General features: G+C 71.8%; 49 protein-coding genes, 1 tRNA gene, 1 rRNA gene and 2 pseudogenes (1 of these 53 only partly in view). 19 read left to right on the top strand and 34 right to left on the bottom strand.

The genetic code is table 11. The annotated features are described in order from the left end of the window. Window positions 1–1,263, bottom strand: the 5' portion of a protein-coding gene (locus ACGFIA_RS15590; RefSeq protein ID WP_357384717.1) for a polysaccharide pyruvyl transferase family protein. 63 nt of this gene lie to the left of the window's left edge; 1,263 of the gene's 1,326 nt are visible here — the first part of the coding sequence; the start codon lies at window positions 1,261–1,263; its stop codon lies beyond the left edge, outside the window. Between the two features lie 83 nt (window positions 1,264–1,346). Here ACGFIA_RS15590 and ACGFIA_RS15585 point away from each other — a divergent pair, with 83 nt between their 5' ends. The 4 genes from ACGFIA_RS15585 to ACGFIA_RS15570 all read left to right on the top strand — a co-directional run bounded on the left by ACGFIA_RS15585 (window position 1,347) and on the right by ACGFIA_RS15570 (window position 5,145). Beyond that, window positions 1,347–2,330 carry an ankyrin repeat domain-containing protein gene (locus ACGFIA_RS15585; RefSeq protein WP_357472917.1) on the top strand — a complete coding sequence of 328 codons (984 nt, stop codon included), beginning with the start codon at window positions 1,347–1,349 and terminating at the stop codon, window positions 2,328–2,330. Window positions 2,331–2,642: 312 nt separating this feature from the next. After that, on the top strand, window positions 2,643–3,761 hold the full coding sequence (locus ACGFIA_RS15580) for an acyltransferase (RefSeq protein WP_357384712.1): 1,119 nt from the start codon (window positions 2,643–2,645) through the stop codon (window positions 3,759–3,761). 35 nt (window positions 3,762–3,796) lie between these two features. Continuing rightward, window positions 3,797–4,366 carry an RNA polymerase sigma factor gene (locus ACGFIA_RS15575; RefSeq protein ID WP_357384710.1) on the top strand — a complete coding sequence of 190 codons (570 nt, stop codon included), beginning with the start codon at window positions 3,797–3,799 and terminating at the stop codon, window positions 4,364–4,366. Further along, complete coding sequence (locus ACGFIA_RS15570; protein ID WP_357472914.1) at window positions 4,363–5,145, top strand: hypothetical protein; 783 nt, start codon at window positions 4,363–4,365, stop codon at window positions 5,143–5,145. The genes ACGFIA_RS15575 and ACGFIA_RS15570 overlap by 4 nt, the downstream gene beginning before the upstream one ends. Window positions 5,146–5,384: 239 nt before the next feature. Here the strand turns inward: ACGFIA_RS15570 and ACGFIA_RS15565 are convergent, their stop codons facing one another. Then, window positions 5,385–6,092, bottom strand: a complete 708-nt coding sequence (locus tag ACGFIA_RS15565) for a DUF899 family protein (protein WP_357384706.1) — start codon at window positions 6,090–6,092, stop codon at window positions 5,385–5,387. Between the two features lie 136 nt (window positions 6,093–6,228). Between ACGFIA_RS15565 and ACGFIA_RS15560 the strand changes: the two genes are divergently transcribed. Further along, window positions 6,229–7,149, top strand: a complete 921-nt coding sequence (locus ACGFIA_RS15560; RefSeq protein WP_357384704.1) for an RNA polymerase subunit sigma-70 — start codon at window positions 6,229–6,231, stop codon at window positions 7,147–7,149. An 87-nt stretch (window positions 7,150–7,236) separates the two neighbouring features. On the opposite strand, the gene ACGFIA_RS15555 is transcribed toward ACGFIA_RS15560, so the two are convergent. After that, on the bottom strand, window positions 7,237–7,911 hold the full coding sequence (locus ACGFIA_RS15555) for a GNAT family protein (RefSeq protein ID WP_357481184.1): 675 nt from the start codon (window positions 7,909–7,911) through the stop codon (window positions 7,237–7,239). 634 nt (window positions 7,912–8,545) lie between these two features. Between ACGFIA_RS15555 and ACGFIA_RS15550 the strand changes: the two genes are divergently transcribed. Both ACGFIA_RS15550 and ACGFIA_RS15545 read left to right on the top strand, forming a co-directional pair. Next, entirely contained in the window at window positions 8,546–10,261 is a 1,716-nt protein-coding gene (locus ACGFIA_RS15550) for a hypothetical protein (RefSeq protein ID WP_393260519.1), read from the top strand. Then, window positions 10,258–12,936 carry a hypothetical protein gene (locus tag ACGFIA_RS15545; RefSeq protein WP_357472905.1) on the top strand — a complete coding sequence of 893 codons (2,679 nt, stop codon included), beginning with the start codon at window positions 10,258–10,260 and terminating at the stop codon, window positions 12,934–12,936. Before ACGFIA_RS15550 ends, ACGFIA_RS15545 begins: the two co-directional genes overlap by 4 nt. A 396-nt stretch (window positions 12,937–13,332) precedes the next feature. On the opposite strand, the gene ACGFIA_RS15540 is transcribed toward ACGFIA_RS15545, so the two are convergent. After that, window positions 13,333–14,052: a DUF998 domain-containing protein gene (locus ACGFIA_RS15540; protein ID WP_357384696.1), complete on the bottom strand. Its 720-nt coding sequence runs from the start codon at window positions 14,050–14,052 to the stop codon at window positions 13,333–13,335. Between the two features lie 118 nt (window positions 14,053–14,170). On the opposite strand from ACGFIA_RS15540, the gene ACGFIA_RS15535 reads away from it, so the two are divergent. Next, window positions 14,171–14,773: a helix-turn-helix domain-containing protein gene (locus ACGFIA_RS15535; RefSeq protein ID WP_357384694.1), complete on the top strand. Its 603-nt coding sequence runs from the start codon at window positions 14,171–14,173 to the stop codon at window positions 14,771–14,773. Between the two features lie 418 nt (window positions 14,774–15,191). On the opposite strand, the gene ACGFIA_RS15530 is transcribed toward ACGFIA_RS15535, so the two are convergent. The 5 genes and pseudogenes from ACGFIA_RS15530 to ACGFIA_RS15510 all read right to left on the bottom strand — a co-directional run bounded on the left by ACGFIA_RS15530 (window position 15,192) and on the right by ACGFIA_RS15510 (window position 20,321). Next, on the bottom strand, window positions 15,192–16,736 hold the full coding sequence (locus ACGFIA_RS15530; protein WP_357472902.1) for a long-chain fatty acid--CoA ligase: 1,545 nt from the start codon (window positions 16,734–16,736) through the stop codon (window positions 15,192–15,194). After that, window positions 16,733–17,198: pseudogene (locus ACGFIA_RS15525) on the bottom strand (MaoC family dehydratase). The gene ACGFIA_RS15530 and the pseudogene ACGFIA_RS15525 overlap by 4 nt, the downstream one beginning before the upstream one ends. Further along, complete coding sequence (locus ACGFIA_RS15520; protein WP_116507000.1) at window positions 17,195–18,367, bottom strand: acyl-CoA dehydrogenase family protein; 1,173 nt, start codon at window positions 18,365–18,367, stop codon at window positions 17,195–17,197. The pseudogene ACGFIA_RS15525 and the gene ACGFIA_RS15520 overlap by 4 nt, the downstream one beginning before the upstream one ends. A gap of 32 nt (window positions 18,368–18,399) precedes the next feature. Then, complete coding sequence (locus ACGFIA_RS15515) at window positions 18,400–19,158, bottom strand: SDR family NAD(P)-dependent oxidoreductase (RefSeq protein ID WP_116507002.1); 759 nt, start codon at window positions 19,156–19,158, stop codon at window positions 18,400–18,402. Window positions 19,159–19,172: 14 nt separating this feature from the next. Continuing rightward, window positions 19,173–20,321, bottom strand: a complete 1,149-nt coding sequence (locus ACGFIA_RS15510) for an acyl-CoA dehydrogenase family protein (RefSeq protein WP_393260513.1) — start codon at window positions 20,319–20,321, stop codon at window positions 19,173–19,175. Between the two features lie 91 nt (window positions 20,322–20,412). Here ACGFIA_RS15510 and ACGFIA_RS15505 point away from each other — a divergent pair, with 91 nt between their 5' ends. From ACGFIA_RS15505 to ACGFIA_RS15465, 9 genes are all read left to right on the top strand, one after another. Then, window positions 20,413–21,078, top strand: a complete 666-nt coding sequence (locus ACGFIA_RS15505; RefSeq protein ID WP_393260510.1) for a TetR/AcrR family transcriptional regulator — start codon at window positions 20,413–20,415, stop codon at window positions 21,076–21,078. 45 nt (window positions 21,079–21,123) lie between these two features. Further along, window positions 21,124–21,363, top strand: coding sequence for an aldehyde dehydrogenase family protein (locus ACGFIA_RS15500; RefSeq protein ID WP_357384683.1), 240 nt, complete (start codon window positions 21,124–21,126; stop codon window positions 21,361–21,363). 158 nt (window positions 21,364–21,521) lie between these two features. Beyond that, entirely contained in the window at window positions 21,522–22,178 is a 657-nt protein-coding gene (locus ACGFIA_RS15495; RefSeq protein ID WP_393260507.1) for a hypothetical protein, read from the top strand. A 469-nt stretch (window positions 22,179–22,647) separates the two neighbouring features. Then, window positions 22,648–23,781 carry a histidine kinase gene (locus ACGFIA_RS15490; RefSeq protein WP_357384679.1) on the top strand — a complete coding sequence of 378 codons (1,134 nt, stop codon included), beginning with the start codon at window positions 22,648–22,650 and terminating at the stop codon, window positions 23,779–23,781. Then, window positions 23,778–24,449 carry a response regulator gene (locus ACGFIA_RS15485; RefSeq protein ID WP_393260504.1) on the top strand — a complete coding sequence of 224 codons (672 nt, stop codon included), beginning with the start codon at window positions 23,778–23,780 and terminating at the stop codon, window positions 24,447–24,449. Before ACGFIA_RS15490 ends, ACGFIA_RS15485 begins: the two co-directional genes overlap by 4 nt. A gap of 81 nt (window positions 24,450–24,530) precedes the next feature. Beyond that, on the top strand, window positions 24,531–25,910 hold the full coding sequence (locus tag ACGFIA_RS15480) for a prolyl oligopeptidase family serine peptidase (RefSeq protein ID WP_357472885.1): 1,380 nt from the start codon (window positions 24,531–24,533) through the stop codon (window positions 25,908–25,910). A 20-nt stretch (window positions 25,911–25,930) separates the two neighbouring features. Further along, a complete protein-coding gene (locus ACGFIA_RS15475) occupies window positions 25,931–26,611 on the top strand; it encodes a DUF4097 family beta strand repeat-containing protein (RefSeq protein ID WP_357472882.1) in 681 nt (226 codons plus the stop codon). Between the two features lie 109 nt (window positions 26,612–26,720). Continuing rightward, entirely contained in the window at window positions 26,721–26,981 is a 261-nt protein-coding gene (locus tag ACGFIA_RS15470; RefSeq protein ID WP_357384671.1) for a tyrosine-type recombinase/integrase, read from the top strand. 432 nt (window positions 26,982–27,413) lie between these two features. Further along, complete coding sequence (locus ACGFIA_RS15465) at window positions 27,414–27,908, top strand: N-acetyltransferase (RefSeq protein WP_355015273.1); 495 nt, start codon at window positions 27,414–27,416, stop codon at window positions 27,906–27,908. A 216-nt stretch (window positions 27,909–28,124) separates the two neighbouring features. On the opposite strand, the gene ACGFIA_RS15460 is transcribed toward ACGFIA_RS15465, so the two are convergent. From ACGFIA_RS15460 to ACGFIA_RS15355, 22 genes are all read right to left on the bottom strand, one after another. Next, a tRNA-Pro gene (locus ACGFIA_RS15460) sits at window positions 28,125–28,198 on the bottom strand. A 149-nt stretch (window positions 28,199–28,347) separates the two neighbouring features. Continuing rightward, the gene (gene der, locus ACGFIA_RS15455) at window positions 28,348–29,730 is read right to left on the bottom strand and encodes a ribosome biogenesis GTPase Der (protein WP_357388406.1); all 1,383 of its coding nucleotides are present in this window, start codon (window positions 29,728–29,730) and stop codon (window positions 28,348–28,350) included. Between the two features lie 23 nt (window positions 29,731–29,753). Next, complete coding sequence (gene cmk / locus ACGFIA_RS15450; protein WP_357388322.1) at window positions 29,754–30,434, bottom strand: (d)CMP kinase; 681 nt, start codon at window positions 30,432–30,434, stop codon at window positions 29,754–29,756. 170 nt (window positions 30,435–30,604) lie between these two features. Then, window positions 30,605–31,375: a pseudouridine synthase gene (locus tag ACGFIA_RS15445; protein ID WP_357388320.1), complete on the bottom strand. Its 771-nt coding sequence runs from the start codon at window positions 31,373–31,375 to the stop codon at window positions 30,605–30,607. Then, window positions 31,362–32,270, bottom strand: coding sequence for an SMC-Scp complex subunit ScpB (scpB, locus tag ACGFIA_RS15440; RefSeq protein ID WP_393260895.1), 909 nt, complete (start codon window positions 32,268–32,270; stop codon window positions 31,362–31,364). Before scpB ends, ACGFIA_RS15445 begins: the two co-directional genes overlap by 14 nt. A 217-nt stretch (window positions 32,271–32,487) precedes the next feature. After that, entirely contained in the window at window positions 32,488–33,573 is a 1,086-nt protein-coding gene (locus ACGFIA_RS15435; RefSeq protein WP_393260498.1) for a segregation and condensation protein A, read from the bottom strand. Window positions 33,574–33,614: 41 nt separating this feature from the next. Further along, the gene (locus tag ACGFIA_RS15430; protein WP_013285595.1) at window positions 33,615–34,538 is read right to left on the bottom strand and encodes a ParA family protein; all 924 of its coding nucleotides are present in this window, start codon (window positions 34,536–34,538) and stop codon (window positions 33,615–33,617) included. Window positions 34,539–34,732: 194 nt separating this feature from the next. Beyond that, window positions 34,733–35,704, bottom strand: coding sequence for a tyrosine recombinase (locus ACGFIA_RS15425; RefSeq protein ID WP_357472875.1), 972 nt, complete (start codon window positions 35,702–35,704; stop codon window positions 34,733–34,735). Window positions 35,705–35,715: 11 nt separating this feature from the next. After that, a complete protein-coding gene (gene ald, locus ACGFIA_RS15420) occupies window positions 35,716–36,831 on the bottom strand; it encodes an alanine dehydrogenase (protein ID WP_174537683.1) in 1,116 nt (371 codons plus the stop codon). A 326-nt stretch (window positions 36,832–37,157) separates the two neighbouring features. Further along, a complete protein-coding gene (locus tag ACGFIA_RS15415) occupies window positions 37,158–37,763 on the bottom strand; it encodes an NUDIX hydrolase (protein ID WP_357388314.1) in 606 nt (201 codons plus the stop codon). Then, window positions 37,760–39,490, bottom strand: a complete 1,731-nt coding sequence (locus ACGFIA_RS15410; RefSeq protein WP_393260493.1) for a CTP synthase — start codon at window positions 39,488–39,490, stop codon at window positions 37,760–37,762. The genes ACGFIA_RS15415 and ACGFIA_RS15410 overlap by 4 nt, the downstream gene beginning before the upstream one ends. A 223-nt stretch (window positions 39,491–39,713) precedes the next feature. Continuing rightward, window positions 39,714–42,071: a hypothetical protein gene (locus ACGFIA_RS15405; RefSeq protein ID WP_357388310.1), complete on the bottom strand. Its 2,358-nt coding sequence runs from the start codon at window positions 42,069–42,071 to the stop codon at window positions 39,714–39,716. Continuing rightward, entirely contained in the window at window positions 42,071–43,204 is a 1,134-nt protein-coding gene (locus ACGFIA_RS15400) for a glycosyltransferase family 4 protein (protein WP_393260490.1), read from the bottom strand. The genes ACGFIA_RS15405 and ACGFIA_RS15400 overlap by 1 nt, the downstream gene beginning before the upstream one ends. After that, window positions 43,201–44,898, bottom strand: coding sequence for a murein biosynthesis integral membrane protein MurJ (murJ, locus tag ACGFIA_RS15395; RefSeq protein WP_393260487.1), 1,698 nt, complete (start codon window positions 44,896–44,898; stop codon window positions 43,201–43,203). The genes ACGFIA_RS15400 and murJ overlap by 4 nt, the downstream gene beginning before the upstream one ends. 1 nt (window position 44,899) lies before the next feature. After that, the gene (locus ACGFIA_RS15390; RefSeq protein WP_357388304.1) at window positions 44,900–45,763 is read right to left on the bottom strand and encodes a hypothetical protein; all 864 of its coding nucleotides are present in this window, start codon (window positions 45,761–45,763) and stop codon (window positions 44,900–44,902) included. A 60-nt stretch (window positions 45,764–45,823) separates the two neighbouring features. Then, the gene (locus ACGFIA_RS15385; RefSeq protein ID WP_357388302.1) at window positions 45,824–46,765 is read right to left on the bottom strand and encodes a copper transporter; all 942 of its coding nucleotides are present in this window, start codon (window positions 46,763–46,765) and stop codon (window positions 45,824–45,826) included. A gap of 28 nt (window positions 46,766–46,793) precedes the next feature. After that, window positions 46,794–47,972: a putative cytokinetic ring protein SteA gene (steA, locus tag ACGFIA_RS15380; protein WP_357472858.1), complete on the bottom strand. Its 1,179-nt coding sequence runs from the start codon at window positions 47,970–47,972 to the stop codon at window positions 46,794–46,796. Between the two features lie 118 nt (window positions 47,973–48,090). After that, window positions 48,091–49,848, bottom strand: coding sequence for a DNA repair protein RecN (recN, locus tag ACGFIA_RS15375; RefSeq protein WP_357388298.1), 1,758 nt, complete (start codon window positions 49,846–49,848; stop codon window positions 48,091–48,093). 531 nt (window positions 49,849–50,379) lie between these two features. Continuing rightward, complete coding sequence (locus ACGFIA_RS15370; protein WP_013285580.1) at window positions 50,380–51,264, bottom strand: NAD kinase; 885 nt, start codon at window positions 51,262–51,264, stop codon at window positions 50,380–50,382. Further along, window positions 51,261–52,109 (bottom strand): TlyA family RNA methyltransferase, encoded by an 849-nt coding sequence (locus tag ACGFIA_RS15365; protein ID WP_357388296.1) that lies wholly within the window; start codon window positions 52,107–52,109, stop codon window positions 51,261–51,263. The genes ACGFIA_RS15370 and ACGFIA_RS15365 overlap by 4 nt, the downstream gene beginning before the upstream one ends. A 21-nt stretch (window positions 52,110–52,130) precedes the next feature. Next, a complete protein-coding gene (locus ACGFIA_RS15360; protein ID WP_357388294.1) occupies window positions 52,131–52,358 on the bottom strand; it encodes a hypothetical protein in 228 nt (75 codons plus the stop codon). Continuing rightward, window positions 52,355–53,014, bottom strand: coding sequence for a hypothetical protein (locus ACGFIA_RS15355; protein WP_357480567.1), 660 nt, complete (start codon window positions 53,012–53,014; stop codon window positions 52,355–52,357). The genes ACGFIA_RS15360 and ACGFIA_RS15355 overlap by 4 nt, the downstream gene beginning before the upstream one ends. 111 nt (window positions 53,015–53,125) lie before the next feature. Between ACGFIA_RS15355 and ACGFIA_RS15350 the strand changes: the two genes are divergently transcribed. Then, window positions 53,126–53,461, top strand: coding sequence for an SCP2 sterol-binding domain-containing protein (locus ACGFIA_RS15350; RefSeq protein WP_357388290.1), 336 nt, complete (start codon window positions 53,126–53,128; stop codon window positions 53,459–53,461). 12 nt (window positions 53,462–53,473) lie between these two features. On the opposite strand, the gene ACGFIA_RS15345 is transcribed toward ACGFIA_RS15350, so the two are convergent. Together ACGFIA_RS15345 and ACGFIA_RS15340 are read right to left on the bottom strand one after the other, a co-directional pair. Next, window positions 53,474–54,544 carry an HAD-IIA family hydrolase gene (locus tag ACGFIA_RS15345; RefSeq protein WP_357388288.1) on the bottom strand — a complete coding sequence of 357 codons (1,071 nt, stop codon included), beginning with the start codon at window positions 54,542–54,544 and terminating at the stop codon, window positions 53,474–53,476. 388 nt (window positions 54,545–54,932) lie between these two features. Next, window positions 54,933–55,620, bottom strand: a pseudogene (locus tag ACGFIA_RS15340) (Replicase polyprotein 1ab); the annotation flags it as partial. Here ACGFIA_RS15340 and ACGFIA_RS15335 point away from each other — a divergent pair. Next, window positions 55,597–57,267, top strand: a complete 1,671-nt coding sequence (locus tag ACGFIA_RS15335) for a hypothetical protein (protein ID WP_393260481.1) — start codon at window positions 55,597–55,599, stop codon at window positions 57,265–57,267. The pseudogene ACGFIA_RS15340 and the gene ACGFIA_RS15335 overlap by 24 nt on opposite strands. 94 nt (window positions 57,268–57,361) lie before the next feature. Here the strand turns inward: ACGFIA_RS15335 and rrf are convergent. Next, a 5S ribosomal RNA gene (gene rrf, locus ACGFIA_RS15330) occupies window positions 57,362–57,450 on the bottom strand; the annotation flags it as partial.

Here is a 57,450-nt window from a genome sequence, read left to right as displayed (position 1 = left end):
CTGCGCGCCGAGCGCCTTGAGCTTCTGCCGCAGCGCCTGGTTCTCGTCCCGAAGCCACCGCATGCGCGCCAGCAGTTCCTCGGCGGTGTAGGCGGAGGCCGGCCGGACCGCCTGCGGGTAGACGGTTTGGCGGACCTGCTCGTCGAAACGGGTGGCGCTGTCCCCGTCGGCGAACGAAAGGCCGAGGTCGTGCTTGGCGAGGAACGCGGTGATCCGGGCGAAGCGCTCCTTGTGGCCCTCGTTCAGGGCCGTGTAGTCGGCTTCCTCGTAGAGTTGGGCGGCGTCGATGTCGGCCGGCACATCGCGCATCAACCGGTGCGGGATGTCGAAGTAGCGGGCCAGTTCCAGGGTGCGCGAGTCGTGCGCGAGGAGATACCCGGGAGTGCCGGCGAGCAGCGCCGCGATCGTGCCGTGGATCCGGGTGCCGAAGGCGAAGTCGAATCCGGAGAGGTACTCCATCCAGGGCCACGGGTCCACGAACATCCGCACCTTGTCCTCGACGAAGAGCGGATGTGAGGTGTAGATCGGCATGTCGTCGGTCTTGCCGAGCAACTTCGGCGCGTCGCCGTAGAGCAGGGTGCCGAGGGCGTACAGGCCCTGCGCCAGGTAGCGCAGGTTCGGGTAACGCTGGTGGTGGTGCGCGACGATCGGGGCCAGCGCGCGGACGTACGGCGAGATGACGAACGCGAGCCGATCCTGGGTGCTCAGGGTCGCCTTCGCCTTCTCGACCCGGAGGCTGTCGCCGTGCAGGAACATCGACGGGCAGCCGATCTGCTCGACGGCGGAGAAACCCAGCGTACGCAGGTAGTTTTCGCTGATCTCGCCGCGTACGCCGATGCTGTGCGATCGGTCCAGCACCGCCCGGCAGAAGGCCTTCACCGGCTCGTCGATCGGGCGCAGGTATTCCAGGTCGCCGTCCACGTCGGTCTGCGCCCCGACCCCGAGCACCACCACCGGGATCTTGAGCCGCTCGATCAGCCGCGTCATCGACGTCAGCCGGTTCACGTAGTCGTGGCGAAACGCGTTCGCCAGCGGAATCACGAAGGCGTCGTACTTCTCGTTGATCTCGTCGGCATCGCGCGGGTCCGCCCGGAACCGCGACGGGGTGATCTCCGCCGCCGAGGTGGCCAGCAGCTTGTGCGCGGCGTGGCTGAAGACCAGGTTGCCGCTGTTCTTGCCGATCCAGTCCCGCTCGTAGGTCTCCTCTGCGGTGACGACGTCGAACGGGCCCTTGCGGGCTCGCAGCAGGATCCGCTGGTGCATCCGGGGTGTCCACCCTTCGTCTCGGACGCCACGGCGCCCGGCGAGGCCGAAGCGGCGCGACCGGCCGAGCACGGCCCTGTTCCGTGCAGAAGCAGAAATCCTACCGCTCCATGCCGAACCGGATCCCGCCTGCCCGGCACCTGACATCCGCCCGTGCTGAGCGCGTCCAGCTCTCGGTGGAGCGTCTGGGCGAGCGAGCCGTGGCGCTCGACCTGGACGCCAACGGCAGCCTTCTCGCCACCGCGATCGCCGCCACCCGACACCGACCGCAGGCCGCAGCGTTGGAGGTCTTGCGCTACCTGCTGGAACTCGGTGCCAAGCCCGCGCCTGGCGAGGAGAGCCCGATCGTCCAGGCGGTGCTGGGATCGGCCGCACCTGCCACGATCCGCATGCTGCTCGGCCATGGCGCTGATCCGAACTCGCGGCGCTCCGACGGCACCCCAGCGCTCATCCTCGCCGCTCGGCGCGGTGACCACGCCGCCGTTGACGTGCTTCTCACCGCAGGCGCTGATCCGAACGCGGTCGATGGCTACGGGCACACCGCGCTGATGCACGCCATCGAACGCAACGAGCGGGCCGTGAGCAGCGTGCTGCTGTTGGCCGGCGCTGACCATGCGGGCGCGCTCGAGATCGCACGGGGCTGGCAGCGGCAGAACGTTCAGTTCCGACTCGGCGAGATGAGCGTTGGCCTGGACGACGTACCGATCGCCCGTACGACCGTGCGGCTGCATCCCACCGGGTACGAGCTGCGCGGCGATCCGGCAGAGTTCCGCCGCTGGGGGCAGCTCGTCGAGTGTGTGGCGGAGGAGTTGGGCGATGACGAGTGGGAAGCGCGGACCGGTACTCCGTACGCGCTGGCCCGGACCGTCGCCCACCGACTCGTCGACGATCCGGCCAAGTCGCCCACAGCGTCATGGCACCGCATCGAGCTGAACAGTGCAGAGCTGGCAACGGTACGGCAGGCATTCGTGGAGCTCGCCTACGCGGTCCGTGCCACGCTGCCGGACGGCGTCGGGCAGGAGTACGTCCATGACGCGCTCGACGAACTCGATGCCCAGTTGCCCTGACTCGCGTCCGTCCCCCGAGCTGGACGTGCAGCCGCAGCCGACCCTTGCGAGAGCATCCTCCCCGCGGCGCCCACGTCCGCGTTGCCGGCGGTAGAACACCTCGACCGCGTTCCATTCGTCGCCTGCGGTCAGGGCCAGGAGTTCGGCGTCGTCCTGAGCGGTCATTCCTACCTATCGCAGCGGGACAGCGTCAGGCTCGCGATACTGGCCCGCTTCGTCAGAGGACAGTGACGGTGATCACCTGTAGCACTTGGCGCGGTGCTGCACATGTCTGTCCTGGGCGCAGTCGTGTGTCCAGGACAGGAGCAGAGTATGACGACGACCGCGTTGCTCGACCGTGCGCCGACGCCGTCGCCCGTCAGCGGCCCTCCCGGGCGGGCGCCACGGTTGTACGTGCTGGACGGGTTGCGGCTGATCTGTGCTCTTGCGGTGGCCGGATACCACTTCGGCGACTCGTGGAGGTTGGACGGGGTGCGCCCGCCGGCATACTTCCTGCCGGACGCGGCACCGGTGCTGATCTATGGCTTCCTCGGAGTCGAGACGTTCTTTCTGATCAGCGGATTTGTGATCCTCATGAGCGGCTGGGGGCGTACCGTTCGCGAGTTCGCTGCCTCCCGCGCCGCGCGACTCTATCCGGCGTTCTGGGTGTGTGTGGTGACCACGACAGCCGTAACGGCAGTGCTGCCGATCAGCGGCGGGCTGCCTTTCCCACCTCCGCCGGACGGGTGGGGCGTGCTGGTCAACCTGACCATGCTGGCGGAGCCCCTCAACACGCCGCTTGTCGACACCGTGTACTGGACCCTCTGGATCGAGCTTCGGTTCTATCTGATCGCGGCGTGCATTCTTGCGGCCAAGCTGACCGACCGGGGAGCAAAAATATTCAGTGCCGTGTGGCTGGCCGCCGCCGTGATCATGCCCGTTTTCCGGGGTGCCGCCCTGGACGAGGTAGTGATGTCCAATTTCGCGCCGTACTTCATCGCCGGAATCACCCTGTTCCTGCTTCGCCGCAACCGAGCCGATCGATGGCTGTGGGTGCTGTTACTCGCCACATGGCTGGTCAGCCTGCAGCGCGTGCACGGGCGGACCCTGGAGTTGAAGCCCGGCTTCGAGGTAGCCGTCTGGCCGGCACCGGTACTGCTCACCGGGGTTTACCTTTTGATGCTCATCATCGCGCTCGGCTACACCGACCGGGTAAAACTGCGCTGGCTGGCCACCGCGGGTGCACTCAGCTACCCCTTCTACCTCTTGCACCCGCGCATTGGATACAGCGTGATCCGCAACGTGTACGAGGAAACCAACCTCCCCGCGTCGATACTGATCGGCGGCACCGTGCTTGGGCTGCTGGCGGCAGCCTGGCTCGTCCATCGCTTCGTCGAGCGCCCACTCGCACCCCTGATCCGCGGCTTTGTATCGGACCGGCGACGACAATGACCACCAGACGCAACGCGCCGAACACGAGGACGAGTGTGGATCAAACGACCGCGGATGCCGATTCCGCCTTCCGCGAGCTGTTCGAGGCCGCGTATGACGATTTGCTGCTCTTCGTCGAACGCCGTGCACACCTCGCCGTTGCCGAAGACGTGGTCGCCGAGACGTTCTTGACAGCGTGGCGCCGCTTGGACGAAGTACCGAAACCACTCGGCGAGGCCCGCGCCTGGCTGTTCACCGTCGCCCGCAACGTTCTGCACAATCGGCAGCGCAGCGACCAGCGGCAGCAGAGCCTCGCGCTTCGCGTCCTACGGGAACCCGATGCTCCGAGCAGCGCCGAGGCCGACCTCGCGGCTACCCGCATCGACCTGGTGAAGGCTTGGCAGCGCCTGTCATCCGCCGATCAGGAAGTGCTGACGCTGACCGCGATCGAAGACCTCACCGGGCCGCAGGCAGCACGCGTACTGGGCATTTCCCGGCCCGCGTTCAGTCTGCGCCTGCTGCGCGCCCGCCGCCGCCTGCGTCAGCATCTTGGTCAGCGGCCGAACAGCGAACCCACAAACGTCCCTGCACCGGCTGGCCCTTCACGACGCGGAGGCTCCGCATGACCCACGACGATGTCCTCGACCAGATAATCCGCTCCGCCGCGGTCCAGGTGCCCGCACGCGTCGGGCAGGAACCCGCGCGAGAACTGCTCGAGCGGATCGTCGCCACTGATCGGCGGCCACGCCCAGGACCAGCGCGCACACCGCACCGTCGGCCCCGCCTGGCGATCGCCGGCGCGGCCGGAGCGCTCGTCGCCGCTGTCGCCTTCACCCTGACACTTGTCAACGCTGGTCCCGCGTTTGCGTCGTGGACGCCCGAGCCGAGCCCGATCTCGGATGCCGAGGCACGCGACCTCGCCAGCAAATGCCTGCCTGCCCAGGACGCGAGCGTCGCAAGGGTGGTCATCGGCGAAAAACGCGGCGAGTACGCATACGTGAACGCCGTGTCGCCGGCTGGAAGCCAGACGTGCTTCCGCGATCGCAATGGAGACGTGACGAATACCAGCATCCTTACCGTGCTGACCAGCACCGAGCGGCTCGGCGCCGGGGGTGTCGAGATGTACTCGTGGGGTCAACTACGCACCGACGAAGGCTACGTCCGGATCATGGCGGGACATGTCGGCTCACAGGTGACGAGCGTGGAGATCAACTTGCGGACCAAGGATGGCGCTTCGTCACGGACGGCGCGGGCAACCGTTCGCGACGGTTACTTCGGCGCCTGGTACCCCGAGGGCCTCGACGAGTCGAGCAGCAACACCACCACACTGACCGTCCGCCTCGCAGACGGCAGCGCGGTGAACCTGTCCGCCCGCGAACTGTACGAACAACCGAAGCTGGACTGAGAGGGCGATTCGGCAGGCCTCGGTCGGACTGCCGACGACGATTGCCACCGCCAAAGCCAGGAGCAGCAGCGTGCCCGCGTGCTGCACAACCGGTGCGGCGTCAAGGGTCACCGCGACCACGACAGCCACTGTCGCACGCAAGCATTCGGGCTCTGCGGAAAGCGTCCGCCCGCGGCACGACGCAGCAGCAGGCTGACACCGCGGCCGACCCGAGCATGATCGCCTCGATCATCAGGACGTCATCGCGGTGCGACGCCGGGGCGTGACCATTGCGCGGTGGGACGGCCGTCGAGACGCCAGGGGTGCCCGGTGACCCGCGGCCAGCCTTCGGGCGAGTTTTCCCAGTTCTCCTGCCGGCCGTACACCGTGAGGTCCAGGGCGTGGTAGGTCGTCATCAACGCCTCGACGCCCCGCCCGGTGGTCCAGTAGGTCTCGAAGACCTTGTCGCCGTCGCGCAGGTAGCACGCGATGAACCCGAAGTCACGACCGTCGGCAAGAGCCGGGTCGGAGTCTTTCGCCGAATACCAGGGAAACCTATAGCCCATGAACTCCGCGAACGGGGCACTTTCGTCGTACGGACCCTCGCAGAACACGGCGTAGGTGACGTCCCGAGCGTGCAGGTAGTCCAACATCTGCATGTGACAGGTCGAGAAGGTGCATCCCTCACACTGATGCTCGTACGGCTTGCCGTCGTGCCACATGTGGAAGTAGGCGATGAGCATTCGGCGGCCCTCGAACACCTCCACCAGCGGGATGTCCCCTCCAGGGCCCCGCACCGTCACCGTCGGCACCAAGGTCATCGACAGCTGACGACGAGCGGCTGCGATCGCGTCTCCTTCGCGGGTATGGGCCTTCTCCCGGACCAGCAGTTCGTCGCGCTCGCGCAGCCAGGTCTCCCGGTCGACGACCGAGGGCGCGGCGGCGCTGGCCGCGGGGGTTGCCGTCATGGCTGCCTCCTTCGTGGAGTGGGGATCGGTCACAGTTACAGACGACCGAGTCGGCGATCGTCATCGGTGACCGATGACGGATGCGTTCGCGGTCGTCAGTACGGTTGTGAGGACCACTCAGACCCGGGGAAACCACATGTCCGGCTCGCCTGATGAGCAGGCGGTCTGGCTGCAGCGCGCCTTCGACGAGCACTGGCGTGAGCTACACGTCCACTGCTACCGCCTCGCCGGGAACGTCACCGACGCGGACGACCTGGTGCAGGAGACCTTCCTGCGTGCCTGGCGGGCTCGCGACCGCTTCGAGGGTCGGGCGTCGGCGCGCACCTGGTTCTACCGGATCGCCACGAACGTCTTCCTCGACAGCCGCAAGGCGGCCAGTCACCGGACGGTACCGTACGGTGACCCGCTGGAGTGGTCCACCGAGCTCGGTCCCTATCCCGACGCCCTGCTGGGCGGCGATCCGCAGACCGGTCTCGCCGCCCGGGAGACTGTCGAACTGGCCGTGATCGCAGCGCTCATGTACCTACCGCCGCGGCAGCGGGCGGCCTTCGTGCTGCGCGACGTCTACGGCTGGACGCCGCAGGAGATCGCCGCCGCGCTCGACACCGCCGTAGCGGCCGTCAACAGCCTCCTCCAGCGGGCCCGCCACACCCTCCGGCGGCGCGCTCCGTCGGATCCGAAGGACTGGCGCCGCCCGCAGCTCACCAGTAAGGACGAAGAGATCCTGCGCCGCTACGCCAACGCGAAGGACCCGGAGACGATCCGGGCACTGCTCGCCGAGGACGTACGGATCACGATGCCGCCCGAGCCGCCAGTCGTCGGGATCGACGCGGCCGCGGAGTTCCTCGGCCGACCGCTCGACTGGCGTACGTTCCTCACCTCGGCCAACGGGCGCCCGGCACTGATCAACTATCTCCGCCGGCCCGGCAGCCCGCACTACGAGGCGTTGGTCGTCGACGTACTCCGGATCGAGAACGGGAGGATCGTAGAGAGCAACGCCTTCATCGGTGCCCGTCACGTCGCCGCCTTCAGCATGCCCGCCACGCTCGAGCCCTAGACGAGTAGGTCTCAAGCCAAGTGGCCGAGTCTGCGCTGGTAGTGGCTACGCAGCCCGACGGACGTGCGGCCACACGGGCAGCGGCCATCACCGGGATGCGGCCGGCTTGACGTCCATCAGCTCAAGCATCTCGTCGCTGAGTCCGTGGATCGCGATGTCGTCACGCCGGCTCTCCCACCGTTCGCGGTCGAGCACCAGGTTGATCTGCTCCTGGCGGACACCCTCGAAAGCCCGGATTGTGGTGCCGTTCGACTGATAGCCAAGCGACCACGAGACTCCCAGCGACGGCGCGTTGGTGGACCAGGCGGCGGACTCGGCGCGCTCCGCTCCCAGCCCGGCGAACGCGAGATGCAGGATGGCGCCCCGCATCTCCTTGCCGTAACCACGCCGCTGGAACCGCCGCGCGATCCATGACCCCGTCGAGACGGTCTTGGTGATCCCGAAGCCCTGCGCGCCGATCTCCTGCACCCCGACGCACGCGCCATCGACCTTCACAGCCATTACCAGGTTCCATCTGCTCGGCCGCCAGTCCGCCAGGGATGCCCAGTAGTACCGCAGAAACGACCACTCGGCTTGGGGAGACGGTCCCGACTCCCATCCCGCCACGGGCGAACGCGTCAGAAAGCGGTTCTGCGGATCGTAGATGCCAGCTGCCGCATGGATCGCCAGTTCGGCGAGCTCGTCCTCACCCGGCACAGCCAGCTCAAGCACGGACGTCGTCACCCGCAGACGGCGCACGGGCCAGATCTCGGCCAATGTCATCCGAGCATCATGCCCCGTCCTGCCGTCTGCCGTTGCCCGAAGATGTCGGCTGGTGCGTTTCTCAGCCTGGCTAACATCGCGGCTGGTTGGGGCTGGGTCCTGGTTGACGCCGATCTTCGTCTGATGACCTCCGCCCCGCAGGGGATCGACGGCCGGCTCGATGCATGCCGGTGAAGGTCGGCACCCACGGCCGGACATGCCTGTGTGGCGCCGCATCCTCACCAGATCACCCTAGGACATTGCTGTCAGCCTCGCGGACCAGTTGGTTCGCTTTCATTTGCTGCTCCGCGCTTACCGATGCTGGCGGTTACGCAGTATTCTGCTCGGACGACAGGCAACCGCAGTCCTCAGTGGAAATGTCGTACCCGGCTCACCGGACAGGAGAACGGCATGGAAGCCTTCCGGGCGGTGGCTGGACGAGTACCATACGTTCCGGCTAGACGATCGGTCGTGGTTTTCGACCGCGATAGTGCGGCTTCGCTTAGGGCGGTGTCCACCGCGTATGCCACGCCGACACGGCTCAGAGCTGGATTACGGCTTGGTGCGGGTCCGCGCTCGGCACACGCCGGGTTACCGGCAGGCCATGGGATGGCGGAGCCCCGGCTTCGTTCCGGCTGTCAGCACCTGCCGGCGTATGACGTCCGAGGGTGAGCTGACGGGGCCGTTCTGGGCGGCGCGGGCCTATTCGCGCGGCTCGGGGCAGGACCATCTCGGGCTCGGTTCGGTTAGTTCTGATCGGCTGCTGACGCGGCTGTCGCCGGGCGTCAACGTGCTGACCGCCCACCCACGGTACTGGTCGTTCTACGCGTTCCTGTTGGACGAGTTTTGGGCGCGGGATCTGCCGCGCCACCGGAGCGCCTTCCGGGCGTTCTATCGCCCCCGGGAGGCGTTGTACTCCGTTGCCTGCCAGCTTTGTGAGCAGCCTGAGCACGAGACCCTGACGAGCGGCATCGTCGGGTCCAGGCGCACATACGGTGTGATCGGTCAGGAGGAGTTCGATCCGGGGTTCGACTACATCAAGGAGCCACTCGGCGGATACGGGCTCTACTACCGCACGGTGATGGAGACGATGGGCTTGGTCGTGCTGACCGATCCGGGTACTGGGGTGGTGTTCGACGCTCCGACGCCGTTGGGCCGGTCGGTGGCGGCCGGGTATCGCGCTGCAGTCGACGGAACCCGATTCTACCGGGACTACTTCGCGGACTGCGATGCCGCTGTCCCGCGGGAGGTTCTCACGGAGTTCGCAGCCGCCGGCTGCCTGTGCCAGCTGCGCACGGCCGCCACCGCCGACCTACCGTTACTTCAAGACGTGTTCCTGCACCACGGCGAGCCCGAGGAAGCTGAGCGGCGGCGCGCCACCTTTCGCTTCATTCTCGACTTCTGCCGGACAGCTCCGGCGGAGGCGGTAAGCCAGGACCGCTTTCGCCAGCTTGTCTACTTCCGGCAATTGGACGGCCAGCCGTACGTACCGCTGCCGGGAGTGCTCATCACCGCCCGACGGTGGCGCATCTACCAGGCGCGCGAGTATTTTGCATTTGCCTTCAATCGGCTGTGGGCGTGGGTGGCACGCCGTGGGCTGGAGCTGTCCGACGACGGTCTGAGCCTGGTTCCCCTGAGTAAACTCTGGGCGATCATTACTGAAGAACTCGACGACAACAGCTTTTGCGGCGACCTGCCCGATCCTGGAATCGGGGCCGACATGCCGGGCGCGGCCTTCGCCGAGTGGCTCACGGGGCACGTCGATGTGGCGCCAGGAGTCGACGATCTGTGGCCTCGACACGAGGAGTTCGACGAGCACAGCCTCTACGACTGGTGCGCCAACGCCGAGGACGACGCCGAAACGCTGATCGCGATGCTGGGAATCCTGCTGCTCGTTCACCGCAGACTCGGCGCCCCCGGGCGGCAGGCCGACCTGGGTGACGACGCCGATTTGCTTACCGAGGGTGGCGGCCAGCGCATCGGCATGAGCCGCTTCTACGAGTTGCTACGCAAGCGGCTCATGGCAAACCAGACGATCGCCGAACTCCTCCAATGGATCATCATCGACTTCGTGATTGTCCAGCATGAGCGGGTGGCCACGGCGAAGCTCTTCAGCAGCGGGGACACCTTTCGTTTCCGGCGGGTCGGTGACGCGCTGCGGTTCTTTCCCGCCGACGCGCCGGTCGGCTTCAACGACAGCCGGTTCTGGGCCCTGAGTACGATCGCTCACGAGCTCGGCCTCGTCTCCAGCCTGAGCTTGCCGCAGCGGCAGCTGACCCTCGCCGGGTCGGCCCTCCTGACCGACGGCGACCTCCCAGCTGGCGCGGCGCAGAAGGCGGCGGCGCGGTTCCACCGGGAGAACGCGCGGTGAGTGTCGTGCCCCCGTTCATCGTCCCGGAGCAGGTCCAGGGTGCGTGGACGAACCTGATCGTGCTGACCTACTCGGCACACCTGGACTTCTTCGAGACCCATCTGCTTCGGCAGTTGAGCCGAGTGCCGAACCGGATAGTGCTGGCCGATGATCGGCGGCTGGCCGAGCAGTTCGCCACTGCGGCACGATCCGGGCAGCGGCTCGGTCAGGCAAACCGAACCTATCTGGCCGCACCGGTCCGCAACCCGTGGGCAGCGCATGCGAAGGCGGTGTTGCTGACGACGTCCACAGCGGGCCGGTTGCTGGTCGGCTCGGGCAATCTGGGGCCAGACGGGTACGCCGAACCCGGTGAGCTGTGGCACCGCTACACCTATGACGACAGCATCGGTGAGCATGCCGACGTGTTCGCCGCGCTCCGGTCCTTGATCGACGGGATCGCGGCGTGGGGGTGGCTCGATCCCGCCGCAGTCGCCGGGCTGGGCCTGGCTTGGTCTTCCACTCCGTGGTTGATCCCTCAGCCAACTGCGCAGCAGCCGCTGCACCACAATCTCGATACTCCGCTGATCGAGGTGATCACCGCCGCGGTGGACGGTCCGGTCGAGTTGCTCACGGTGCACGCACCGTTCTACGACGAGGATGTGGCGGCGCTCGGGCAACTGCTGGACCGGCTACGACCCCGCCGTTTGCGGGTTCTGCTCACCCCGGACACGTCGGTCGATGGGGGGCGCCTCACCGCGTTGGCGACTCGCCCCGGCACGGCGGTGTCGCTCGAGAGGGTCCACGTGACCGACGCTCCGACGGCCTTCCTGCACGCCAAGTTCATTCATGTGGTGGGCAGCAAGCAGGAGGTGTTGGTCACCGGTTCGGCAAACATGTCTCGACGGGCACTGCTGCTGACGGCCGCCACCGGCAACATCGAGCTGGCGGTGATTGAGACGCGGCCGCGCGGAGGGTTCGTTGGCCTCTACAAGCCGCTGACGATACAGCCGCTGCCTACCGCGGAATCGATCTCGTTGACCTTTCGGGGCGGCGGTGAGACACCATCGGCAGGTGCCGTGGCACTGCTCTACAGCGAGCTACAGGGCAACCTCCTGACGCTGGTGTTCAACGCAGCCCTGGGTTCGGGTATGCCGGACCTGGTCTTTCCGGACGGGACCGCGGTGCTCGCGCTGGCCGCCCAGGGTGACGGCACGAGTTTCCGGTTCCGGTTGGCTGACAGGGACGTCGATCGGCTCACGCATGGCGGGCGCATCGACGTCCGCCTGCCCGGCAGCGCCGGCACCGCCGATCCGGAGCCGACGTGGCCCTACCACGTGGACTCGCTGCGTGGTCGGATGGAGCGAAGCGGAGACGACAATCATCTGCTGTCCTCGACGGGGACCTTGCCCCGCGACGACAGTGACCTGTTCCAGCTCCTCAGACAGCTGGAGCAGACGCTGATCTTCGATCCCGAGACCGCTTGGAAGGTGGCAGGGACCAAGACGGGAACCGAAGCCGGGGACGGGGGTGACGGGGAGCGGCTGCGGTGGGAGGAAATCGACTGGGACCGGCTCTACCGGCACCCCCGCTATCGGGGCTACCAACGGAGCCGAGGGCCCGATGGAGAGCCCGCATCGGACATCGAGGTCATCCTCAGCTCGATCGCCGCTCGCCTGGGCGGGGCTGCCGGGCCGTCCACTATGGGCGACCGTGACAACGACCTCGACGCCGGAGGCGAACCAGACGACGTCGAGCTGAAGGAGGAGCTCACGCGGCGCCTGAGCGTCTCTACCCGGACCCGCATGGCCTGCAACCGGCTCGCCATCCGATTCACTGCGGCATTGCAGAACAAAGCCTTTCAGGAGAAACTCGGCCCCACCCTGACGGTGCGCAACGCGGTCATCCTGGGCCACGTCCTGCGCGAGCTGCTGCACGGTGACGCTATCGACCCAGGACGGGCGATCATGGCGCAGCTCGCTACGTGGTCGTTTCTGTGGGGCCCGAAGAGTAACGTAGCCTCGCTCCCCGGAGAGGAGCGCGCAGCCGCCGAGCAGGTTCTCACCGGGGCGAAGGCTCGACAAACTATGCTTCGTGCCCTCTCCGAACTCGCCGCATATGACCTCGACGACGAGCTACGTTCGGCCGTACGCGATCAAGCTCAGGCACTGCTGCTGTCGCCGACGCTCGGCCTTGATCAACATCTGCTGAGGCTGACCGCATCAGACGCGCGGCAGGCCGCCGCTCTCGTCGCTAACCTGCGCTACGTCGCTGGGAACTACACGGGTCGCGAGATCGTAGAACTGATGAGTGCCAGTTGGGACATCCGAGCGGCGTCCGTGCGATGGGAGAGAACGATCGTGCGGCGACTTGCCGGCCAGGGATTCCCCGCACGCTCAAGCGAGGTTGATGTTCTTCGGGTGCAGGAACCGATCGCGGGCCTTACCGTCGACCGTGCGGCCACTGATCTGGCCTGCCTCGCCGCCCACCTGATCGTGGGCGGAACGGATCTCGACTACGTGCGCATCCGATTCGCCGAAGGACGCGACGTCGCTTACTGGGACGCCGCCACAGGCGAGGGCATCTGTTTCATAGCCGGTGAGGAGAAGGATCTCACCGAACTGCGGCCCGAGTTTCCAGAATGGTGGCGGCGCCTGGACGAACTCGAAGGCCGGGAAGTTGCCCCTGCGGCTGCCTGACGGCCTCGCGCCCGGTCACCGCCCTGCGGACAGCGGCGCCGGTGCTGTGGCGGATGCGGCCACGCCACCGGATTCCTCGGGCTCGGACCGGTGTACTTCAGTCCATTTCCGTGCATCGGACACCGCACACCACCATTCAAGCCAGGAACGAAGCCGGCCTTTATGAGTACCAGGTCCGCGACTGACGGGCCTGGTACGCCCATCACGCTCTCGATGGCCGCCCACGCCTGCCTTGCCGTGGCCCGATCCATTACCGCAAAAGGGAGCCGGCCCGGTGACGGCATGATGATCGGCTTCACCGCGCCGGGGATGGTCCGAAGGCGACGACGCCGCCAACACCAAGCCCGGATCTGCCACTACCGACGACGCGGCTCCCCCTGGACAACTGCCGCTGTATTAGAGCGCGGCGGTATCCCGCCGGTACCTGCGGCGACAGATGGAAACCCCTGCGGAGATGAGGCCGATGAGGATCGAGTAGACGGCGCAGCGTTCGACGAGGCCGACCAACACGTTGGCCCCTGAGCCGGCGACGGCGAGGAAAGCCACCGTGGAGACGAGTCCGAAGGCGCCGAGCATGACCATGGCCTTCCCGGGCTTCCTACCGATGCCGAGATCTCGGTACATGCGTCCGAGCACGATGATCAGAATGTTGCCGCCGACGATGGCGGCCATGGCACCCAGGCCGTGGAAGTCGACAGTGCCCTGCCGATCGGCTTCGCCGTCGCCGGGGAAGAGCGCCAGCACGACGCCGCCGGCGCCGACCAGGGTGGCCATGCCGAGCAGGACCCCCCGGCGCCAGCCTCGCAGGCCGTTGAGCAGGGCGACACCGATGAACACCAGGACTCCGAAGAGGGAGAAGCCGGTGTTCATGACCCACCAGAGGGGCGAATACACGTACTGGCCGAACGCGGTCAGCGGGCCGTGGACTCCGAGGTCGCTGATGTAGTGGTAGGTGTAGCTGTAGGGCGGACTCCGCCAGGCCGCGGCGGCGACGAACTCGAGCAGCAGGAAGATCGCTGCCGCTGCGGCGAGCGCTGCTCCGGCGGGCCGGCGCTGGCCGCTCCGTTGCGCCGCAGAGACGGTTGCCGTCGGCGTTGCCGTCACCAGTTGTGTCATGGCCGGGAGCCCTTCGGCGAGGTCGGCAGGGACGGACGCCCCTGGTATCACTGCAAAAGTGTAGTGGCACCAGTTTCGGTGTCAATACAATAATGGTCAGAGTTGTACGATGACGGGCATGGCAGGGGAGCTGAATCAAACTGGGCGGCGCGAGCGAAAGAAGGCCATGACCAGAGCCTCGATCCTGCTAGCTGCGCAGGAGCTGTTCCTCAAGCGCGGCTTCGACGCGGTGAGCGTGCGAGAGATCGCCGACCAGGCGGACGTCTCCCCCACCACTGTCTTCGCCCACTTTCCCCAGAAGGAGGCACTCCTCTTCCACGAGGAAGACGCGCAACGCGAGCGACTCGTCGCCGCCGTACGCGAGAGACCGGCCGGCCTCTCGATCTCGGAGGCGCTGAAGGCCTACTACCGCTCCGAGTTCGTCGCCATGTGGTCCGGCGAGGAGGCGCCGCTCCGCCGCCGCGTCATGTCGCTGATGGAAGCCACACCGGCCCTTCAGGAGTACGCCTCCCGGATGTGGCTCCGCCACGAGGACGCACTCGTCGCGGCCATCACCGAGGATCTCGGCCTGTCCCAGCCGAGCGACGACATCCGGGTCTACGCTCGTTTCGCCCTCCAGATCCAGCTACTCGTGACGAGTGACACCGATCCGATGCTCGACGCGGGATTCCGGATCCTCGATCAGGGCTGGAGTGAGCATGACCCGGCGCGTGGCAGGTAGCGTCCACGCCAGTGGACCAATGGAAACGTCACGGCCCGTCACGGTGACGGGCTTCCCGTTTCATTCCTGAACCACGTCACCAAAGAGTGCATTGAGCCGCCGCTTGAGGTCATCACCGACCCGTGACGTCGCCGAGCGCGGTCAGCAGGTGCCGGGCCGGCCCCCGCCCCTGACTGTGGCTCCCCGGCAGCTTTATAGATCGTGTACCGACCGGACTTGCGGCAGCCCGTCGGTACCTCGGGATCGAGGTCGGGGTTGGTGATCGGCTCAGTATTCGACGCCACCGCCGGGACCGCCCGCCGAGCACGACGACGGGCGACGCTCGCCGGCGCGACAGCCGGAGGAAGCGGCCCTCGATGCGCGGCGAGCGCGACGAGGGCCGCGGCCTGGGCGGGTGGCAGCGGACGGCGGGCGGTGGTCAGTCGGGCGGGGCCATCCGGCGACGCAGTTCCCGCTTGAGCACCTTGTGGCTCGGCCCGAGCGGCAGGTCGTCGACATACCGGACCTGCCGCGGGTACTTGTGCCGGCCCAGATGCTCCCGCGACCAGTCGATCATCTCCTGCTCGTCGGGCAGGCCCGGGCCGGCCGGGTCCGCCACCACCACCGCGCAGACCTCCTCGCCGTGACGAGGGTCGGGCACCCCGATCACCGCCACCTGGCCGACCGCCGGGTGCCCGGCAAGGACCTCCTCCACCTCGCGTGGGTAGACGTTGAAGCCACCCCGGATGATCATGTCCTTCTTCCGGTCGACGATGGTGATGAACCCGTCGGCGTCCTTGCGTCCCAGGTCACCGCTACGGAACCAGCCGTCCACCACCGCCTCCGCGGTCGCCTCGGGCCGCCCCAGGTAACCGGCGAAGACGTTGTGCCCCCGGATGACGATCTCGCCGAGCTCTCCGGTCGGCAGCAGCTCGATCCGCTCGTCCACCTCCGCGCGGGCGATCTCCACCTCCACGCCCCAGACCGGGTGCCCGATGGTCCCGGCGCGGGTGCCGAAGTGCGGCTGGTTGGTGGTGGCGGTGGGTGAGGTCTCGGAGAGCCCGTACCCTTCGAAGACCGTCGTCTGGAAGGCGGCGTGGAACCGTTCCAGCACGGCCACCGGCAGCGACGCCCCGCCGGAGACGCAGAGCCGCAGCCGGGGCAGGTCGTCCCGGTCCCGGGCGGCGTCGAGCAGCGCCACGTACATGGTGGGCACGCCGTGGAAGACGTCCACCCCCTCACGCAGCATCAGGTCGATGGCGGCCGGCCCGGTGAACCGGCTCAGCAGCACCAGCGTCGCGCCGATCCGGAAGGTGCCGTTCATCGCCACCGTCTGGCCGAAGCTGTGGAACAGCGGCAGGCAGCCGAGCACTACGTCCGTCCTGCGCGCGTCGTTGGCGTCGAAGACGTTCACGGTGGCGTTCATGACCAGGTTGAGGTGGGTGAGCACGGCGCCCTTGGGCACCCCGGTGGTGCCGCTGGTGTAGAGCACCACCGCCGGGTCCTCCGCCGACCGGGTGACGTACGACGGCAGCGGTGGCAGCGGGTGGCTCAGCTCCTCCAGGCGGGGCGCGACCGCGCCGGCGGCGGCCGGCCCGACGGTCACCAGCGGCACGCCGGCCGCCGCCGCGGCAGCGGCGCCCAGGGCGAGCTGGGAGCTGTGGCACACCAGCAGCTTCGTGCCGCTGTCGGTCAGCACGTGCGCCGCTTCGTCCACGGTCAGCAGCAGGTGCACCGGGACGAGCACCGCGCCGGCGGCGAGGGCCCCGTAGTAGACCCGGGGGAAGTCCACCACGTTCGGGGCCAGCAGGGCCACCTTGTCGCCGGGGCCGACCCCCCGCTCGCGCAGCCCGGCGGCGTAGCTGCGCGCCTCCAGCCACAGCTCGGCGTACGTCACCCGGGCGTCGCCGTCGACCACGGCGACGGTGTCGGCGTGCCGGCGGGCGGACTCGGCCAGCACCATGGCCAGCGACAGCGCGGTCATCGGGCCACGCCCCGCACCAGGCGGCTGACCGTCTCGGCGACGCAGACCGGCTTGCCACCGGCGTCGCTCTCGACGGTGACCGCGGTGACCACCTGCACGCCGCCGTCCACGGGTGAAACCTCGGCCAGGGTCGCGGTGGCGCGGACCGCGCTGCCGACCCGGAGCGGGGCCGGGAAGCGCACCCGGTTGAGGCCGTAGTTGACCCCCATGGCCCCCCCCCTCTACCCGGTAAAGGCCACCGGCCAGCGCCGGCAGCAGTGACAACGTGAGGTAGCCGTGCGCGATGGTGCCGCCGAACGGGCCAGCCGCGGCCCGTCGCGGGTCGATGTGGATCCACTGGCGGTCGTCGGTGGCGTCGGCGAACCGGTCGACCCGTTGCTGGTCGATCCGGAACCAGGGGCCGGGGCCCAGGGTCCCGCCGGTCGCCTCGGCCAACTCCTCGATGGACGCGAAGACCCTCATGCCAGGTGTCCTCCCAGCTTCGTGTAGCCGCGCAGCAGGTCGCGGGAGATGATCAGTCGCTGCATCTCGTCGGTGCCCTCGAAGATCCGGTAGAGCCGGACCTGCCGGTACCAGCGCTCGATCGGCAGCTCGCGGGTGTAGCCCATGCCGCCGTGGATCTGCAGGACGCGGTCGACCACCCGATTGACCATGCCCGCGCCGTAAAGCTTCGCCATCGAGGAGGCGTGCCGCGGGTCCATGCCCTGCTCGACGGTCCAGGCGGCGCGCAGGATGAGCCAGCGGGCCGCCTCCAGCTCGGTCTCCGAGTCGGCGATCATCCACTGGATGGCCTGGTTGGTGCCGATCTTCGCGCCGAAGGTCTCCCGGGTGTTGGCGTAGTCGATGGCCATCGACAACGCCCGCTCGGCGATGCCGACGGCGTGCGACGGGATAATGTAGCGGCCCTTGCCGATCCACTCCATACCGAGGCTGAAGCCCTGCCCGGGCTCGCCGAGGATGTTGCGCCCGGGCACCCGGACGTCGTCGAAGACCAGCGAGGCGGGGCCACCCTCGCCCATCGTCTGGATGAACTCCGAGCGCCAGCCCATCGACCGGTCCACCAGGAACGCGGTGGCGCCGCCGTGGCGGGCCCCCTTCTCCCGGTCGGTCACCGCGATCACGATGGCGAAGTCGGCGTCGTGACCGCCGGTGATGAAGGTCTTCTCGCCGTTGAGGATCCAGTCGTCGCCGTCGCGGCGGGCGCTGAGCTTGATGTTGGCCGCGTCGGAGCCGGCGCCGGGCTCGGTGATCGCGAAGCAGCTGCGCCGCTCCCCCTCGATGGTCGGGACCAGGTACTCGCGCTTCTGCTCGTCATTGGCGTGGAACAGGATGTTGTCCGCCTCGCCGCCGAACCGGAACGGCACGAACGAGCGGCCGAGTTCGGTCCAGATCAGGGACTGGGTGACGGCCGGCAGGTCCATGCCGCCGTACTCCTCCGGGGTGGCCAGCCCCCAGAACCCGAACTTGCGCGCCTTGAGCTGCAACTCGCGCAGCTCGCTGTGCTCCAGTCCGGGCCGGTGCGCCCGTTCCCGCCGCAGCAGCTCCTGCTCCAGCGGCATGACCTCCCTGGTGATGAAGTCGCGGGCGGTATCGCGGATCGCCCGCTCGGTGTCGGAAAGCGCGAAGTCCATGTCCCCTCCGGGTGCTGGTCCGCCGGCGCGCCTCAGCGCGCGCCGCCGTTGACGTACAGGGTCTGTCCGCTGACGTACGACGCGTCGTCGCTGGCCAGGAAGGCGATCACCGAAGCGATCTCGGTCGGCTGGGCGACCCGGCGCAGCGGGGTGTGCTCGGCGACCGTCCGCTGATGCTCCTCCGGGCTGCTGCCGACCCGCTGCGCGGTGGCGGCGGTCATCGCGGTGGCCACGTAGCCCGGGGCGACGGCGTTGACCGTGACGTTGTACGGGCCGAGTTCGATGGCGAGGGTGGCCGTCAGGCCCTGCACCCCCGCCTTGGCCGCCGCGTAGTTGACCTGGCCCCGGTTGCCGAGGGCGGAGCGGCTGCTGAGGTTGACGATCCGGCCGTAGCGGGCCGCGACCATGTGCTGTTGGGCGGCCTGGCAGCAGAGGAACATGCTGGTCAGGTTGGTGGTCAGCACCGCCTCCCAGTGCGGCAGGGGCATCTTGAACAGCAGGTCGTCGCGGGTGATGCCGGCGTTGTTCACCAGCACGTGCAACCCGCCGTACGCCTGCACCACCCGGTCGGTCATCGCGGCCACCGCCGCGGGGTCGGTCACGTCGCAGCCGATGCCGACGGCCCGGCCGCCGGCCGCGGTGATCTCGTCGGCGACCGCCCGGCTGCGCTCCTCGTCGAGGTCGACCACGGCGACGGCGGCGCCCTCGGCGGCCAGCCGGTGCGCGGTCGCCGCGCCGATGCCCTGCCCGGCGCCGGTGACGACGGCCACCCGGTCGGCGAATCTGGTCACGGTTCTCCCCTTTGCTAGAAGGCGTTGACGCCGGTGAGCGCACGCCCGATGAGCAGCTGCTGGATCTGGCTGGTGCCCTCGTAGAGGGTGGCGACCCGGGCGTCGCGCAGGTACTTGCCGACCGGGTACTCGTCGATGTAGCCGTACCCGCCGAAGACCTGGACGGCGTTGTTGGCCGCCCGGACCGCTGCCTCGCTGGCGAAGAGCTTGGCCATCGAGGCCTCGGTGGCGAACGCCTCGCCCCGGTCCACGAGGTCGGCCACCCGCCACACCAGCAGCCGTGCGGCGGCGGTGTCCACGGCAATGGCGGCGAGCAACTGCTGCACCAGCTGGTGCCCGGCGATCGGCTTGCCGAACTGGGTGCGCTGCCCGGCGTAGCCGACCGCCGCGTCGAGGCAGCCCTGGGCGATGCCGACGCAGCCGGCGGCCACCGACATCCGGCCCTTGGCCAGGGTGGCCAGGGCCAGCCGGAACCCGCCGCCGGCCGGGCCGAGGCGCGCCGAGTCGGGCACCCGGACGGCGTCGAAGCACAGCTCACCGGTTGCCTGCCCGCGCAGCCCGAGCTTGCCGTGGATCTCCCTCCGGGTGAGCCCGGCGACGTTGGTGGGCACCAGGAACGCACTGATGCCCCGGTGTCCGGGTCCGCCGGTGCGGGCGAAGAGCAGGACCACGTCGGCCACGGTGCCGTTGGTGATGAACGTCTTCGCGCCGGTGATCAGCCAGTCGCCGCCGTCGCGGGTCGCCCGGGTGGTCAGCGCGGCCGCGTCCGAGCCGCTGTCCGGTTCGGTCAGGGCGAAGCAGCCGAGCGCGGTGCCGGCGCAGAGCCGGGGCAGCCACTCGGCCCGCTGCGCGGCGGACCCGTGCGCGGCGATGGCCTTGGCGACCAGCCCGAGCGACACCGAGACGATGCCCCGGACGGCGGAGTCGCCCCGGCCGAGCTCTTCCAGCACCAGGCAGTAGGAGAGGTGGTCGCCGCCGGACCCGCCGTCTTCCTCGGGGATGGTCAGCCCGAGGAAGCCCAGCCGGCCGAGCTTGTCCACGATCTCCGGGTCGACCGACTCGCGCCGGTCCCAGGCCGCGGCGTGCGGGACAACCTCACGGTCGACGAACTCGGCGGCGAGCTGACGAACCGCCGCCTGCTCCGCGGAGAGCTCAAGGTCCATGCGGCATAAACTAGCGCTGAAAGTTTAAGTACGTCCAGACCCGGCTGTGGCAGAGTTGCCGCGGACCGACGAGTGAGCGAGGGAGGCGCGGATGCCCCGGCCGAGGCAGGCGCTGCTCAGCCGGCAGCGGATCGTCGATGCCGCCGCCGCGCTGATCGACGCGGACGGGCTGGAGGCGTTCTCCACCCGCCGGCTCGCTGCCGAACTCGGCGTACGCGGGCCCTCGCTCTACAACCACTTCGCCACCAAGGACGAGATTCTCGACGCGGTGGCCGACAGCGTCACCGCCCAGGTGGACGTCTCCTTCTTCGGGCACCTCGACTGGCGCGAGGCGCTGCGCCGGTGGGGGCACTCGTATCGGGCGGCACTGGCCGCACACCCGAACATCGTCCCGTACCTGGCCCGCGGGCCGGGCCGGCGGCCGGCGGCGCTGGCGATGGCCGACGCGGTCTACGGCGGGCTCGTCGCTGCCGGCTGGCCGCCCGCGCGCGCGACGCACATCGGGGCGCTGATGCGCTACTTCGTGGCGGGCTCCGCGCTCGGATCGTTCGCCCGTGGCTTCGTCGAGGACCCGGGGTTGTACGGGGAGCGGTATCCGCACCTGACCCAGGCGCACCGGCTCGCCGAGCATCAGCAACGGGTGGACGAGGGCGCCTTCGCGCTCGGCCTCGACGCGCTCATCCATGGGCTCTCCCGCACCTACGAGGAGCACGTCGGGCCGCTACCACCCCTCCCGCCAGCCGATCCGGGGCACTAGAGTAGAAACTTGCAGCGATAGTTTTCGACCACCGTGAGGTGCGCGATGGATCTCGCACTATCCGACATCTATCTCGACGGAGCGTGGGTCGTCCCCTCCTGCGGGCAGACCATCGCGGTGCACAACCCGGCGACCGAGGAGGTGCTGGCGAGCGTGCCGGCAGGCACGGCGGCCGACGTCGACCGCGCCGTCACGGCCGCCCGCGCCGCCTTCCCGGGCTGGGCCGAACGATTCGCTAAGCATTCCCGCACGTCACGCACGCCATCCCAAGACCAGGCCGTGTAGTCGACGGCATGCCGTCGACCATCCCGCACGACATGTGGTCCCCACCCGGTCCCCCGGGCGCTGACGCGCTTGGCGACCTCACGCCCACCGGACGAGTGCCACCTCCAGTCGTCAGTTCGGAGGGCCACCATGCCGGCATGCCAAGGCGTAGATGGATCGTGGCGCTGGCCGTGGTCGCCCTCATCGGAGTCGCTGTCGGGACAGTTGCCCTGGTCGCTCCCGCCGTCGCGGCGACTGCCTGTCCACAGTGCTATGGACTTTCCGCACTCGACGGCAGCATCTACACCGACCCGGACGACGAACGGATCACCCGCTTTTACGGCACCCGGATGAGCCATCCCAGGGTATTGATCTGCGCCGCCCCAGCCTGCTACCGGCGGCTCGGCGGAGGCGGGGAGAAAGGACAGGCGATCCGCAACTGGTCCCTCATGCTGTCACCAGTCGGGGCAAACGAAACCATCGCGACCCACGAGCTGTCGCACGTCGAGTTCCACGAGCGCCTCGGGTCGGCCCGAGGCAAAGTGCCGCATTGGTTCGACGAAGGGCTGGCCGTACTCATCTCCGACGACTCCCGCTATCTGAAGCCCTCCTCTGAGGGGGACCGGTGCCGCCTGCCGTACGAGCAGGCCTCGCCGATCGTCGACTCGGATTGGCGAGCCATGACCGCGGGCGGCGTGGACCGACCGTACCTACACGCGGCCTGCGTGGTGAGTCGCTGGACCAGCGCTCACGGCGGACCCGCCGCCGTGCTGGACCTCATAGCCCGGCTCCGCGACGGCGCAGACTTCCAAACCACAGTGGCCGTCCCGCGTTGACTACCCCAGGCCTCATCCTCAGGCGGCCGGGGCGTGGGGCCCGTTTCGGGCCGTCTTGAGGACCTGAAGGACGTCTCGAATCCCTGACCGACGGGGGCCGGGGTCCGGTTGGTTCAGCTGGAGAGCTCCGATGTTGTGGGGATGAGCGATGCCAGCGGCGGCGGTGGCCAGAGTTCTGCCGGCCCGGCGGTAGTCGCGTTCAGCCGGCCGCTGAAGCTTGACCAGCGGTCAAGGAGCGCTACCGGACGGCGCACTTGACCGGCGTGGTCCCCAGGAAGCAAGCAAGGCCAGCCCCATGTTTCGGACCAGCCTTCTGAACTTCGTTTCAGCCAAGCCGAGCGCTGATCCCAGTGCTGCCGTGCGGCAGGATGGCGACCGCGGCCTTGAAGTATCCGTGTGTATCAGCTGACGTCTGACGTGCGATGCACCGCCGAGTGTTTCGACGCTGGCCGTACGTCAGAATCGGATCATGTACGAACGAGTGGTACGGCGGGCGGGCGGGCTGCCGCCGATAGCGGTGGACGCCGGGCTGGTGGTTGTCGCGTTGGTCGCCCAGCTTGCCCCGTTCGTGTCCGGCGGCCGAGATTGGCCGATCGCCGCGTACTTCATCTGTGTTGCCGTGTCGCTGCCGGTGATCTGGCGGCGGAGGGCACCGTTCGCCGTCCTCATGGTGAGCGAGCTTGCCGCCGCCGCGTACACGTTCGTCCCGGACGGGCCGCGCCAGCCCCTCTGGTATGGAGCGCTGATCGCCATGTTCACTGTCGCCGCGCAAGCGCCCCGCTGGCAACGGGTCAGCGCCGTCGTGATCATCGCGTCGGGTGCGTTCATTCTCACCGGCTCGTTCGAGACCGCTGCCCGGGGAGCGCTGCTGTGGACGACCGCGTATGCGATGGGCCGCGCTTGGTCGAACCGACAGGAGTACGTACGGACGCTTCAGGAGCGCGCCCGGCACCTCGAACGCGAGCGGGAACTGGAGGCCGAGCGGGAACGGTCCCGGATCGCGCGGAACATGCACGACATCCTGGCCCACGCGGTGAGCATCACGATCGCGCAGGCGGAGGCAGGGCCGGTGGCGATGAAGCACGGCCCTGCTCGTACAGAGGCAGCGTTCGAGGCGATTGCCACGGCGGGCCGGGACGCCATGGCCCAGTTGCGCCGGATCCTCGGCGTCCTTGACGCCGGTGGCGAGAGCGCGCGCACCCCGCAGCCGACGCTCGCTGGGATCCCGGGCCTCGTCGACACGGTCTCCCGGGTCGGCTCCACGTCGGTCACGCTGATCGTCTCCGGACGGCCCGGTACCGTAACGCCCGACGCCGAGGTCGCGGCGTATCGGATCGTCCAGGAGGCGCTGACCAACGTGCTCAAACACGCGGAGGCGAAGACGGTGACGGTGACGCTCGACTGGCGTGACGGCGAACTCGTCATCACCGTGGCCGACGACGGCCGAGGGCCCCAGACCGACGGCCGAGGACAGGGGCTCATCGGCATGCGGGAACGCGCCGCGTCCTGCGGTGGGTCCGCGTCGGTCGGCCCGGTGCCCGGCGGCAAGGGCTTCCAGGTGCAGGCGAGGTTGCCCGGCGCGGCGGCGGAGGTCGCGCGATGAGCATCCGCATCGTGGTCGCCGACGACCAGGAGCTCGTGCGGGGCGCCTTCGCGGCGATCCTCGACGCCGAGCCCGACATGGAGGTCGTCGCCGAGGCCGCTGACGGCGCCGAGGCGGTGGCCGCCGTTCACGAGCACACCCCCGACGTCCTGGTGCTCGACATCCAAATGCCGGGGATGGACGGCATCGAGGCCGCCCAGCGGCTGAGCGGCGCACCCGTACGGGTGCTCATGCTGACGACATTCGGGCAGGACGACTACATGTACGACGCGCTGCGCGCCGGAGCGAGCGGCTTCCTGCTCAAGGACGTCCGCCGCGCCGAACTGGTCCACGCGGTCCGGGTCGTCGCCGCTGGTGAGTCGCTGCTCGCCCCAGCGCTCACCACTCGGCTGATCGAGACGGCGGTCCGCAGGCCGGCGCCGCCGCCCAACTCCTGGACCGGCCTGGACCGGCTCACCCCGCGGGAGCGCGAGACGCTGCAGCTCCTCGGCCGGGGACTGACCAATGCCGAGATCGCGGCCGGACTGGTGGTCAGCGAGCACACCGTCAAGACGCATGTCAGCAGTGTGCTCGCCAAGCTCGGCCTGCGGGACCGGGCACAGGCGGTCGTGGCCGCGTACGAGTCCGGTCTCGTCGTCGCCGGCGATCCGCCTCCCTCTGTGGAGTGAGACCAGAACCGCTCGCGCGACCCAGGTAGGTCCGTTCGCTGCGGCGATGGCTGCGTACGCCGGTTCTTCGATGATCGTCCGGTGATCGCACGCACTGTCCGAATCCTGAGCCTGCTGTTCGTCGCCATCGCACTGACCGGCGTACCGTCAGCCGCCGCCCCACCGCCGGCTCCGGTCCCGGCCGACCTGACCACGACCGACGTCGGAATTCCTACGGCCGACGGAAAGACCCTTGCCGGTACGGTCTTCGCGCCTCGCGCCGCGTCCGGCCCGCTGCCCGGACTGGTGCTGGTGCACGGCTCCGGCAACGGCAAGCGGTCAAGCGTCACCCCGGAGGCGATCGCCTTCGCGCGACAGGGGATCGCCGTTCTCGCGTACGACAAACGCCCGCTCGACAACCCGGTGTACTCGCTGCTCGCCGACGACGTCGTCGCCGCGGTCGGCGTCCTGCGAAAGCAACCTGGGGTGAAGCCGAACGCCGTCGGGCTCTGGGGGATCAGCGAGGGCGGCTGGGTCATGCCCATCGCCGCGAGCCGATCGAAGGACATCGCCTTCCTCGTCCTCGCCTCCGCCCCGGCCCTGCCACCGGTGCGCGTCCAGAACTGGAACATGCGCAACAAGCTGGCTGGTGCCGGGGTCTCCGGCGCGCTCACCGACACGCTGTCTAACAAGTTCTACCGGCTCGCGGACGACGCAGGACTGTTCGCCGAGGCCGACTATGAGCCACGGCCGGCGCTGTCCGCCGTCACGCAGCCGGTCCTCGCCGTGTACGGAACGGCCGACACGCAAGTGCCGCCCGCCGAGAGCGTCGCTGTGTTGCGCCAGACGATCCGCTCACCGCTGACCGTCCGGTTCATCCCCAGCGCAGGACACACCTTGCGAGTCCTCGACGACACCGGCATGTTCACCAACGAACTGTTCCCGTCGTACCCGGAGATCGTCGGCGACTGGATCCGCGCGGTCGGCGCCGGCACCATTCCGCCGCCGCACGTCGATCAGCCCCCGGCGCAGCAGGCGAACAGCGTCGCACTGACCCCCTCGGCATGGTGGGAGTCCTGGCCCGCGCAGCTCATCGCCCTCGCCGTGCTCCTGACCGGCTTCCTGTCCTACCCGATCGTCGCTCTTGTCCGGCGAGTGCCCCGCCGTGCGGTAACCGCCGCTCGTCCCGCCCGGCTCCTCGCCGCCGCGGGTGCCACTGCGGTCATCGGCTTCGTCGCATACTTCGTCACCGTGGCCGACAGCGCAAACTGGAAGGGCATCTCACCGGGCCCGATGGTGGGTGGTCGACCCGTGTTCTGGCTGGCGCTCCAGGCCGTCGCGCTCCTAACCGTCATCACCACCGCCGTGACGATCCACGCATGGCGTACTTCCACCGTCGACCGTCTGCGCCAAGGCTTCCTGCTCGTGGCCGGCGTCCTCTTCCTCCCCTGGGCCCTGTACTGGGGCCTCCTGCTCCCCTGACCCTCTGGAAAGGCCACCTTGTGCGCACCCGCATCACCGCACTTGCCTGTCTAGCCATGGCGCTCGTACCGCTGGCCGCCTGCGACGAGCAGCAGCAGACCGAGACCCGCGCGTACGACCTCACCGACAAGGTTGACGCCCTCGCCGTCAGCAGCCTCGGCGGCCGGATCACCGTCACGGCCGGCTCCGGCGGCACCGTGCACGTCACCGAGACCATCCGGTACACCGGCGCGAAACCAGTACCGCAGCACAACGTCGTTGGGTCGGATCTCACGTTTACGTCGGGCTGCGCGGGCCACCCAGGCAGCTGCAGCGTCGACTACCACCTCGAGGTGCCGGCCACGTTCAAGGCCACGCTTGACAGTGCCGGCGGCACCATCTCCGTCACCGGCCTGTCCGGCGAGCTGAACCTGACGTCCGGCGGCGGAGCGGTCGACGCGAGCGGAATCACCCCGGCCACCATCACGGCCCGGACCGGCGGCGGCGCCATCCAGCTCACGTTCACCAAGCCGCCCGAGTCCGTCCGCGTGGACAGTAGCGGTGGTGACGTCACGCTCCGGCTACCCCGCGACCGCTACAGCATCGACGCGCAGGGCTCCGGCGGCACAACCACCGTCGAGATCCCCACCGACGCTGCCTCCGCGCACAGGATCGGTGTCCACTCCGGCGGCGGCGACATCCTCGTCACCGCACCCGAGTGAACACCGCCCGCAGCAGACGGTCCACAACGGCACGGAACGCTCACGGGATCAGACCGACGTAGCGGACCTGGCCTGACGCTGCCTGCCCGCAGGACCCGGGTGCGTGGTCATGACCGGACCAGCCACGCGCGCCGACCTCGACTGGGTCACCCCGCACACCTTCCGCAAGACCGTGGCCACCCTGATCAAGGAGGAGACCGACACCAAGAGCGCCGCAGCCCAGCTTGGGCACTCCAGCGAGGAAGTCACCGAGACCTACTACGTCGCCAAGCCCGTCCAAGCCCCGGACGTGTCCGACATCCTCGAGCGACTCGGCACCAGCCCGAACGGGCCGCAGCCACCAGCAGCACACAACGATGCACACCGATGACGAACTTGGTTGCCGTACCTCGTAAATGGGGGGTTTCGGGGGGGCGGTTCAAAGCTTCATAGATGAAAGCGAAAGCCCTGACCAGCATTCTCGCTGGTCAGGGCTTTTTTTCCTGTCGGGACGGCCGGATTCGAACCGACGACCCCTTGACCCCCAGGACGACTCGCCACACGTCCACGCACGTCACGCACACTGTCTCCACGGTCAGGCCGTGCAGTCGACGGCATCCCGGCCACTATCGCGCACACCGTGAGGTCCCCATCGGGTCCCCAGATCGCCGACCCCCTCGGCGACCGCAGCGTGCGATTGAGGAAATGCGGACCCGGCCGCAAGGCACACGGCGACGGCCCGGCTTGTCCTGCCTCGCCACACCGGCCGCCACGGCAAGGCGCCTGGATCATCCCGCATCGGCCGGTTGTAGCCTCAGCCCCTATGAGTTGGCTGCCTGAGGATTTCGTCCACCCCGTCTACGTACCCGTGCCCAACACCGCGCTTCACCTACGGCCGATCCGCGAGTCGGACACCGCGATCGACTACCCCGCCGTGATGGGCTCTCGAGAGCGCTTGTGGGAGATCTTCGGCCCGGCCTGGGGTTGGCCCGAGGAGACGATGACCCATGAAGAGGACCGCATCGACTTGCTGCGGCACGAGAAGGAGATAGCCGCGCACCAGTCGTTCAACTACGTGCTGCTGAACGACGAGGAGACGGCGATCTTCGGCTGCGTCTACATCGATCCGCCCGAGCGCACCGGCTCCGACGGAGAGGTCTCCTGGTGGGTGGTGGACGACCTCGTCGGCAGCGAGGTGGAGCGCGCGCTCGACGCCCTGGTGCCGCAATGGATTGCCGCAGATTGGCCCTTCCAGCAGCCCCGTTATCTGGGCCGCGACATCACCTGGCACGACTGGCTTGCGCTGCCGCGCGCCTAGGAGGCCCATCGGCCCGGCCCACGTCCCGCGTCGTCGAGGCGGCCCGCGTCGTGGGCCGCCTAGATGATGCGAAAGGAGCAATTTGGCAGGTAACGGGCTGGCCACATTGCTTGACCAACGGTCAAGCAACGCCAGGCCAGCTCCAACTTGACTGATCTTGGTCCCAAGAACGGCGAAAGGGCCAACCCGTTTTCCGGATCAGCCCTCTGACCTGCGTCGGGACGGCCGGATTCGAACCGACGACCCCTTGACCCCCAGTCAAGTGCGCTACCAAGCTGCGCCACGTCCCGATGCCCCCGCCAGGTCTCCCCCGCGGCAGCCGGTACAGCTTAGCGCAGGATCTTCGCACCGCGCGCAGAGGCCCCTCCCGCGCCGCGCGCCACACCCCCTAGAGCATCCTAGGAGGGTGTGGCGCGGCAAAACGGCGGCGCCCGAAGCGTCAGCCGTGGGCCTTGCCCCGGCCGCCGGGGCCGAGCTTCTTGCGCGGGCGTACCGAGATCTCGATCGGGCTGCCCTCGAAGCCGAACTCCTCGCGGAGCTTGCGCTCGACGAAGCGCTGGTAGCCGGCGTCCAGCGGCCCGGTGGTGAACAGCACGAAGCGCGGCGGCGCCGCCCCGGCCTGGGTGGCGAACAGGATGCGCGGCGCGCGTCCGCCGCGTACCGGGTGCGGGGTGGCCTGGACCAGCGCGGTGAGCCACTGGTTGAGCTGCGCGGTGGGGATGCGCGTCTCCCAGCTCGCCAGCGCCTTGCGCAGCGCGGGCGCGAGCTTGTCGACCGCGCGGCCGGTCTTCGCGGACAGGTTCAGCCGGATCGCCCAGGGGATGCGCCGCAGCTCCCGGTCGATCTCCTTGTCCAGGTAGTAGCGGCGGTCGCCGTCGACCAGGTCCCACTTGTTGAACGCGATGACCAGCGCCCGGCCGGACTCGACGACCATGGTGAGGATCCGCTGGTCCTGCTCGCTGATCACCTCGCTGGAGTCGAGCAGCACCACGGCGACCTCGGCCGCCTCGATCGCCGAGGCGGTACGCAGGCTGGCGTAGTACTCGGTGCCGCTGGCCTTGCCGACCCGCTTGCGCAGGCCGGCGGTGTCGACCAGCTGCCAGGTCTCGCCGCCGATCTCGACCAGGCTGTCGACCGGGTCGACTGTGGTGCCGGCGACCGAGTCGACCACCGCGCGCTCCTCGCCGGAGAAGCGGTTGAGCAGGCTGGACTTGCCGACGTTGGGGCGGCCCACCAGCGCCACCCGGCGGGGGCCGCGCGGCCGGTCCTCCACGATCTTCGGCGCCTCGGGCAGCGCGTCCATGATCGCGTCGAGCAGGTCGCCGGAGCCCCGGCCGTGCAGTGCCGAGATCGGGAACGGCTCACCGAGGCCGAGCGACCACAGCGAGGTCGCCTCCATCTCGATGGTGGCGTTGTCGGCCTTGTTCGCGATGAGGATCACCGGCTTGGCGCTGCGGCGCAGCATCTTCACCGCTGCCTCGTCCACGTCGGTCGCGCCGACCATGGCGTCCACCACGAACAGCACCACGTCGGCGGTCGCCACAGCGGTCTCGGCCTGCGCGGCGATGGCCGCGGCCCGGTCCTTGGCGTCGGGCTCCCAGCCGCCGGTGTCCACCACCGTGAACGCCCGGCCGTTCCACTGCGCGTCGTAGGGCACCCGGTCCCGGGTCACGCCGGGGATGTCCTCCACGACCGCCTGCCGGCGGCCGATGATGCGGTTGACCAGCGTGGACTTGCCGACGTTCGGACGGCCGACCACTGCCACCACGGGCTGCGGGCCGGTCGGCTCACCGGAGTCGGCCTCCGGCTCGCGCAGCTCCACCCAGCTACCGAAATCATTGTCACTCACGCCACACCCCGCTCGGTGAGCATGTCGCGCAGACGTGCCACTACCTCGTCGATGCCCAGCTCGGTGGTGTCCAGCACCACCGCGTCGGGGGCCTGCTGCAACGGGTTGACCGTGCGGGTCGAGTCGAGCCGGTCCCGGCGGGCCAGGTCGGCGGCGGTCGCCGCGACGTCGGCGGCGTCCTCGGCGCTGCGGCGCTTCGCGCGCGCCGCCTCGGAGGCGGTCAGGTACACCTTCAGGTCCGCGTCCGGCGCGACCACCGAGCCGATGTCCCGGCCTTCGACCACGATCCGGCCCGCGTCGGCGATCACCCGCCGCTGCCGGTCCACCAGCAGCTCGCGTACGGCGGCGACGGCGGCGACCGCGGACACCGCCTGAGTCACCTCGGCGCCGCGGATGGCTGTGGACACGTCGGTGCCGTCGACTGTCACGGCGTACCCCTGGGGGTCGGTGCCGATGCGGAGGTCGGCCTCGGCGGCGACCTTCGCCACCGACTCGGTGTCGGTGAGTTCCACCCCGGAGCGCAGGACCGCCCAGGTCAGCGCCCGGTACATGGCGCCGGTGTCGAGGTAGCGGGCGCCCAGGCCCGTGGCCAGTCGCCGCGACACGGTGGACTTCCCCGAACCGGACGGCCCGTCCACAGCGACCACACATCGCCCGGCCGGTACGTTTTCCTCCACCGTTGTCCTCCTCAGCCCGTACCTCGCGGGTCGCCCGATTCCCGGGCGCCGTTGAGCGGATGGTTCTGTCGTCAATCATGCCCGCGCCGCGCGGGCGTCCCGCCGGGCAAGCGTGTGCCGGCCCGCGGACCGCGTCGAAGCCTACCGGGAGCGGTACCCCGATCGGCGGGTCAGTCACCCACCGCCTTGAACAGGGCGGCGACCTCCGCGTTCGTCAGCCGCCGCAGCCGCCCGGTGCGCAGGTCGCCGAGCTTGATCGGACCGATCGAGGTACGGATCAGACGGGACACCGGGTGTCCCACCTCGGCCATCAGGCGCCGGACGATGTGCTTGCGCCCCTCGTGCAGGGTCAGCTCCACCTGGGCGGTTTTACCGAGCGTGTCGACCACCTTGAACCCGTGGACCTTCACCGGCCCGTCCTCCAGCTCGACGCCGGCGGTGAGCCGCTTGCTCAGGTTGCGCGGGATCGGCCCGGCGACCTCGGCGAGGTAGGTCTTGAGCACCTCGTACGACGGGTGCATGAGCTTGTGGGCGAGGGTGCCGTCGTTCGTGAGCAGGAGCAGGCCCTCGCTGTCGGCGTCGAGCCGCCCGACGTGGTAGACCCGCTGCTCCAGCCGCGCGCCGATGAAGTCGGCGAGCTCGGTGCGGCCCTTCTCGTCAGCCATGGTGGTGACCACCCCGCGCGGCTTGTTCATCGCCACGTAGACCAGGCGGACGTCGGCCTGGAGCCGCTCCCCGTCGACGACGATCACGTCGCGGGCCGGGTCGGCCTTGTCGCCGAGCTGCGCCACCCGCCCGTTCACTGTCACCCGGCGCCGGAAGATCAGGTCTTCACAGGCGCGCCGGGAACCCACCCCCGCGGCGGCGAGCACCTTCTGCAGGCGCTCGGCGCCCTCGTACACGGGGGCGTCGGGCTTCGGGGCACGGTCATCGCGTCGCATCGGCAAGCTCTTCTACGTCGTCGGGAAGGAACGGGGCGAGCGGCGGCAGGTCGTCCACCGAGTTCAGCCCCAGCTTCTCCAGGAACATGGTGGTGGTCCGGTAGAGGTAGGCGCCGCTGTCCGCTTCGGTGCCGCACTCCTCGACCAGGCCGCGACCCACCAGGGTACGGAGGACCCCGTCGCAGTTGACACCCCGGATGGCCGAGATGCGGGAACGGGTCACCGGCTGGCGGTAGGCGACCACGGCCAGGGTCTCCAGCGCGGCCTGGGTCAGCCGCACGGACTGCCCGTCCAGCACGAACCGTTCCACGTACGTCGCGTATTCCGGCCGGGTGTAGAGACGCCAGCCACCCGCCGCCCGGCGCAGGTCGAACCCGTGCCCGGCCGCGGTGTACCCGGCGGCGATCTCGTCGAGCATCGCGCCGACCCGCTCCGGGGCCTGTTCGAGGACCTCGGCCAGGGTCAGCTCGCTGACCGGCTGGTCCACCACGAGCAGGATCGCCTCCAGGGCGCCGCGCAGCTCCGCGTCGTCCAGGACGGGTGCGGGCGGCGGTTCCGGCACGGCTCGCCGCCGTCCCCGCTTCGGGGGTACGCCCTCAGCACCCGCTCCCCCGCCCTCCTGCCGCGCCGCGTCCCGCCCGGCGTCGTCGCCGAGGGCGGCCACTGGCCGATCGCCGACCGCAGGCGACGGGCGATCGTCGTCGGACCCCTCAGCGCCCGCCGCACCGCCCCCGGACCCGGTCGCCGTCCCGCCCGCCCCGCTCGCCCCGCTCGCCCCGCTCGCCCCGCTCGCCCCGCTCGCCCCCGAGATCTTGGTACGGTCCCGCCCCTCAGAGGGCGCCCCCGTACCAAGATCCGGCACGGCCGGGACCGCAGCGGCGATCTTGGAAGGAATCGGCCCCTCTGAAGGCCCCTCGCTTCCAAGATCTATGGACGGCTTCGATGCGGTGTCCGTGATGTCGGGTTTCGAAGGGTGGGTGTCGGCCGGGACGGTGTCGTCCGGGGCGGGCTTGGGCGGGGTGGGCTTGGGCGGGGTGGGGCGCTCCCACGGGGGCACCCAGGCGGCGGCCTGGTCGGCCAGGGAGTCGCGGCGTTCCTGGTCGCTCATCCGTTCACTCCTGCGTCGGTGCTGGTTCGTCCGCCGCCTCGGTGGGCACGGCGGGCTCGGATGCGGTAGGCGCTGCGACGCCGCCCGGCACGGCGGCATCGCCAGTCACGGCAGCATCGCCAGTCACGACGGCGCCGGCCGGAGCATCGTCGGCCGGAGCAGCAGCGTCGTCGGCCGGCGCGGCGGGGACGGACGTGGTCGTGGGCTCGGGGGTGCCGGCGTACTCGTCGACTGTCAGCTCGGCGTCACCGTCGGCCGGGCCGGTCCAGCGGACCGTCAGCTCCTCCAGCGCCTGCTCCTGCACGAACGCCACCAGGCCCTGCCGGTACAGCTCCAGCAGCGCCAGGAACCGGGCCACCACTTCGAGCGTCATCTCGCAGTCGGCGCAGAGCAGCGAGAACGTGGCGACCCCGGCTCGGCGCAGCCGGTCGGCGATGATGCCGGCGTGTTCCCGGACGCTGACCCGGACCATGTGCACGTGCGCGATGGACACCTCGGGCACCGGTTTCGGGCTCATCGCCTTGACCGCCAGCTTGCGCAGCCGCTCCGGGCCGATGCCGAGCACCAGGTCGGGCAGCGCCTCGGCGTACCGCGGTTCGAGGGTGACCGCCCGCGGGTAGCGCCGGCCGCCGACCGCCTCCAGCTCGGCGATGTGCGCGGCGGCCTCCTTGTACGCCTTGTACTGCAACAGCCGGGCGAACAACAGGTCCCGCGCCTCCAGCAGCGCCAGGTCCTCCTCGTCCTCGACCTCGGCCGAGGGCAGCAGCCGGGCCGCCTTCAGGTCCAGCAGGGTGGCGGCGACGAGCAGGAACTCGCTTGTCTCGTCCAGGTCCCACTGGTCGCCCATGGCCCGCAGGTACGCGATGAACTCGTCGGTGACCTTGTGCAGGGCGACCTCGGTGACGTCCAGCTTGTGCTTGCTGATCAGCTGGAGCAGCAGGTCGAACGGGCCGGTGAAGTTGTCCAGCCGGACAGTGAAGCCACCGGTCTCCGGGCTGTCGGGCACCACACCGTCGACCTCGGCGGCCAGCTCCGCGGCGACGGCGGCGTCACCGGGGCCGTGCGGCGGGTCGAGGGGCGGTGCGGTCACCGGGAAACCGTAGACGACGCGGCGGGCAGCCGGCGTACGCCCTACCGGTCCGCCTGGGCGGCGATGACCTCCCGGGCCAGCTGCCGGTAGTTGCGCGCGCCGGAGGAGGCCGGGTCGAGGGTGGTGATCGGGGCGCCGGCCACCGTGGACTCGGGGAACTTCACCGTCTTGGTGATGACGGTCTGGTAGACCTTGTCGCCGAACGCCTCGACCACCCGCTGCAGCACCTGCCGGCAGTGGGTGGTGCGGCTGTCGTACATGGTGGCGAGGATGCCTTCGAGTTCCAGGTCGAAGTTGAGCCGCTCGCGCACCTTGTCGATGGTGTCCAGCAGCAGCGCCACACCGCGCAGGCTGAAGAACTCGCACTCCAGCGGGATGAGCACCCCGTGCGCGACGGTGAGCGCGTTGATCGCCAGCAGGCCCAGCGAGGGCTGGCAGTCGATCAGGATGAAGTCGTACTCCTTGCGGATGGTGCGCAGCACCCGCGCCAGGGCCATCTCCCGGGCGACCTCGTTCACCAGCTGGATCTCGGCGGCGGAGAGGTCGATGTTGGCGGGCAGCAGGTGCAGGCCGGCCACGTCGGTCTTGATCAGGACGTCCTCGGCGGTGACGTCGTCCTGCATCAGCAGGTTGTAGACCGACAGGTCCAGGTTGTGCGGGTTGACGCCCAGCCCGACGGAGAGGGCGCCCTGCGGGTCGAAGTCGACGAGGAGCACCTTGCGGCCGTACTCGGCCAGGGCCGCGCCCAGGTTGATGGTCGTCGTGGTCTTGCCGACGCCGCCCTTCTGGTTGGCCATCGCGATGATCCGCGCCGGGCCGTGCCGGTCGGTCGGCATGGGTTCGGGGATCGGCTTGCGCATGGTGTACGCGGCCGGGTCGGCGGGGCCGAGATCGGCACCGAGCGTCGCCTGCTGCTCACGGAGCTCCGACGTCCAGGTCTCGGCACGGTCACCGTTGCCTGCCATGTCCTCGTTGCCCCCTCCCGACGACCACCCGGCGTCGGAGCCGTCCGACGTCCCTCGCGGCGCCGCTGCGCACCCCCGGTCCGTCGTACCTGGAGGCCCGCGCCGATGCCGACTGTACGCCACCGGCCAGCAGCGCGTTCGGTAGCGGGTCGGCGTGTCGGCCGCCCGTCAGCCAGGGCCGGTCGCGTCGGCGCTCAGCGGGCGCGCGGATGCGCTGTCGCGTACACCTCGCGCAGCCGCTCCACGGTCACCAGCGTGTAGACCTGGGTGGTGGTCACCGAGGCGTGGCCGAGCAGTTCCTGCACCACGCGCACGTCGGCGCCGCCGTCGAGCAGGTGGGTGGCGTACGAGTGGCGCAGCGTGTGCGGGGAGACCGCGTCGCGCCCGTCGACGGGCAGGCCGGCGCGGGTGGCAGCGGAGCGCAGCACCGCCCAGGCGCCCTGCCGGGTGAGCGGGCCACCACGGGCGTTGACGAAGACCGCGTGGGTGCCACGCCCGGCGGCGAGCAGCGCCGGGCGGCCCCGGACCAGCCAGGCGCGCAGCGCGTCGGCCGCGTACCCGCCGACCGGGACCAGCCGGGTCCGGCCGCCCTTGCCGCGCAGCAGCACGGTGCCGGCGTCCAGGTCGAGGTCGTCGACCGCCGCGCCGACCGCCTCGGAGATGCGCGCGCCGGTGCCGTACAGGAATTCCAGCAGTGCCCGGTCGCGCAGCGCGCGGGCGGCGGCGTCGCCGGTGGCGCCGGGCAGGCCGGCGGCCTCCAGCAGCCGCAGGACCGCGTCGACCGGCAGCGCCCGGGGCAGCCGGCGCGGCGGTGCGGGCGGCCGGACGTCGCGGCTGGGGTCGGCGCCGGCGAGTCCCTCGCGCAGCGCGAAGCGGTGCAGGCCGCGTACCGCGCTGGCGGCGCGGGCGGCGGACGAGACGGCGAGCGGCGGGTGGTCGTCGTCGCCCGCGCGCAGCCGGGCCAGGTGGGCCTCGACCTGCGCGGGCCCGGCGGCGGCCAGGTCGGTCACCCCGGCCGCGGCCAGGGTGGCCAGGTAGCGGTCCAGATCCCGGCGGTACGAGGCGAGCGTGTTCGCGGACAGCCCGCGTTCGACGGTGAGGTGGTCCAGGTAGGCCCGGACCGCACGGCGCAGGGCCGGCGCGGGTTCCGCGCCGGCCCTGCGCACCGCGGCGTCGGTCAGCTCAGCACCTCGTCCAGCGGCAGCACGTCCATGCCGTGCGCCTCGGCAACCGGCCCGTAGACGACCTTGCCGGCGTGGGTGTTCAGGCCCAGCGCCAGCGCCGGGTCGTTGCGCAGCGCCTGCTGCCAGCCCTGGTTGGCCAGTTCGAGGGCGTACGGCAGGGTGACGTTCGTCAGCGCGTAGGTGCTGGTGTTCGGCACCGCGCCCGGCATGTTCGCCACGCAGTAGAAGATCGAGTCGTGGACCTTGTAGACCGGGTCGGCGTGCGTGGTCGGGCGCGAGTCCTCGAAGCAGCCGCCCTGGTCGATGGCGATGTCGACGAGCACACTGCCCGGCTTCATCCGGGAGACCAGCTCGTTGGAGATGAGCTTCGGGGCCTTCGCGCCGGGCACCAGCACCGCGCCGATGACCAGGTCCGCGTCGAGCACGGCCCGTTCGATCTCGTACGCGTTGGAGGCGACCGTCTGCAGGTGGCCCCGGTAGATGGCGTCGGCCTGGCGCAGCCGGGCCACGTTCTTGTCCAGCAGCAGCACCTCGGACTGCAGGCCGAGCGCGATGGCGGCGGCGTTCAGGCCGGACACGCCCGCGCCGATGACCACGGTCTTCGCCGCGTACACGCCGGAGACGCCGCCGGGCAGCACGCCCCGCCCGCCGCCGGTGCGCATCATGTAGAAGGCGCCCACCTGCGGGGCGAGCCGGCCGGCCACCTCGGACATCGGGGCCAGCAGCGGCAGCGACCGGTCGGGCAGCTCGACCGTCTCGTACGCGATGCCGGTGACCTTGCGGTCGACCAGCGCGTCCGTGCACTCGCGGGACGCGGCCAGGTGCAGGTAGGTGAACAGCACCTGCCCCTCGCGCATCCGGTGGTACTCCTCGGCGATCGGCTCCTTGACCTTGAGCACCAGCTCGGCGGTGTCCCACACCTCGTCGGCGGTGGCCAGGATCTTCGCGCCGGCGGCGGCGAACTCGTCGTCGGTGATGCTGGAACCGACGCCCGCGCCTGCCTCCACGAAGACCTCGTGGCCGTGGCGGGTGAACTCGTTGACGCCCGCGGGTGTGATCGCCACCCGGTACTCGTGGTTCTTGACCTCGCGGGGGATTCCGACCTTCACGATGCAGACACCTTCCTCCGGGGCGGTTCACCCCCGACTGCGCGGCGCCGCGCCGGCTCCGTTGCCGGCGCGGTCTGCCGGTCCCGCCGGCGGCAGTCTAGGCCCGTGGAAGGTCCACCGGCCGCGACACTGTGACATCCGGTGGCCGCTGGTCCTGACGGTCTGTCAGGCAACCCCTCGGGCCGCCCGGTGGAGACGTCACCCGCCGACGGGACAGAGTTCGATGTCATCTTCGCACCGGCGCCGCGGCGACGCCGGACGGACGTGAACTACCGCGAAGGGCCGCCCGGCGCGGTACGCCGGGCGGCCCTTCGCGTCGTCGCCGGTCAGCGCGGCAGCGGCGCCTCCGGGCGGCGCAGCTCGGTGAAGCCGGTCTCGCGGGCGCGGGCGGCGGCGAGCAGTCCGGCCACGCAGGAGGCGTTGGTGATCTCGCCGGCCAGGACCATCCGCACCGCCTCGTCCAGGTCCACGCGCACCACCTGGAGGTCGGCCTCCTCGTCGTGGCGGTGGTGCCGCTGCTCGGCCGGCACGTCGGCCAGGTCGCGGGCCAGGAAGACCCGGACCACCTCGTCGGTGAAGCCGGGCGAGCTGTGCAGGTCGACGAGCACGTCGACGCGCCCCGCGGTGAGGTCCGCCTCCTCGCCCAGCTCCCGCAGCGCGGCGGCGGCCAGGTCCTCGCCGCCGACGTCCATCAGACCGGCGGGCAGCTCCCACAGGTGCCGGCCGACCGGGTGCCGGTACTGGCGGATCAGCACCACCTGACCGGCGTCGTCGAGCGCCACCACGGCGACCGCGCCGACGTGCCGCACGTAGTCGCGGGTCGCGCTGCCGCCGCCGGGCATGGTGACGTCGTCGCTGACCACGGAGAAGATCCGGCCGGACCAGATCTCCCGGCGGCCGGTCACCTCATAGCGGTGCTCGACGCCGCTCACTTCCCGGACGCCTTCGCGCCGCCGCCGCGGCCGGTCTTCTTCGACGCGCCGTCCAGGTCCACCGGCAGCTGGTCGGCCTGCGAGTACGCCACGGCGGCGCCGACGAACGCGGCGAACAGCGGATGCGGCCGGGTGGGGCGGCTCTTCAGCTCCGGGTGCGCCTGGGTGGCCACGAAGAACGGGTGCAGGGTGCGGTCCAGCTCGACGAACTCGACCAGCCGCCCGTCCGGCGAGGTGCCGGAGATGTTCAGGCCGGCCTTCGCGAGCTGGTCGCGGTAGGCGTTGTTCACCTCGTACCGGTGCCGGTGCCGCTCGCTGACCTCGGTGCTGCCGTACGCCTCGGCGACGATCGAGCCCTCGGCCAGCTTCGCCGGGTACGCCCCGAGCCGCATGGTGCCGCCCAGGTCGCCGCGCCCGGCGACGATGTCCTCCTGGTCGGCCATGGTGGCGATGACCGGGTGCACTGCCTCCTCGTCGAACTCCAGCGAGTTCGCCTCGTCGAGGTTGGCCAGGTGCCGGGCCACCTCGATGGTCATGCACTGCAGGCCGAGGCAGAGGCCGAGCAGCGGGACGCCGTTCTCCCGCGCGTACCGGGCGGTGCCGACCTTGCCCTCGATGCCGCGCACGCCGAAACCGCCGGGGATCACGATGCCGTCGACGCCGGACAGCGCGGCGGCGGCACCGGCCGGGGTCACGCAGTCGTCGCTGGGCACCCACTTGAGCTGCACCCGGGCGCGGTGGCCGAACCCGGCCGCCCGGATCGCCTCGCTCACCGACAGGTACGCGTCGGGCAGGTCGACGTACTTGCCGACCAGCGCCACGGTGATCGTGTGCCGGGGCTGGTGCACCCGCTCCAGCAGGTCGTCCCAGCGGGTCCAGTCGACGTCGCGGAACGACAGGCCGAGCCGGCGCACCACGTACGCGTCGAGGCCCTCGCGGTGCAGCACCTTGGGGATGTCGTAGATGCTCGGCGCGTCCGGCGCGGCGGTGACCGCCTCCCGGTCGACGTCGCAGTACAGCGACAGCTTCTCCTTGACCTTCTCCGGGATCTCCCGGTCGCAGCGCAGCACCAGCGCGTCGGGCTGGATGCCGATGCTGCGCAGCTGCGCCACCGAGTGCTGGGTCGGCTTGGTCTTCAGCTCGCCCGACGGCGCCAGGTACGGCACCAGCGACACGTGCAGGTAGAAGCAGTTGTCCCGGCCCAGGTCGTGGCGGATCTGCCGGATCGACTCCAGGAACGGCAGCGACTCGATGTCGCCGACGGTGCCGCCGACCTCGGTGATCACCACGTCGGGCACCTGGCCGTCGGCGTCCGGGTCGGCCATGCCGCGGATGCGGGCCTTGATCTCGTTGGTGATGTGCGGGATGACCTGCACCGTGTCGCCGAGGTACTCCCCGCGCCGCTCCTTGGCGATCACCGCCGAGTAGATCTGGCCGGTGGTGACGTTCGCCTTGCCGGAGAGGTCCCGGTCGAGGAACCGCTCGTAGTGGCCGACGTCGAGGTCGGTCTCGGCGCCGTCCTCGGTGACGAAGACCTCGCCGTGCTGGAACGGGTTCATCGTGCCGGGGTCGACGTTCAGGTACGGGTCGAGCTTCTGCATCACCACGCGCAGTCCGCGCGCGGTCAGCAGACTGCCGAGGCTGGAGGCGGTGAGGCCCTTACCCAGCGAGGAGGCGACGCCCCCGGTGACGAAAATGTGCCTGGTCGTCCGTGCTGTAGGGGCCAACGCCTGCTCCCGTGTCGTCCGTAGCGGTCGTGCGAACCGCCGTGCCGATCAGCAGAGTGATCACGCGATCCACGGGATTCCACGGTAACACCATCCGGACCGTGAGCCGGCGTCGCACCCGCTGTCGGCGCACGTGGGGCCGGTGGCGACCCTCTCCGGCCCGGCGCGACGGCCCTCTCCGGCCCGGCGCGGCGACCCGGCACGGCGGCCCGGACGGTCCGGTTCAGCCGGCGGGGATCTCGGTGGACGCCGGGGCCGGCTGTGCGGGGATCCGCGCACCGGCGGCACGTGGGCCCTCCGGCGCCTCCTCGCCTGCGGAGTCCCGCCCGGCCGGCTTCCCGGTCTCCCCCGGGCCGTCGCCCGCCCCGGCCGCGCCGTCGGCAGCCGCCCGGTCGCCGCCGGAACCGTCACCGGCCGCGCCGCCACCTCCCGGCCCGCCGCCCGGTGGGACCGCGCCCGTCTCCCCGCCGGGACGCCCGCTGTCGGGCACCGTACGGTCGGTGGAGTGGTCCAGCACCCGCAGCGCGGCGAGGGCCGCCATCGGCACCACGAGCGCCGCCGCCGCGCCGGCCACGTCCAGCGCCCGCCCGCCGAGTACGCCGCCCAGCCCGACGGCCACGCCGGTGCCGGCCATCGCCGCCCGGATCGCCGGGTAGATGCCGAACAGCCGCATCAGCCCGCCCCACGGCTGCAGCAGCGCTAGCCAGACCAGCGCGGCCCCGGCCAGGGCCAGCACTGTCAGCGGGCTGTTCACCAGCGTCTGGAAGTTGGAGCTGCCGGACCGGTGCACGGTGAGCCCGCCGGTGCCGTCGCCGAGCGCGGCAAGGAACCGGCCCAGGCTGCCCCGCTCGGCCGCCGGGCGACCGAGGTCGACCAGGGCGAAGCCGACGGTGACCGCGAGCGCGGCCATCGTCGCCCAGGCCAGCCGGCTCACGGTGAGCCAGCCGCCGGTGCAGATGGCGGCCGCGACGCTCACCCCGGCGGTGAGCGCGATGGCCCCGATCGAGTCGGCGCCCAGGTACGGGCTGCCCACTATCACGACGGCCAGGCCGCCGACGGTCACCATCACCATCGGCCGCCAGCCCTTGCGGAACCGCTGGGCGAGCCAGCCGCCGCTCAGCAGCGCCCCGGCGATGAACACGCCCAGCCCGACGGTGCCGAGACCGGCGTACCGGCCGCCCTCCAGCGCCGAGTAGCCGACCACGCCGTTGAGCTGCAACCGGGAGCCGGTGAGCACGTCCACACCCACGACGAGCGTGGCCAGCCCGGCGACGGCGCCGAGCGGGCCGAGCGTGCGCTCGTGGCCGGGAGTGAACCGGACCAGGGCCGTGCCGCCGACGATGAGCAGCGCGGTCACCGACGCGTACCACAGGCCGGCGTGGTCCCCCCGCCACCAGGGCACGGCGTCGGCGAGCAGCGCCGCGGGCACTGCCAGCGCGACCGCGATCAGCAGCAGCTCCACCACTGCGACGATCCGCCGGGACACCGGTTCCGGCCCGTGCGGTCCGGCGTGCCGGCGGGCCCGGCGCAGCAGCGGCAGCACCGCCACCGCGAGGGCGAGCTGGGCGGCGGCGAGCAGCGTGAAGAACCAGCCGGCGACGCGGCGCTGGGCGGCGGCCTCCCGGTCCGCGTCGGCGGGCGCCTCGATCGCGGCCCGCAGGTCGTCCGGCCGGTCGTCGACGGTCACCGCCGGCCGGCCGAGGAACGCCCGGTCCGGCATCGGCTTGTCGAGCACCGCGAGCACCGTCGGGGCCAGGTCGATCAGTTGCAGGTAGCCGGACCGGGCGGTGCTCGGCGAGGTCAGCCAGCCACCCTCCCAGCCGGGGCCGTCGGCGACCGCCACGTGCAGCCGCGCCGGGTAGTCGGTGTCGGACACGCCCGCGACGAGCACCAGCGAGCGCGGCGGCCGGGCGGCCAGCACCCGGGCCAGCCGGGCGTCGGCCTGCCGCGCCTGAACGGCCCGTACGGCTCGGTCGTCGTCGTCGACGGTGCCGATGTCGACGATGCTCAGCACGCAGGAGCCGAGCAGTTCCGCCGGGTCCTCGGGCAGCGTGGGGGCGTACCTGTCGACCCGCCCGAACGGGCGGGCGGCGGCCACCGCGGCGCCCGGCCCGACCGCCACCGAGCAGCGCACCGACTCGGCCAGCGCGCCGGGCGTGGCGCCCCAGGAGAGCTGGTCCTGGTTGTGCGCCACCGCGCCGGCCTGGTCGGGCAGGTTCGCGCCGATGCCGTCGGGCCGCTCGACGGTGACCGAGGTGGCCGGGCAGCCGCCACCCGGGCGGGCGCCGGGCCACGCCGCGTAGTTCCCCGCGCCGAGCGTGAGCCACCCGTCGACCGGGCAGGTGGGACGGTGCGCGGAGCGCACCGAGAGCGACCCGATCGCGCCCTGCTCGGCCATCCGCCACAGCGTCGGCGTGTTCTCCGGGTCGACGTCGTCCCACCGCAGGCCCGCCGCGCCGACGAGCACCACGAAGTCGGCGCCGGGCCGGGACGCGCCGTCGTCCGGACGGGCGGAGAGCGCGGTGATGCCCAGCGCCACCACGATCAGGGTCAGCAGGACCGGGGTCAGTCTGCGCAGCATCAGCGGTTCCCGGTCGACAGCTGGGGCGTCAGCTCGGCGTAGAGGCCGGCGAGCGCGGCCACGGTGTCCGCCTCGGTGGGCCAGGTAGCGGCCCGCACCACCCCACGGCGACCCAGTTCGGCCCGGCGTACGGGGTCGCCGAGCAGGTCGCGCACCGCCGCGTCGACGGCGTCCACGTCACCGGGCGGCACCAGCACGGCGGCGTCGCCGACCAGGTCCGGCAGCCCGCCGACGGCGGTCGCGACGAGCGGCACGCCCGCCCGCAGCGCCTCCTGCGCGAACAACTGTCGGGCCTCCCAGTCGCTGGTCACCACGGCGAGGTCGGTACCGGCCAGCAGGTCCGCCACGTCGGTGCGGTGCCCGAGCAGCGTCACCGGCGCGCGGGCGGCCGAGATCCGGGCGGCCAGCGGCAGGTACGCCGGACCGCTGCCGGCGATCACCACGAGCGGGGCGGGGGTGCGGGTGCGCCAGCGGGCGGCGGCGTCGATCAGCACGTCGTACCGCTTCTGCGGGTGCAGTCGACCCACTGACAGGATCAGCTCACGGTCGGCGGCGACGCCGAACTCGGCGCGTACCGCGGTGCGGCGGCGACGCGGCGCGGGCAGCACCGGCGCGGCGACCGGGGCCAGGCGGGCGTCGGCGGCGCCGAGCGCGGCGGCGCGGTCGACCAGGTCGGCGGAGGCGCCCAGGGCGACCCGCACGGACCGGGCGACGACCCGCTCGACCAGCCGGGACACCGCGCCGCGCAGGCCACCGGCGAGGACCGCGTTGTGCCAGGTGACGACCAGCGGCGCGGCGGGGCGGGCGAGCGCGGCGACCAGGCCGGCGCGCAGCCCGTGCGCGTGCACCACGTCGACAGGTGTGTCCGCGAGCGCCCGGCGCAGCGCGGTGACCGCGCGCGCGTCGCCCGGCGTGGGGCTGGCCGGGATCTCCACCGGCGCGAACCGGGCCCCGGCGGCGGTGAAGTCGAACTGTTCCTCGGTGGCGGCCGGGCCGCAGACCAGCACGGACGCGCCGGCCTCGGTCAGCCCCCGGCTGATCGAGCGCACGTGCTGCCCGACCCCGCCGGTGCTGGAGGCGAGCACCAGGGCCACCGACCCGGGCCAGCGCGGTGCCGGCGAGGCGTCCGTCATGAGGAAACGGTCTCCCTTCCGTCACCCCGCTCGCCGGGGTGCTGCTGCGCCGGCGGGCCGTCGTCCCCGCCGGCCGGGCGTCGCCGGCGTAGCCGGCGGGTCACGGCCGCGAGCAGCGGCCGCAGGTCGCGGGCGTCGGTCAGCCAGGCGACGGCCAGGAACAGGACACCGACCACGACCCCGGACAGCATGCCCTGCGCGAGCGCCCGCGGTGTCGTCGGGGTGCCGTCGCCGAGCCCGGCGAGTCCCGCCGCGACGGCCGTCCCGCCGCCCGCCGCGACGACGGCGGCGAGCAGCCCGGCGGCGCCGGCCCGGCCCGCACCGGCGAGCGCCCCGCCACCGGCGGCCCGCCGGACCGCGACGAGCAGCAGCACGCCGAGCAGCAGCATCCCGGCGGAGCTCGCCAGCGTCACCGCGAGCACCCGGTCGGCGAGCGGGAGCGCCTGGGCGGCGAGGACGGCGAGCGCGGGCACGCTGAGCCAGCCGAGCGCGGTGGCGACCGTGGCCCGGCGCGTCTCGCCGCGCGCGTACAGGGCGCGGGTGAGGACCGCGAACAGGCCGTAGCCGACGAGGCCGGGCGCGAACCCGGCGATCGCGGCCGCCGCGGTACGCGCGTCGAGCGGGTCGGCGAAGAAGAAGTGCCCGACCGGAATGGCGGTGCCGACCAGCGCGGCGGCGCCGAGCAGGCTGAGCAGCACGACGCCGCGTACCGCCGGGGCCAGCGTCTCCCGGTAGGCACGCTCGTCGCCGGTGGCCCGGGCCGCCACGAGCGTCGGGTACGCGGCCACCGCCAGCGGCACCGCCAGCACCGCCCAGGGCAGGAAGTAGACGGTCTGGGCCAGGTTGTAGACGCCGACGTCGGCGGTCCGGCCGTAGGTGACCTGGTTGAGCGCGACCACCAGCGCGATCTGCTGCGCGGTCACGGTGACCACCCCGGCGACCGCCAGACCGCCGACCCGGGCCCGTGCGTCGGCCGGGAACCGGTAGCCCGGCCGGATCCGCAGCCGCAGCCGGCGCAGCGGGATCAGCAGCGACAGCGAGAGCACCACCACGCCGAGCGTGGTGCCGGCGGACAGCAGGAACTCGCCGCCGCGCCCGGCCTCGCCGATCGTGGCCAGCCGCCCCTCGGTGGCGGTGAAGCCGAGGTAGACGGCGATGACAGTGACGCTGGACAGCAGCGGCGCGATCACCGGCCAGGCGAAGCGGCGGTGCGCCTGGAGCACGCCGGTCAGCACGATGCCCACGCCGTACAGCGGCAGCTGCGGCGCGAACACGCGCAGCATCCGCGCCCCGGACTCCTGCTGGGCCGTGCTGAGACCGTTGCCGATCAGGCCCGGCAGCGGATCGGCGAACACCGCCACCAGCACGGCCAGCGGAACCAGCAGGGTCAAGGTCCAGGTCAGCAGCGCGCCCGTCGTGGCGGCCACCGCCCGCCGGTCACCCGCCTCGACCGCGCCGGCCAGCAGCGGTACGACGAGACTGGCGAGCGCGCCACCGGCGACGATCTCGAAGATGAAGTTCGGGACGTAGTTCGCCACCACGTAGGCGCCGCCGAGGTCGCTGGTGGACAGCGTCCAGGTGAACACGGCGGTCCGGCCGAAGCCGGCGAGCCGGCTGAACACGGTGAGGACGGCGATGAGGGCGGCCGCCCCGGCGACCCGGCCGGCGGCGGCGAGAGGAGCCGGTTTCGTCACGTCAGTCCGAGAGCCGGCCCAGCTCGTCGAGATGCCGCAGCCCGGGCGTGGACGCGATCACCTGGGTGAAGCTGACCTTCTCGCTGGCGGCGGTGAGCGCGGCGAGCACGGCCAGCACCCCGGCCCGGCCCAGTGGCCCGGTACGCGCGGCGAGGCTCACCCCGAGCAGCGCGCCCAGGGCGTTGGCGCCGCTGTCGCCCACCATGACGCGCTCGCCGAGGTCGTCGCCGACCAGTGCCGCCGAGGCGCCGACAGCGCCCGCCGCGACGCCGCCGTACGGGCCGGTGGTCAGCGGCACACCGAGCAGCATGCCGGACTTCAGCGCCCGGCCGGGCCGCAGGTCGAGCAGGTTGACCAGGTTGGCGGTGCCGGCCACCACGCCGGCGCCGAGCAGCACGTCGACCCCGCGGCCGAACGCCCCGGCGCTGCGGCGGCGCGGGTGCGCGGCGACCCGGCGGTCGGCGGCCAGCAGCGCCGCGGCGCCCAGCCCGGCCACGCCCACCCCGGCGACCTTCACCATCCCGGCGGTGATCTGCCCCTCCCGCAGCGCGGCGAGGTGCCCGGCGAAGCCCTTGGCGGCCTTCTGCTCGGGACGGGCGCCGACCACGTCGTCGTAGAGGCCGACAGCGCCCGCGCCGAGCCCGGCGACGAGCGCGGCGGCGCCGGCCGGTGCGCTACCGGCGCCCAGCGCGGCCCCGGTGGCCGCGCCGACGGCCAGGGCCGGACCGGCGGCCAGGGTCACCGTGCGGCCCCGGTAGTTGGTGCGTTCCAGCGCCGGCCCGCCCGGCGACGTGCGCGTCTGGCGCAGCACGTAGCGGGCGGCCAGTGCGCCCGCGCCCACGGCCAGCAGCCGACCCAGTCTCACGGGACCTCCTCGATCCGGACTTCGAACGCGACGCGGCACGGACCGGGCGGCCCGGAGCGGTCACCGGGGCAGTGTAGGCACCCGGGTGGCGGCGTTGTCGCCCACGCCGTACTGGCCGGTCTTCTTGTCGGTGAGCTGCTCCGCCAGGGCGAGGCTGGTGGCGAGCTGACCCTGCACGGTGTTGGCGTTGTCGACGGTGGAGATGGTCTGCGACAGCACCGGGTCACCGCGGACCACGGAGACGAGGTTCCCGCCGGTCGAGCCCATGCCGGCCACCACCAGCGCGCCGGCCCGGTCGAACTGCTCGGCGATCTTCACCACCGACTCGTCCTTCTTCGCCGAGTCCTTGTCCACGTACGGCTGGCCGGTGACCATCACCACCGCCTCGGCGGCGGTGGAGATCCGGTCCGCCGGGGTGAGGTACCCGGCGGTGGCGTACTGCTCCAGCACGGCACGCCGGTCGGCCTCGCTGACCGGCGGGCTTCCGGCCGGACGGTCGACGAGCACGTTGGCCAGCAGCGCGCTGGATGTCTCCACGCCGTGCCCGTTGCCGGGCAGGTTGCCGGTCGGCGCGCTGTTCGGCCGGGCCGCGGTGACCGCCAGTTCCAGCAGGTTGTTGTTGCTGTCCGGGTTGACGAACTTGTCCTGGACGTTGATCCGTCCGGTGATGTCGGCGCCGGCGGTCTGGAGCATCTTCACCACGCCGTCGGCCTGGTCGCGGCCGGTCGGCAGGGTGAGCACCAGCACCCGGCGGCTGGTCAGCTTGCCGGGCAGGACGAGCTGGGCCATCTCGCCGGCGAAGTCCTCCTCGGTCTCCAACTGCTTCTGCATGCTGTTCACCGACTGGCGCATCAGCGAGTTGTCCTTACGCAGGCCGTTCACCTGCTCCCGGAGCGAGTCGGCGACCGGCCCGTTGAGGGCGGCCGTGCCGACCACCAGGCCGATCGCCAGTGCCAGGAACACCGCGGTCAGGGACACCACGTGGTAACGAAAGTTGATCACGCTTGCAGCCTCTTGATCGTCGGGAGGGCTAGAAGAGCTGGCCGAGTTGGAACACGAAATTGTCCCACCATTCGGAGACCACGCCCAGATACGCCTTCCCGACGGTGGAGACCGCCACGGCGGAGGCCATGGCGGCCAGCGCCGACAGGACCAGCAGCAGCAGCGACGACCCGGAGATGCTCTGCCGGTAGAGCCGGCTGACGCCCTTGGCGTCGACCAGCTTGCCGCCCACCTTGAGCCGGGTCAGGAACGTCGACGCCATGCCCCCGCGTCCCTTGTCCAGGAACTCGACGAGGGTGGCGTGGGTGCCCACCGCCACCAGGAGCGAGGCGCCCTTCTCATCGGCCAGCAGCATGGCCAGGTCCTCGCTGGTGGCCGCCGCCGGGAAGGTGATCGCCGGCACGCCGAGCCCGTTGACCCGGGCCAGACCGGGCGCCCGCCCGTCCGGGTAGGCGTGCACGATCACCTCGGCGCCGCAGCGCAGCACGTCGTCGGTGACCGAGTCCATGTCCCCGATGATCATGTCAGGCGTGTAGCCCGCCTCGACCAGCGCGTCGGCCCCGCCGTCCACGCCGATCAGCACCGGCTTGAACTCCCTGATGTACGGGCGCAGCACGTCCAGGTCGGCCTTGTAGTCGTAGCCGCGCACCACGATCAGGCAGTGCCGGCCCTGGATCTGGGTCTGGATCTCCGGCACGCCGACGCCGTCGAGCAGCAGGTCGCGTTCCTGCCGCAGGTAGTCCATCGTGTTGGCGGCGAACGCCTCCAACTGCACCGACAGGCCCTCCCGGGCGTCGGCCATCGACTTGGCCACGGTCTCGGCGTCCTGCAGTGAGCCGTGCGCGACCGGCTCCTCGCCGGCGAAGACGGTGTTGCCCTCGATGCGGACCCGGTCGCCCTCGCGGACCTGCTCGAAGACGCCCTCGCCGAGATCGTCCAGCAGCGGGATGCCGGCCGAGACCAACACCTCGGGCCCGAGGTTCGGATAGCGGCCGGAGACCGACGGCTTCGCGTTCAGCACCGCCGCCACACCCACCGCGACGAGCGAGTCGGCCGCCACCCGGTCCAGGTCGACATGGTCGATGACCGCGATGTCGCCGGGCCGCAGCCGCCCGACCAGCCGTTTCGTCCGGCGGTCCAGGCGCGCGGTGCCGACGATGGAGCCCGGCTCCGGGTTCCGGCTCCGGCGCAGTGTGGGTAGACGCATCGTGACCATCCTGGCATGTGAGGCAGGTTTTGCTGTCGCGACATGCCTGAGCAGGGCCGCCTACCCAGGGAAGCACACCGGGACCCGCGCCGGTGTGCTTGCGCTCACAATCGGGGTATCACGGACGCCTTTCCTTGGCCGCCACTGCCAGGAGTTCCTCGGCGTGGGCGATACCCAGATCCGAGTCCGGCAAACCGGCGAGCATCCGGGCCAGTTCGCGGGCGCGCTCGGTGTCCTCCACCACACGCACCCCGCTGGTGGTGACCGCTCCCCCGGTGTCCTTGGCCACCACCAGGTGCCGGTCCGCGAACGCGGCCACCTGCGGCAGGTGCGTGACCACGAGCACCTGGTGGCTGCGGGCCAGCCGGGCCAGCCGGCGACCGATCTCCACCGCGGCCTGGCCGCCGACCCCCGCGTCGACCTCGTCGAACACCAGCGTGGGCGGGCCACCGGAACCGGCGAAGACCACCTCGATGGCGAGCATCACCCGGGACAGCTCGCCGCCGGAGGCGCCCTTCTGCAACGGCAGCGCCGGTGCGCCCGGGTGCGCCAGCAACCGCAGCTCCACCTCGTCGGCGCCGTCCGCGCCGACGCCGGTCTCGACGCCGTTGACCGGCAGGCTCGGCTCGGACCGGCCCGCCGGGCGCGGCAGCACCGCCACCTCGATGCGGGCGTGCGGCATGGCCAGCCCGGCCAGCTCGACGGTCACCTCCTCGGCGAAGCGGACCGCTGCCTCCCGCCGGGACGCCGACAGCCGGCCGGCGAGGTCGGCCACCTCACCGGCGAGCCGGGTCGCCTCGCGGTCCAGCTCGTCCAGCAACTCGTCGGAGGTGTCCAGATCGGACAGCCGGGTCCGCGCCCGCTCGGCCCACGCCACCACGCCGTCGACGTCGTCGGCGTACTTGCGGGTCAGCCCGCGCAGCGCGGCCCGCCGCTCGTAGACGGTCTGCAGGCGGGCCGGGTCGGCGTCCAGCGCGGCCAGATAGGCCGACAGCTCCGCTGACACGTCGGTGACGAGCGTGGCCGCCTCCTCCAGCCGGGCCGCCAGCTCACCCAGCGCCGGGTCGGTGCCGGCCTGCGCCTCGAGGGTGCGCCGCGCGGTGCCGAGCAGCGCGCTCGCGTCCGGCGTCTCGTCGGCCGGCTCCACGCCACCGGCCACGCACTGCTGCGCCACCTGCGCGGCGGTGCGCAGCCCCTCGGCGTGCTCCAGCCGCTGCGCCTCGGCCTTCAGCTCCTCGTCCTCCCCCGGCTGCGGGTCGACCCGGGTGATCTCGTCCAGGCCCAGGCGCAGCAGGTCGGCCTCCTGGTTGCGCTCCCGGGCGTTGCGCCGCCGGTCGGCCAGGTCATCGACGACTGTGCGCCACCTGGCGTACGTCTCGCGCAGCGCGTCGAGCAGCTTCTCGTGCTCCGGCCCGGCGAACCGGTCGAGCGAGGCGCGCTGCTCGGCCGGGCGCAGCAGGCGCAGCTGGTCGGACTGGCCGTGCACGGCCAGCACCTGCTCGCCGACCTCGCCGAGCGTGGCCACCGGCATGGCGCGACCGCCCAGGTGCGCGCGCGAGCGGCCCTCGATGGTGACGGTGCGGCTGAGCAGCAGCGCGCCGTCCTCGTCGGGCTCGCCACCGGCGTCGAGGATCCGGGCGTGCACCGACTCGGCCACCCGGCCGCCCAGCCGCAGCCGGCCCTCCACGACCGCGCGGCCCGGCTGGGCGCGCACCCGGCCGGCGTCGGCGCGGCCGCCGAAGAGCAGGCCGAGGCCGGTCACCACCATGGTCTTGCCGGCGCCGGTCTCGCCGGTGATGACGTTCATCCCCGCGGCCAGCGGCAGCGTGGTGTCCTCGATGACGCCCAGTCCGGTGATGCGCAGCTCTTCCAGCACAGCACCCGACAGTAGCCCCGCCGTGTGACAGTTGACCAGCCGCCCGGGCGGGGCGCGGGCACCCGTACGGTTCAGCCCGTGCCGATGCGGCGCCTCCCGCGGCGACGTCCACAGTGCGCCCAGGTCGTCCTTGTCGGCCCGCCGCCGGGTCACCGGGACGCCGCATCGGCGCCAGGTCGACACGGGCACGACGGAGTGGGGCCGGGACGCCGGAGACCGCGTCGCCCAGTTCGCGTGCCGCCGCTTCCTCCGGCGGCGGCCCTGCGACCTGTCGGCCCGGCCGGGGTCGACACCCGACCGGACTCGGCGTGCCGGTCCGCCCGCCGCGGGCCGGCTGCGACGCTCCGGCGTCCCGACCGTCGCGGTCCCGACCACCCCCTGGCCGAGCCCGCGACAGACGGGCCGCATCCGGGAAACGACGGGCCTCACCGCCGCGCCCGGACTCACCTCTTCGCGGCCCGTACGCCCACCGTAACGCGCGCGAGCGCCGGGGCCGGTGGGCCGAACGGAGAATTTCCGCTGAGCCGCTGGTCAGCGGCGGTTGCCCCGCCAGCCCTGCACGGGCAGGTCGAACTTGGCCACCAGCCGGTCGGTGAACGGGCGGGCCCGCAGCCGCACGATGCGCACCGGCAGCGTGCCCCGGCGCACCGTGACCCGGGCGCCGGGCGGCAGGTCGTAGACGCGCCGGCCGTCACAGCAGAGCACCGCCAGGGTGGTGAACGGGTCGACGGTGATGACGAACGTCGACGTGGGCGCGGTCACCAGCGGGCGGCTGAACAACGCGTGCGCGCTGATCGGCACCAGCAGCAGCGCCTCCACCTCGGGCCAGACCACCGGCCCGCCGCCGGAGAACGCGTACGCGGTCGAGCCGGTCGGGGTCGCGCAGATCACGCCGTCGCAGCCGTACCGGGACAGCGGCCGGCCGTCCACGTCCACGAGCAGCTCCAGCATCTGGGCGCGCTCGCCCTTCTCCACACTGATCTCGTTGAGCGCCCACGACTCGATTGTCGGCCCGCCCTCGAACTCGGCGGTGACGTCGAGGGTGAGCCGCTCGTCCACCGTGTAGTTGCGGTCGACCACGTCGCGTACGGCGGTGTCCAGGTCGTCGATCTCCGCCTCGGCGAGGAAGCCGACCTTGCCCAGGTTGATGCCGAGCAGCGGCACCTTGGCCGGTCGGGCCAGCTCGGCGGCGCGCAGGAACGTGCCGTCCCCGCCGAGCGCGAACACGATCTCGGCGCCCTCGGCGGCCTCCGGGCCGGTCACCGGCACCACGCCCGGCAGGTCCAGGTCGTCGGCCTCCTCGGCCACCACCCGCACCTCGAAACCGGCGGCGATCAGGTCGGCGGCCACCGCGCGGGCGTGCTCGGTGCTGCGTCGACGGCCGGTGTGCGTGACCAGCAGCGCGGTACGGCTCACCCGGACACCTCCTCGGTCGTGGCCGCCGTCGCGGCGGCGCCCTGCGGGCCGGCGGCCACCACCGCGCGGACCCGCTCCGGGTCCGCGGCGGGCGCGTCCCCGCGCAACCATACGAAGAACTCGACGTTGCCGCTCGGGCCGGGCAGCGGGCTGGCCGCCACGCCGGCCAGGCCGAGGCCGAGGCCGGCGGCCGTCGCGGCCACGTCGAGCACCGCCTCGGCCCGCAGCGCCGGATCACGGACCACGCCGCCAGCGCCGACGCGCTCCTTGCCGACCTCGAACTGCGGCTTGACCATCAGCGCCAGATCACCGCCGGGGCCGGTGCACGCGGCCAGCGCGGGCAGCACCAGCCGCAGTGAGATGAACGACAGGTCGGCCACCGTCAGGTCGACCGGGCCGCCGATCGCCTCCGGCGTGAGGGTACGCACGTTGGTGCGCTCGAACACCCGGACCCGCTCGTCGGTCCGCAGCGACCAGGCGAGCTGCCCGTAGCCGACGTCCACGGCGACCACCTCGGCGGCGCCGCCGCGCAGCAGCACGTCGGTGAAACCGCCCGTCGACGCGCCGGCGTCCAGGCAGCGCCGGCCGGTGACGGTCAGCCCGCCGGGGGCGAACGCGGCGAGTGCGCCGGCCAGCTTGTGGCCGCCCCGGGAGACGTATGCGTCGGCCGGGTCCTCGCCGGTGACCAGCAGTGGATCGGCCGGGTCGACCATCGCGGCGGCCTTGCGCGCCTGCACTCCGCGCAGCTGCACGCGACCGGCCTCCACGAGCGCGGCGGCCTGTTCCCGGGAGCGGGCCAGCCCGCGCCGGACCAGTTCGGCGTCCAGCCGGGTACGACGAGCCATCAGGTGTGTCTCCGCCTCTGCTCAGGCCTGGTCGATGGTGGCGAGGGTCTCGCGCAGCGTCTCGTACGCCGCCTCGTACTGGGCGATCTGGTCGGCCGGGGCGAGCGCCTCGGCGTTGGCCATGCCGAGCACCGCGGCGTCGACCGCCGGGTGCCGGGCCTCGCCGACCTCCTCGACCGGCGCGGGCCGTACCCCCGGGGGTGGCCCGGGCCGCGGGCCCGGCTGCGGGCCGGGCCGGGGCGCGGTCACGACCCGGCCGCCCGGCGCCCGGTGGCCTTCTTCGCCGGCCGGGCGGGCGCGGCGGGCGAATCGTCGGCGGGGGTACGGGCCACGGTGGCCGGCGGCTTCTTCGCGATCGCCTTCTTGGCCACCGTCTTCTTCGCCACCGCCTTCGTCGGAGTCGTCGCGGGGGCCTTCGTCGGCGTCGTCGCCGGGGAGGACGCGGCGGGCGAGCCCGTCTTCGCCGGCGGCTCGGTCCCGGCCGGTGCTGCCTCGGACGACTCAGCGTGCGCGGGCCCGGTCTGCGGAGAGGCAGCCGCCCCCGACGGCGCGGTGGCGGGGGCGGACGGGGTGGCGGGCGCCGTCTCGCCCGGCCCGAGGTGGCCGCGCGCCTCACGCAACTGCCGCTCCAGGTCGTGCACCCGGCGGGTCAGCTCGGCGACCTCGTCGGCGGTGGCCAGCCCGACCGCGCCCAGTGCCCGGTCCACCTCGAAGCGGACCAGCTTGGTCAGCGACTCCCGGTTCGCCAGGCCGGTCGCCACCAGTTCCTCGGCGAGCGTCTGGATCTGGGCGGCGGTCGCGCCGCCCTGGCCGACGACGCGCATGACCGCGTCCTGTGCCTTCTTCCGGGGCGCCTCCGTCAGGCCCATGGCCAGCTCGAGGTAGGCGCGCCACGCGTCCTGCATGCCTGAGTCCTTCCGCGGGGCGAGGTGTGCAGGTGCCACGCTACCGGGGACCCCGGACGTCCCATTGCGGTACGGTGCCGGGAACGGCGTGGTTCGTGGTGAGGAGACGATGTGGCCAGCGTGGACGAGTGCCGGCAGGCGTTGCAGGACCTGGCCGCGCGGCTGGACCGCAACGCCGAGGCGCAGGGGCGCATCGACCTGGACCGCACCCTGGCCTGCCGGATCACCGACCTCGGCACCGCGTTCCACGGGCGGCTGGAGGGTGGCCGGCTGGTCGACCTCGCCGACGGCGACGACCCGAAGGCGAAGATCGCGCTGACCACCGGCAGCGACGACCTCGTCGCGCTGGTGCACGGCCGGCTCGACGTGATGTCGGCGGTGGCCTCCCGCCGGGTCTCGATCAAGGCGAACCCGTTCGACCTGATGAAGCTCCGCAAGCTGCTCTGAGCGGCCGGCGCCTCAGCCGTCGAGACCGAACGCGGCGAGCGCCTCGGCCGCCGCCGGGGACTGCGCCCGCACGCACGGCCCGGCCGCCGTCGACCAGGCCACCCCGCACAGCGCGGCGAGGGCCGCCAGCGGCGGTCCCGCGCCGTCGAGCACGAGATCCCCGCCGGACTCCGTCACCGCCCAGCCGCCCGCGTTCTCCGGGCCCGGCACGGCCACCACAGCGGCCGGGTCGAACAGACCCGCCAGGTCGAACGAGACGTACGCGGGGCGACGCTCCTGCGGCGTGGCCAGCAACTCGGCGGCGTCGCTGACACCGGTGAGCACCAGCAGGCTGTCCAGCCCGGCCCGGCGGGCGCCCTCGATGTCGGTGTCCAGCCGGTCGCCCACCACGAGGGTGCGCCCGGCCCCGGCCCGCCGCGCGGCGGTGGTGAACAGCGCCGGCTCCGGCTTGCCCACCACCACGTCGGGGTCGCGGCCCAGCGCGGTACGCAGCACCGCGACGAGCGAGCCGTTGCCCGGCAGCGGGCCGCGCGGGCTGGGCAGCGTGCGGTCGGTGTTCGTGGCGTACCAGGGCGCGCCCGCGCGTACCGCGAGGGACGCCTCGGCCAGGTCGGACCAGCCGACCTGCGGGCCGTAGCCCTGTGCCACCGCGGCGGGCTCCTCGTCGGCAGTGGACACCGGCCGCAGGCCCACCGCGCGCAGCTCGGCGCGCAGCGCCTCCGCGCCGACCACGAGCACTGGCGCACCTTCGGGCAGCCGGTCGCGGAGCAGTTCGGCGGTGGCGGCCGCGGAGGTGAGCACCTCCGCCGGCTCGGCCGGAACGCCCATGCCGGTGAGCAGGTCGGCCACCTCGCTGGAGCGGCGGGAGGCGTTGTTCGTCGCGTACGCGACCGCGCGCCCCTCGGCGTGCAGCCGGCCGACCGCCTCGACCGCGCCGGGGATGGGCCGGTCGATCAGGTAGATCACGCCGTCGAGGTCGAAGACCACGAGCGAGTACGCGTCGACCAGCCGACCGCCCGCCCCGGCGCGGTCGGGTTCTCCCCGATCCGCGCCGGAGGCGGTGTCACCGGCGTACCCGGTCATCGGCGCTCCGCCGCCTCGCCCTCGCCGCCCGTGGCGTCACCCGGCGCGGGCCGGCCGGCCTCGTCCGCCGGGGCGACGTCGGCCGCCGGGCCGTCGCCGGTCACGCCGGTGTCCGGCGTGGTCGTGGCCGGCGTGGTCGGTGCCTCGGCGGTGGCCGCCGTGGTGCCGGCCGCGAGCGAGCCGGCCTCGGCGTCGGTCAGCTCGTCGTCGTCCAGGTCGCCGGCGTCCCGGTCCCGGTAGCCGGCCCGCGCCGCGTCCCCGCCCGCACCCGAGGCGGAGTCGTCCTCGCTCAGCCGCGCGTCGTCATCCCGGTCGTCGTCATCCTCGTCGTCGTCGAGGTCGTCGTCATCGTCATCATCGTCGTCGTCGTCGTCGTCGAGGTCATCGTCGTCGTCGTCGTCGAGGTCATCCTCGTCGTCGTCATTGTCGCGGGCGGCCCCGGCCGACGGCTCGGACGCGTCCGCGTCGTCCTCCGGCTCGTCGTCGCCCTCGATGACCACGCCGTCCAGCTCCAGCAGCCGCTCGGCGGCGTCGGTCTCACCCTCGGAGTCGACGTCGGCGGCCCGGGAAAACCACTCCCGCGCCTCCTCGCGCCGGCCCACCGCCAGCAGGGCGTCCGCGTACGCGTAGCGCAGCCGCGCCGCCCACGGCTCGGTCGAGTCGCCGGTCAGCTCGCGGACCTGGAGCATCGCCACCGCGGCGTCCTTCTGCCCGAGGTCGCCACGCGCCCCGGCAGCCACGATCAGCAGCTCGATCGCGACGGCCTGGTCGAGCTTGTCGCGGTCGGCGCCGCGGAACAGGTCGATGGCCCGCTCCGGCCGGCCCAGCGCCCGCTCGCAGTCGGCCAGCACCGCCAGGTGGCTCTGCAGCCCGCTCATCCGGTGGTACGTCCGCAGCTCGGCGATGGCGGTCTGCCATTCACCGGCGTGGTACGCGGCCAGTCCGACGGCCTCCCGCACGGCGGCGATCCGCGAGGCGAGCCGGCGGGCCGCCATGGCGTGCGCCAGCGCCAGCTGCGGGTCCTCGTCGATCAGCAGACCGGTCGCGACCAGGTGCCGGGCGACGGTCTCCGCCACCGGCTTGGCGAGGGAGAGCAGCTCCGCCCGCACGGCCGAGTCGAGGTCGCTCGCGACGACGTCGTCCGGCAGCTCCGGCGCCTCGCCGGTACGCCCCTCGCCCCGCTCGTCCCGGCGCTCCCGCTGCGGGCCGTAGTTGCCACGGCGGTCGTCGCCACCCGGCCGGTCGCCGTAGCCACGGCGCTCACCGTCGCGCTCGCCCCGGAAGCCGCCCGGCCGCCGGTCGTCGCGACGATCGTCGCGCCGGAAGCCACCGTCACGGTCGCCACCACGGAAGCCGCCCTCACGGCGATCGCCTCCCTGGTAACCGCCCTCGCGACGGTCGCCGCCGGCGTAGCTCTCCCGGCGGTTGTCGCCTCCCTGGTAACCGCCTTCGCGACGGTCGCCGCCCCGGAAGCCGCCCTCACGGGCACCACCCTCGCGACGGTCACCGCCCCGGAAACCACCGTCACGGGCGCCGCTCTCGCGACGGTCACCGCCCCGGAAGCCGCCCTCACGGGCACCACCCTCACGGCGGTCACCGCCCCGGAAACCACCCTCACGGGCACCACCCTCACGGCGGTCTCCCCCACGGAAGCCACCGTCACGGTCACCACCGCGGAAGCCACCCTCACGGCGCTCGCCGCCCCGGAAGCCACCCTCGCGACGGTCGCCGCCCTCGCGGCCCCCGCTCCGGAAGCCACCCTCACGGTCGCCGCCACGGAAGCCGCCCTCGCGGCGGTCGCCACCACGGAAACCACCATCACGGGCGCCGCTCTCGCGACGGTCACCGCCCCGGAAACCGCCCTCACGGGCACCACCCTCACGGCGGTCGCCACCACGGAAACCACCCTCACGGCGCTCGCCGCTCCGGAAGCCACCCTCGCGGTCTCCGCCCCGGAAACCGCCCTCGCGACGGTCGCCGCCCTCGCGGCCCCCGCTCCGGAAGCCACCCTCACGGCGGTCGCCACCACGGAAACCGCCCTCACGGCGGTCGCCGCCACGGAAACCGCCTTCGCGACGATCGCCACCGGCGAAGCCGCCTTCACGACGCTCAGCGCCACGGAAACCACCGTCACGGGCACCCGCCTCGCGGCGGTCGCCGCCCCGGAAACCACCACTCTCACGGCGGTCGCCCCCGCGGAAGCCACCCTCACGCGCGCCGCCTTCGCGACGGTCACCGCCGCGGAAGCCACCCTCGCGACGCTCCCCGCCGCGGAAACCGCTGTCACGGTCGCCGCCCCGGAGACCGCCTTCGCGACGATCACCGCCGCCGAAACCGCCCTCACGGCGGTCGCCGCCACGGAAACCGCCCTCGCGACGGTCACCACCGCCGAAGCCGCCCTCGCGACCCCCGCTCCGGAAACCGCCCTCGCGGCGGTCCCCGCCACGGAAACCGCCCTCGCGACGGTCACCGCCACGGAAACCGCCCTCACGGGCACCACCCTCACGGCGGTCACCGCCACGGAAGCCGCCTTCGCGACGGTCGCCGCCACGGGCGCCACTGTCGCGATCGCCACCACGGAAGCCGCCCGGGCGGTCGTCGCGGCCGCCCCGGTACGAGGGACGGTCATCGCGACGGCCGTCGCGGCCGGCGTCACCACGCCCCTGGCCGCGGTCGGCGCGATCCTCGTAACGACGGGGGCGGTCCCCGCCCTGGGGTCCTGAGCTCACAGGTACATCCTTCCTGATGGCGTTTCCGCCGAGAACGCTAACGCAGTCGAGGGCCGCCCCTGCTGGGGCGGCCCTCGACTGGAAGATTGTCCGGCGGTGTCCTACTCTCCCACACCCTCCCGAGTGCAGTACCATCGGCGCTGGAGGGCTTAGCTTCCGGGTTCGGAATGTGACCGG

Source organism: Micromonospora sp. NPDC049203 (assembly GCF_043197215.1).
Taxonomy (GTDB): Bacteria; Actinomycetota; Actinomycetes; order Mycobacteriales; family Micromonosporaceae; genus Micromonospora.
This window is presented reverse-complemented; position numbering and strand designations above follow the sequence as displayed.

What these genes read in the sequence shown, in the direction of transcription:
- ACGFIA_RS15560 (WP_357384704.1), top strand. Translation starts at nt 6,229, where the DNA reads ATGTCCGGCTCGCCTGATGAGCAGGCGGTCTGGCTGCAGCGCGCCTTC.
- ACGFIA_RS15485 (WP_393260504.1), top strand. Translation starts at nt 23,778, where the DNA reads ATGAGCATCCGCATCGTGGTCGCCGACGACCAGGAGCTCGTGCGGGGC.
- ACGFIA_RS15570 (WP_357472914.1), top strand. Translation starts at nt 4,363, where the DNA reads ATGACCCACGACGATGTCCTCGACCAGATAATCCGCTCCGCCGCGGTC.
- ACGFIA_RS15345 (WP_357388288.1), bottom strand. Translation starts at nt 54,544, where the DNA reads ATGACCGGGTACGCCGGTGACACCGCCTCCGGCGCGGATCGGGGAGAA.
- ACGFIA_RS15540 (WP_357384696.1), bottom strand. Translation starts at nt 14,052, where the DNA reads ATGACACAACTGGTGACGGCAACGCCGACGGCAACCGTCTCTGCGGCG.
- ACGFIA_RS15355 (WP_357480567.1), bottom strand. Translation starts at nt 53,014, where the DNA reads ATGCAGGACGCGTGGCGCGCCTACCTCGAGCTGGCCATGGGCCTGACG.
- ACGFIA_RS15465 (WP_355015273.1), top strand. Translation starts at nt 27,414, where the DNA reads ATGAGTTGGCTGCCTGAGGATTTCGTCCACCCCGTCTACGTACCCGTG.
- ACGFIA_RS15510 (WP_393260513.1), bottom strand. Translation starts at nt 20,321, where the DNA reads ATGGACCTTGAGCTCTCCGCGGAGCAGGCGGCGGTTCGTCAGCTCGCC.
- ACGFIA_RS15565 (WP_357384706.1), bottom strand. Translation starts at nt 6,092, where the DNA reads ATGACGGCAACCCCCGCGGCCAGCGCCGCCGCGCCCTCGGTCGTCGAC.
- ACGFIA_RS15400 (WP_393260490.1), bottom strand. Translation starts at nt 43,204, where the DNA reads ATGACGGACGCCTCGCCGGCACCGCGCTGGCCCGGGTCGGTGGCCCTG.
- ACGFIA_RS15445 (WP_357388320.1), bottom strand. Translation starts at nt 31,375, where the DNA reads ATGCGACGCGATGACCGTGCCCCGAAGCCCGACGCCCCCGTGTACGAG.
- steA (WP_357472858.1), bottom strand. Translation starts at nt 47,972, where the DNA reads ATGCGTCTACCCACACTGCGCCGGAGCCGGAACCCGGAGCCGGGCTCC.
- ACGFIA_RS15530 (WP_357472902.1), bottom strand. Translation starts at nt 16,736, where the DNA reads ATGACCGCGCTGTCGCTGGCCATGGTGCTGGCCGAGTCCGCCCGCCGG.
- ACGFIA_RS15470 (WP_357384671.1), top strand. Translation starts at nt 26,721, where the DNA reads ATGACCGGACCAGCCACGCGCGCCGACCTCGACTGGGTCACCCCGCAC.
- ACGFIA_RS15580 (WP_357384712.1), top strand. Translation starts at nt 2,643, where the DNA reads ATGACGACGACCGCGTTGCTCGACCGTGCGCCGACGCCGTCGCCCGTC.
- ACGFIA_RS15520 (WP_116507000.1), bottom strand. Translation starts at nt 18,367, where the DNA reads ATGGACTTCGCGCTTTCCGACACCGAGCGGGCGATCCGCGATACCGCC.
- ACGFIA_RS15490 (WP_357384679.1), top strand. Translation starts at nt 22,648, where the DNA reads ATGTACGAACGAGTGGTACGGCGGGCGGGCGGGCTGCCGCCGATAGCG.
- ACGFIA_RS15500 (WP_357384683.1), top strand. Translation starts at nt 21,124, where the DNA reads ATGGATCTCGCACTATCCGACATCTATCTCGACGGAGCGTGGGTCGTC.
- ACGFIA_RS15430 (WP_013285595.1), bottom strand. Translation starts at nt 34,538, where the DNA reads ATGGCAGGCAACGGTGACCGTGCCGAGACCTGGACGTCGGAGCTCCGT.
- ACGFIA_RS15505 (WP_393260510.1), top strand. Translation starts at nt 20,413, where the DNA reads ATGCCCCGGCCGAGGCAGGCGCTGCTCAGCCGGCAGCGGATCGTCGAT.
- ACGFIA_RS15405 (WP_357388310.1), bottom strand. Translation starts at nt 42,071, where the DNA reads ATGCTGCGCAGACTGACCCCGGTCCTGCTGACCCTGATCGTGGTGGCG.
- ACGFIA_RS15555 (WP_357481184.1), bottom strand. Translation starts at nt 7,911, where the DNA reads ATGACATTGGCCGAGATCTGGCCCGTGCGCCGTCTGCGGGTGACGACG.
- ACGFIA_RS15365 (WP_357388296.1), bottom strand. Translation starts at nt 52,109, where the DNA reads ATGGCTCGTCGTACCCGGCTGGACGCCGAACTGGTCCGGCGCGGGCTG.
- ACGFIA_RS15535 (WP_357384694.1), top strand. Translation starts at nt 14,171, where the DNA reads ATGGCAGGGGAGCTGAATCAAACTGGGCGGCGCGAGCGAAAGAAGGCC.
- ACGFIA_RS15550 (WP_393260519.1), top strand. Translation starts at nt 8,546, where the DNA reads ATGACGTCCGAGGGTGAGCTGACGGGGCCGTTCTGGGCGGCGCGGGCC.